The sequence below is a fragment of the Thioclava sp. DLFJ5-1 genome (genome assembly GCF_002020115.1).
Lineage (GTDB): Bacteria > Pseudomonadota > Alphaproteobacteria > Rhodobacterales > Rhodobacteraceae > Thioclava > Thioclava sediminum.
The window spans coordinates 948258-1005928 of sequence record NZ_MPZU01000001.1 but is presented as its reverse complement, the minus strand read 5'-3'; the positions used below and the strand labels follow the sequence as shown (position 1 = coordinate 1005928).

The 57671-nt window shown below is 63.9% G+C and carries 54 protein-coding genes and 1 pseudogene (2 of these 55 cut by a window edge); 40 read left to right on the top strand and 15 right to left on the bottom strand.

Annotation, left to right across the window (positions count from 1 at the left end):
• The 12 genes from BMI86_RS04805 to ugpC (BMI86_RS04750) form a co-directional block, all read left to right on the top strand.
• A protein-coding gene (locus BMI86_RS04805) for a glutamine synthetase (RefSeq protein WP_078539983.1) crosses the window boundary here: on the top strand, positions 1–1184 show its 3' portion. The gene continues 163 nt to the left of window position 1, outside the view; 1184 of the gene's 1347 nt are visible here — the last part of the coding sequence; its start codon lies beyond the left edge, outside the window; its stop codon occupies positions 1182–1184.
• 173 nt (positions 1185–1357) lie between these two features.
• Positions 1358–2368, top strand: a complete 1011-nt coding sequence (locus BMI86_RS04800; protein ID WP_246831622.1) for an extracellular solute-binding protein — start codon at positions 1358–1360, stop codon at positions 2366–2368.
• Between the two features lie 62 nt (positions 2369–2430).
• The gene (locus BMI86_RS04795) at positions 2431–3519 is read left to right on the top strand and encodes an ABC transporter ATP-binding protein (RefSeq protein ID WP_078539981.1); all 1089 of its coding nucleotides are present in this window, start codon (positions 2431–2433) and stop codon (positions 3517–3519) included.
• A 3-nt stretch (positions 3520–3522) separates the two neighbouring features.
• Positions 3523–4395, top strand: coding sequence for an ABC transporter permease (locus BMI86_RS04790; protein WP_078519942.1), 873 nt, complete (start codon positions 3523–3525; stop codon positions 4393–4395).
• Entirely contained in the window at positions 4388–5221 is an 834-nt protein-coding gene (locus BMI86_RS04785) for an ABC transporter permease (RefSeq protein WP_078539980.1), read from the top strand. The genes BMI86_RS04790 and BMI86_RS04785 overlap by 8 nt, the downstream gene beginning before the upstream one ends.
• Positions 5222–5242: 21 nt before the next feature.
• Entirely contained in the window at positions 5243–6418 is a 1176-nt protein-coding gene (locus BMI86_RS04780) for an iron-containing alcohol dehydrogenase (protein ID WP_078539979.1), read from the top strand.
• Positions 6419–6782: 364 nt separating this feature from the next.
• A complete protein-coding gene (locus BMI86_RS04775) occupies positions 6783–7853 on the top strand; it encodes a LacI family DNA-binding transcriptional regulator (RefSeq protein WP_078539978.1) in 1071 nt (356 codons plus the stop codon).
• Between the two features lies 1 nt (position 7854).
• Positions 7855–9117, top strand: a complete 1263-nt coding sequence (locus tag BMI86_RS04770) for an extracellular solute-binding protein (RefSeq protein ID WP_078539977.1) — start codon at positions 7855–7857, stop codon at positions 9115–9117.
• A gap of 68 nt (positions 9118–9185) precedes the next feature.
• Entirely contained in the window at positions 9186–10253 is a 1068-nt protein-coding gene (locus BMI86_RS04765; protein ID WP_078539976.1) for a sugar ABC transporter permease, read from the top strand.
• 1 nt (position 10254) lies between these two features.
• On the top strand, positions 10255–11133 hold the full coding sequence (locus BMI86_RS04760; RefSeq protein ID WP_078539975.1) for a carbohydrate ABC transporter permease: 879 nt from the start codon (positions 10255–10257) through the stop codon (positions 11131–11133).
• 6 nt (positions 11134–11139) lie between these two features.
• Positions 11140–12132 carry a levansucrase gene (locus BMI86_RS04755; protein ID WP_078539974.1) on the top strand — a complete coding sequence of 331 codons (993 nt, stop codon included), beginning with the start codon at positions 11140–11142 and terminating at the stop codon, positions 12130–12132.
• Position 12133: 1 nt separating this feature from the next.
• Positions 12134–13204, top strand: coding sequence for a sn-glycerol-3-phosphate ABC transporter ATP-binding protein UgpC (gene ugpC, locus BMI86_RS04750; RefSeq protein WP_078539973.1), 1071 nt, complete (start codon positions 12134–12136; stop codon positions 13202–13204).
• A gap of 157 nt (positions 13205–13361) precedes the next feature.
• Here ugpC (BMI86_RS04750) and BMI86_RS04745 read toward each other — a convergent pair whose 3' ends face one another.
• From BMI86_RS04745 to otnK, 3 genes are read right to left on the bottom strand one after another with little or no spacing between them, the layout of a single operon-like run.
• The gene (locus tag BMI86_RS04745) at positions 13362–14255 is read right to left on the bottom strand and encodes an NAD(P)-dependent oxidoreductase (protein ID WP_078539972.1); all 894 of its coding nucleotides are present in this window, start codon (positions 14253–14255) and stop codon (positions 13362–13364) included.
• A gap of 39 nt (positions 14256–14294) precedes the next feature.
• Positions 14295–14933, bottom strand: coding sequence for a 3-oxo-tetronate 4-phosphate decarboxylase (gene otnC, locus BMI86_RS04740; protein ID WP_078539971.1), 639 nt, complete (start codon positions 14931–14933; stop codon positions 14295–14297).
• Positions 14926–16203, bottom strand: a complete 1278-nt coding sequence (otnK, locus tag BMI86_RS04735) for a 3-oxo-tetronate kinase (protein ID WP_078539970.1) — start codon at positions 16201–16203, stop codon at positions 14926–14928. The genes otnC and otnK overlap by 8 nt, the downstream gene beginning before the upstream one ends.
• A gap of 198 nt (positions 16204–16401) precedes the next feature.
• On the opposite strand from otnK, the gene ltnD reads away from it, so the two are divergent.
• Positions 16402–17328, top strand: a complete 927-nt coding sequence (gene ltnD / locus BMI86_RS04730; protein ID WP_078539969.1) for an L-threonate dehydrogenase — start codon at positions 16402–16404, stop codon at positions 17326–17328.
• A 3-nt stretch (positions 17329–17331) separates the two neighbouring features.
• On the top strand, positions 17332–18102 hold the full coding sequence (gene otnI, locus BMI86_RS04725) for a 2-oxo-tetronate isomerase (protein ID WP_078539968.1): 771 nt from the start codon (positions 17332–17334) through the stop codon (positions 18100–18102).
• Positions 18103–18121: 19 nt separating this feature from the next.
• On the opposite strand, the gene BMI86_RS04720 is transcribed toward otnI, so the two are convergent.
• Positions 18122–19177, bottom strand: a complete 1056-nt coding sequence (locus BMI86_RS04720) for an aldo/keto reductase (protein WP_078539967.1) — start codon at positions 19175–19177, stop codon at positions 18122–18124.
• Positions 19178–19217: 40 nt separating this feature from the next.
• Positions 19218–19901 carry an aspartate/glutamate racemase family protein gene (locus tag BMI86_RS04715; RefSeq protein WP_078539966.1) on the bottom strand — a complete coding sequence of 228 codons (684 nt, stop codon included), beginning with the start codon at positions 19899–19901 and terminating at the stop codon, positions 19218–19220.
• Positions 19902–20368: 467 nt separating this feature from the next.
• On the opposite strand from BMI86_RS04715, the gene BMI86_RS04710 reads away from it, so the two are divergent.
• The 7 genes from BMI86_RS04710 to BMI86_RS04680 all read left to right on the top strand — a co-directional run bounded on the left by BMI86_RS04710 (position 20369) and on the right by BMI86_RS04680 (position 28033).
• On the top strand, positions 20369–21295 hold the full coding sequence (locus BMI86_RS04710; protein WP_208607944.1) for an ABC transporter permease: 927 nt from the start codon (positions 20369–20371) through the stop codon (positions 21293–21295).
• A 167-nt stretch (positions 21296–21462) separates the two neighbouring features.
• Positions 21463–22395: a sugar-binding protein gene (locus tag BMI86_RS04705; RefSeq protein ID WP_078519926.1), complete on the top strand. Its 933-nt coding sequence runs from the start codon at positions 21463–21465 to the stop codon at positions 22393–22395.
• Positions 22396–22460: 65 nt separating this feature from the next.
• On the top strand, positions 22461–23963 hold the full coding sequence (locus tag BMI86_RS04700; RefSeq protein WP_078539965.1) for a sugar ABC transporter ATP-binding protein: 1503 nt from the start codon (positions 22461–22463) through the stop codon (positions 23961–23963).
• 46 nt (positions 23964–24009) lie between these two features.
• On the top strand, positions 24010–24903 hold the full coding sequence (locus tag BMI86_RS04695; protein WP_078519924.1) for an NAD(P)-dependent oxidoreductase: 894 nt from the start codon (positions 24010–24012) through the stop codon (positions 24901–24903).
• 122 nt (positions 24904–25025) lie between these two features.
• Entirely contained in the window at positions 25026–26051 is a 1026-nt protein-coding gene (locus tag BMI86_RS04690; RefSeq protein WP_078539964.1) for a LacI family DNA-binding transcriptional regulator, read from the top strand.
• Positions 26052–26094: 43 nt separating this feature from the next.
• Entirely contained in the window at positions 26095–26937 is an 843-nt protein-coding gene (locus BMI86_RS04685; RefSeq protein WP_078519922.1) for an SDR family NAD(P)-dependent oxidoreductase, read from the top strand.
• Between the two features lie 7 nt (positions 26938–26944).
• On the top strand, positions 26945–28033 hold the full coding sequence (locus tag BMI86_RS04680; protein WP_078539963.1) for a tartrate dehydrogenase: 1089 nt from the start codon (positions 26945–26947) through the stop codon (positions 28031–28033).
• 138 nt (positions 28034–28171) lie between these two features.
• On the opposite strand, the gene BMI86_RS04675 is transcribed toward BMI86_RS04680, so the two are convergent.
• Positions 28172–28753: a nucleotidyltransferase family protein gene (locus tag BMI86_RS04675; RefSeq protein WP_168173780.1), complete on the bottom strand. Its 582-nt coding sequence runs from the start codon at positions 28751–28753 to the stop codon at positions 28172–28174.
• A gap of 17 nt (positions 28754–28770) precedes the next feature.
• A complete protein-coding gene (locus tag BMI86_RS04670; RefSeq protein WP_078539961.1) occupies positions 28771–29082 on the bottom strand; it encodes an NIPSNAP family protein in 312 nt (103 codons plus the stop codon).
• 142 nt (positions 29083–29224) lie between these two features.
• Here BMI86_RS04670 and BMI86_RS04665 point away from each other — a divergent pair, with 142 nt between their 5' ends.
• The 14 genes from BMI86_RS04665 (at position 29225) to sigJ (ending at position 43573) form a co-directional block, all read left to right on the top strand.
• A complete protein-coding gene (locus tag BMI86_RS04665; RefSeq protein WP_210402689.1) occupies positions 29225–29986 on the top strand; it encodes a TetR/AcrR family transcriptional regulator in 762 nt (253 codons plus the stop codon).
• Between the two features lie 239 nt (positions 29987–30225).
• On the top strand, positions 30226–31557 hold the full coding sequence (locus BMI86_RS04660) for an extracellular solute-binding protein (protein WP_078539960.1): 1332 nt from the start codon (positions 30226–30228) through the stop codon (positions 31555–31557).
• Positions 31558–31688: 131 nt separating this feature from the next.
• Positions 31689–32534 (top strand): sugar ABC transporter permease, encoded by an 846-nt coding sequence (locus tag BMI86_RS04655; RefSeq protein ID WP_210402688.1) that lies wholly within the window; start codon positions 31689–31691, stop codon positions 32532–32534.
• 1 nt (position 32535) lies between these two features.
• On the top strand, positions 32536–33501 hold the full coding sequence (locus BMI86_RS04650; RefSeq protein WP_210402129.1) for a carbohydrate ABC transporter permease: 966 nt from the start codon (positions 32536–32538) through the stop codon (positions 33499–33501).
• A 13-nt stretch (positions 33502–33514) separates the two neighbouring features.
• Positions 33515–34624, top strand: a complete 1110-nt coding sequence (gene ugpC, locus BMI86_RS04645; RefSeq protein WP_078539958.1) for a sn-glycerol-3-phosphate ABC transporter ATP-binding protein UgpC — start codon at positions 33515–33517, stop codon at positions 34622–34624.
• A gap of 4 nt (positions 34625–34628) precedes the next feature.
• Positions 34629–35498 carry an FAD binding domain-containing protein gene (locus tag BMI86_RS04640; RefSeq protein ID WP_078539957.1) on the top strand — a complete coding sequence of 290 codons (870 nt, stop codon included), beginning with the start codon at positions 34629–34631 and terminating at the stop codon, positions 35496–35498.
• On the top strand, positions 35495–35992 hold the full coding sequence (locus BMI86_RS04635; protein WP_078539956.1) for a (2Fe-2S)-binding protein: 498 nt from the start codon (positions 35495–35497) through the stop codon (positions 35990–35992). The genes BMI86_RS04640 and BMI86_RS04635 overlap by 4 nt, the downstream gene beginning before the upstream one ends.
• A complete protein-coding gene (locus BMI86_RS04630) occupies positions 35989–38367 on the top strand; it encodes a xanthine dehydrogenase family protein molybdopterin-binding subunit (protein ID WP_078539955.1) in 2379 nt (792 codons plus the stop codon). The genes BMI86_RS04635 and BMI86_RS04630 overlap by 4 nt, the downstream gene beginning before the upstream one ends.
• Entirely contained in the window at positions 38364–39257 is an 894-nt protein-coding gene (locus BMI86_RS04625) for an NAD(P)-dependent oxidoreductase (RefSeq protein WP_078539954.1), read from the top strand. The genes BMI86_RS04630 and BMI86_RS04625 overlap by 4 nt, the downstream gene beginning before the upstream one ends.
• Positions 39257–39847 carry a carbon monoxide dehydrogenase subunit G gene (locus tag BMI86_RS04620; RefSeq protein WP_078539953.1) on the top strand — a complete coding sequence of 197 codons (591 nt, stop codon included), beginning with the start codon at positions 39257–39259 and terminating at the stop codon, positions 39845–39847. The genes BMI86_RS04625 and BMI86_RS04620 overlap by 1 nt, the downstream gene beginning before the upstream one ends.
• An 11-nt stretch (positions 39848–39858) precedes the next feature.
• Positions 39859–41031 carry a M20 aminoacylase family protein gene (locus BMI86_RS04615; RefSeq protein WP_078539952.1) on the top strand — a complete coding sequence of 391 codons (1173 nt, stop codon included), beginning with the start codon at positions 39859–39861 and terminating at the stop codon, positions 41029–41031.
• Positions 41032–41041: 10 nt separating this feature from the next.
• Positions 41042–41962 (top strand): XdhC family protein, encoded by a 921-nt coding sequence (locus BMI86_RS04610; RefSeq protein ID WP_078539951.1) that lies wholly within the window; start codon positions 41042–41044, stop codon positions 41960–41962.
• 242 nt (positions 41963–42204) lie between these two features.
• Complete coding sequence (locus BMI86_RS04605; RefSeq protein WP_210402687.1) at positions 42205–42657, top strand: carboxymuconolactone decarboxylase family protein; 453 nt, start codon at positions 42205–42207, stop codon at positions 42655–42657.
• Positions 42644–43573 (top strand): RNA polymerase sigma factor SigJ, encoded by a 930-nt coding sequence (gene sigJ, locus BMI86_RS04600; RefSeq protein ID WP_078539949.1) that lies wholly within the window; start codon positions 42644–42646, stop codon positions 43571–43573. Before BMI86_RS04605 ends, sigJ begins: the two co-directional genes overlap by 14 nt.
• A gap of 90 nt (positions 43574–43663) precedes the next feature.
• Here sigJ and BMI86_RS04595 read toward each other — a convergent pair whose 3' ends face one another.
• Positions 43664–43903, bottom strand: a complete 240-nt coding sequence (locus tag BMI86_RS04595; protein WP_078539948.1) for a hypothetical protein — start codon at positions 43901–43903, stop codon at positions 43664–43666.
• 13 nt (positions 43904–43916) lie between these two features.
• Positions 43917–44231 (bottom strand): annotated as a pseudogene (locus BMI86_RS04590) (cytochrome c); the annotation flags it as partial.
• A 325-nt stretch (positions 44232–44556) separates the two neighbouring features.
• Between BMI86_RS04590 and BMI86_RS04585 the strand changes: the two are divergent.
• Positions 44557–45000, top strand: a complete 444-nt coding sequence (locus BMI86_RS04585; RefSeq protein ID WP_078519905.1) for a YtoQ family protein — start codon at positions 44557–44559, stop codon at positions 44998–45000.
• 338 nt (positions 45001–45338) lie between these two features.
• Here the strand turns inward: BMI86_RS04585 and katG are convergent, their stop codons facing one another.
• The 6 genes from katG to BMI86_RS04555 all read right to left on the bottom strand — a co-directional run bounded on the left by katG (position 45339) and on the right by BMI86_RS04555 (position 54033).
• Complete coding sequence (katG, locus tag BMI86_RS04580) at positions 45339–47513, bottom strand: catalase/peroxidase HPI (RefSeq protein ID WP_078539947.1); 2175 nt, start codon at positions 47511–47513, stop codon at positions 45339–45341.
• A 328-nt stretch (positions 47514–47841) separates the two neighbouring features.
• Positions 47842–50040 (bottom strand): glycoside hydrolase family 2 TIM barrel-domain containing protein, encoded by a 2199-nt coding sequence (locus BMI86_RS04575; protein ID WP_078539946.1) that lies wholly within the window; start codon positions 50038–50040, stop codon positions 47842–47844.
• 2 nt (positions 50041–50042) lie between these two features.
• Positions 50043–51191 (bottom strand): galactonate dehydratase, encoded by a 1149-nt coding sequence (gene dgoD / locus BMI86_RS04570; RefSeq protein ID WP_078539945.1) that lies wholly within the window; start codon positions 51189–51191, stop codon positions 50043–50045.
• A gap of 27 nt (positions 51192–51218) precedes the next feature.
• A complete protein-coding gene (locus tag BMI86_RS04565) occupies positions 51219–52139 on the bottom strand; it encodes a Gfo/Idh/MocA family oxidoreductase (RefSeq protein WP_078539944.1) in 921 nt (306 codons plus the stop codon).
• The gene (ugpC, locus tag BMI86_RS04560) at positions 52136–53197 is read right to left on the bottom strand and encodes a sn-glycerol-3-phosphate ABC transporter ATP-binding protein UgpC (RefSeq protein ID WP_078539943.1); all 1062 of its coding nucleotides are present in this window, start codon (positions 53195–53197) and stop codon (positions 52136–52138) included. Before ugpC (BMI86_RS04560) ends, BMI86_RS04565 begins: the two co-directional genes overlap by 4 nt.
• 32 nt (positions 53198–53229) lie before the next feature.
• A complete protein-coding gene (locus BMI86_RS04555) occupies positions 53230–54033 on the bottom strand; it encodes an IclR family transcriptional regulator (protein ID WP_078539942.1) in 804 nt (267 codons plus the stop codon).
• A gap of 127 nt (positions 54034–54160) precedes the next feature.
• Between BMI86_RS04555 and BMI86_RS04550 the strand changes: the two genes are divergently transcribed.
• The 4 genes from BMI86_RS04550 to BMI86_RS04535 form a co-directional block, all read left to right on the top strand.
• Positions 54161–55396 (top strand): extracellular solute-binding protein, encoded by a 1236-nt coding sequence (locus BMI86_RS04550; protein WP_078539941.1) that lies wholly within the window; start codon positions 54161–54163, stop codon positions 55394–55396.
• A 117-nt stretch (positions 55397–55513) separates the two neighbouring features.
• Positions 55514–56404 (top strand): sugar ABC transporter permease, encoded by an 891-nt coding sequence (locus BMI86_RS04545; RefSeq protein WP_078520040.1) that lies wholly within the window; start codon positions 55514–55516, stop codon positions 56402–56404.
• Position 56405: 1 nt separating this feature from the next.
• A complete protein-coding gene (locus BMI86_RS04540; RefSeq protein WP_078519897.1) occupies positions 56406–57251 on the top strand; it encodes a carbohydrate ABC transporter permease in 846 nt (281 codons plus the stop codon).
• Positions 57248–57671: the start of an alpha-galactosidase gene (locus BMI86_RS04535; protein WP_078539940.1), read on the top strand. Its footprint extends 1649 nt past the window's final position; 424 of the gene's 2073 nt are visible here — the first part of the coding sequence; it begins with the start codon at positions 57248–57250; its stop codon lies off the right edge, out of view. Before BMI86_RS04540 ends, BMI86_RS04535 begins: the two co-directional genes overlap by 4 nt.

The following is a 57671-nucleotide window of genomic DNA, read 5'->3' as shown; positions in this document are numbered from 1 at the left end:
GCGATGTGCTCTACAATTGGGACAGCGCCGAGGAAACCTACGGGAGCGGCGACTATACCGATGTTCCGGCGCAGCTTTTCCCCGAGACGGTGCGCGCCTGGCCCTTCGAGGGCGATCAGGCGATCTGCATCGCCGATTATGCGATGCCCTTCGGAGAGCGGTCGGGACGAAATCAATTGATCCGCCAACTCGAGAAAGCGCGAGACATGGGCTTTTCGGTCCATTCGGCTTTCGAGTTCGAGTTCAACCTGCTCGACGAGGACGCGGCGAGCCTGCGCGAAGGCGGGTTTGCCGAGCCCAAGCATTACGCGTTGGGCAATAAGACCTACTCGCTCGAGACGCTGGCGAATGAGCACGAGCTGCTCGATGGGCTCGTGGCGATGATGGAGAGCCTCGGGATCGGTCTCGACGCGCTGCATACGGAACTTGGCCCCGGCTGTCTCGAAGTGCCGCTGACCCATGCTCCCGGTGTGAAAGCCGCCGACGATGCGGCCTTGTTCAAGAACTTCGCGAAGACCTATTTCCGGCGCCACGGGCTCACCGCCTGTTTCATGTCGAAGCTGAATGAAAACCTCTCGGGGCAGTCCGGGCACCTGCATGTCTCGCTGCGCAACCTGACCGACAACAGCCCCGCCTTCGTCGATCCCGGCGATGCGGACGGGCTGAGCAAGACCGCCCGGCATTTCATCGCCGGGCTGGTCGCCTTGATGCCGGAGATGCTCGCGCTGTGCAGTCAGACGGTGAATGCCTATCGCCGGATGGTTCCGGGGATGTGGGCGCCCACGGCGGCCTCCTGGGCGATCCAGAACCGCACGGTCGCGGCGCGGGTGATGAATGACAGCCCCGATGCGACGCGTGTGGAGTTCCGTGTGCCTTCGGCAGATACGAACCCGCATCTGGCCCTGGCGATGTGCCTCGGAGCCGGGTTGTGGGGGATCGAGAACGAGCTCGATCCGGGCCCGCCTGCCTCGGGCGATCAGTATCTTCTGGACCCGTCGCCCGACACCCGTTTCCCGAGCGATCTTGGCATGGCCGCCGAGCGGTTGAACGAAAGCAAAGTCGCTCGGGCGATTTTCGGCGACGTGTTCATCGACAGTTTCGTGCGCGCGCGGCGCCACGAATACGCTTCTTTCCTTCGCCATGTGAGCACGTGGGAACGCGAAAGATACCTCGAGGTCGTCTGAAACAAGAAAAGAAAGCTGGCCTTGATCCAACCAACCGGGAGTAAAGAGAGATGACAAAGTCCAAGGGAATACCGATGTTTTCGCCCAATCGCCGGACCTTCTTGCAGGGAATGGGCGCGGCAGGGCTCGCGGGGGCAGGGTTGATGCCGCGAAAGGCTCATGCCGCCACTTCCATGAAATTCATGTGTTGGGAGGGCTATGACAGCCCCGACATCATCAAACCCTTCGAGGAGGCGAACGACGTTTCGATCTCGATCGACCTCATCACCGACAGCCCTGGCGGGTTCGCCAAGCTCGCAGCCGGCGCATGGCGCGATTTCGACGTCGTGGCCACCGATAGCCCGTGGGTGCAGCGCATGGGGCCGGCCGATATCGGGGAATTCCTCGACGATGCCGAGTTCGCCGATGTCTACGAGAGCTTCTACCCGCAATTCCGCGCCCCCTTCGCGCCGCTGGATTTCGACGGGAAGACGACGGGCCTGCCGACGCGCTGGGGCTGGGTCGGGCCGACCGTCAATACCAAGTATGACAAGCTCGAGAACTGGAGCAGCTACGCGCCTTGTTTCGATCCGGCCTACAAGGACAAGATCTGTGTGCTCGACTGGGGCGACTGGCCGATCATGCCGATGGCGCTCTATGCCGGGATCGATCCCTACAAGGAGCTCGACGACGCCGAGCTCAACGAAATCCGCCTCGTGCTGCGCGCGCTCTTCAAAAACACGCGGGCGATTGTCGGAGACTTGTCGGTCGCGCAGAAAGGCCTGATGGACGGCTCGTTCAGAACCCTGATTGGGGGCGGCACCTACTGCACCTCGGCGCTGCGCAAGGATGGCCAGAAAGAGATCATGTCGATCGTGCCGGAGCCCAAGGATGGCTTGAACCAGGGCATCATCTGGATGGAAGCGGGCGGCATCGTGAAAGACCCGGTCGACGACGCCAAGGCCAAGGCGCTGCTGCGCGACCTGACCTCGCCGGAAGTGGCCGTCAAACTCGCCTGGACGGAAGCGACTTGCAACCTCGTGCCCTCGCAGGAAGCCGAAGCTCTGTTCACCGACGAGCAGAAGGACGTGCTGCAGATGGATTACATGTGGGAGGCCTGGGACAAGTCCCACTTCCACAACGTGGCTCCGAATATCGACCAGATGCTTGAGATCTGGTCTCAGGAACTGGCCGCCGCGCGTTGATCTCCCGATTTGCAAGGGCGGTTTCGCCGCCCTTGCTCCCTTTCTGAGACAGGAAGTCCCCCTTGGTTTCTCCCATCATCAAAGCCACCGGAATCGATAAATACTACGGCACCTATCGCGCACTGACCGATATCTCATTGGAAGTCGCCAATGGGGAGTTTCTGGCGCTCGTCGGGCCTTCGGGCTGCGGCAAGACCACGTTGCTCAAGATCCTGGCCGGTTTCGAGGACCTGTCGGCAGGCAGTCTCGTGATCGACGGGGAGGATATGACGGAGATCCCTGCCTCGGCCCGCCCGACGCGGATGGTGTTCCAGAAGCTCGCGCTCTTCCCGCACAAGACCGTCGCGCAGAATATCGGCTTCCCGCTGCATCTGGCCAAACGCCCGAAGCCCGAGATCGACGCCGCCGTGCGCCGGATGTTGGAGCTGATGCATCTCAAGGAGAGCTATCTCAACCGCTATCCGCACGAGCTGTCGGGCGGGGAGCAACAGCGCGTGGCGCTCGCGCGGTCGATGGTGTCGCAGCCGCCGGTGCTGCTGCTGGACGAACCGATGAGCGCGCTCGATGCGAAGCTCAAGAAATCCCTGCAGGCCGAACTCAAGCACCTGCATCGCCATGTCGGGACGAGCTTCGTCCACGTCACGCATGACCTAGAAGAGGCAATGATGCTCGCCGACCGGATTTGCGTCATGCGCGCGGGGAAGATCGTGCAACTGGGCGAGCCGTCCGAGATTTATTACCGCCCCGCGAATGCCTTCGTGGCCGGGTTCATCGGGGATACCAACCTGCTGCCCGCCAAGGTCACGCAAGAGGGCGATGCGTTCCGGTTCGCCTGCGACGTTCTCGATTGCGCAAACCCGATCATTGCCGCCGATCAGGTCGCGCCCGGTGTCGCGGCAGGGACTGATGCCGCGCTGATGATCCGTCCGGAAATGCTGCGCCTGCTTGCGCCGGGCGAAAGCGCTGACTGCACCATCACCGGGACGGTGAACGAGTATTTCATCCGGGGCGCATCGATCCAGTATCGGATCGCGGCGGCCGGAACCGAGATCGTGATGGATATCCCCGGCACCTCCACCTTGCCGGCGAAGCAGGCCGATCCCGTGAAGCTCGGCCTCGCGCTGGGCGACCTGTTCGCGGTGGAGGCGTAAGCGATGGCCGAGATACAGAAATCCTGGCGGGACGGGGCATTGCGCCTGTCGACCTTGCCTCTCTTGCTGCTGATGGGACTGTTCTTCGTGATCCCGCTGATCATGACGGCGCTCCTGAGCTTTCAGGGCACGCAATACTATCGGCTTGTCTGGACATGGGATCTGAAGGTCTGGACCGACGTGTTCAGCCAGGTCCACTACTGGACGATCATGTGGCGCACATTGATGATGGCACTGGTTTGCACGGTCCTTTGCACCATCCTCGCGATCCCGATCGCCTATGGCATGCTGCATCGCCTGTCGCGCTGGTCCGACCATATCACGCTGCTAATGGTCTTCGCCTTTCTCACCGATGCGGTCCTGAAGACCTTCGGTTGGGTGCTGTTTCTCGACCGCTCCGGCGTGTTGAACGGCACGCTCGAGGCGATCGGGTTCCCGCCAGCTGCGGTGAACGTGCTGTTCACGCCGAACGCGACGATGATCGGCATGGTCTACAATCTGCTGCCCTACACGATCTTCACCATCGCGCTCTCCATGGCGCGGATCGACGGAGATCTGGTGCTCGCGGCACGCGACGCGGGCGCGTCCCGGCTGCGCGCCTTCATCGAGGTGACCTTGCCGCTTGCAAAGCCCGGCATCTGGGCGGGGGCGGTTCTGGTGTTCGTTCTCAGCCTCGGCGTGTTTCTCGAGCCGAAGGTGATGGGGGGCGGGACCTCTCCGCTCGCGGCGGAACTGATCCGACAGAGTTTCGAGACCCGCGTGAACTGGCCCCTGGGAGCGGCGCTGACGCTCGTGCTGATCGTGATCGGGGCGGCGGCTTTGACGGTGGCCGGAGCGGTGGCGCTCTGGCAGGCGCGGAGGGGGACGAATGACTGATCGCATGGAAAAGCGAATTGCGGATGTCCTGCTTTACGGCTCCGTGATCGCCGCGCTGATTTTCTTCTACATCCCGATTGCCACGCTGGTGCTGTTCTCCTTCACCAAGAGCCGCTTCCTGTCCTGGCCGATCCCCGAATTCTCGACCCGCTGGTATGGCGAGTTGCTGGCGGATCGCGACTTCTGGTCCGCGCTTGGCAATTCGGCGCTTCTCGCGGTGCTCGCGACGGTCTTCGCGACGCTACTTGGCATAGGCGGAGCCTTCGCCTGGAGCCGCTACAAGTTCCGCTTCCAGTGGGGCTTTCGCATCCTGACCTTCGCGCCGCTCCTGTTCCCGCAGCTTCTGCTGGGTGTCGTGATGCTCTTGTGGTTCTCGGTGCTGGCCGGCTGGCTGAACATGTCGCCCGGGCTTTGGTCCGCGGTGATCGGGCATGTCATCTACATCACGCCGTTCTGCATCGTGATCATCTCGGTGCAGATGCAGGGCTATGACAATACGCTCGACTATGCCGCCGAGGATGCGGGGGCGACCCGCTGGCAGATCCTGCGGGAGATCACGCTTCCCCTGATCTGGCCGGGGATCTTCTCGGCCGCGATCTTCGCCTTCCTGCTATCGTGGGGGAATTTCTACATCACCTACAGCCTCTCGGGCTCGACACGCACGCTGCCGACCTTCGTCTTCTCGGGGATCGCGGTGGGTTCGTCCCCGATCTACCCGGCCCTCGCCACGCTGACCTTCATCCCCGCCTTGGTATTGATCTTCGCCGTCGACAGGTTGCGCAAACGCGCCGCCCGTCGCCGCCTGAGCGCGATTGCCGAGAGCTGATAACTTCGACAGGACCTTCCCATGAGTGAATTCGATTTTGCGAGCCTCCACGCGCGCTGGAGTTTCCCGACGCAAGTCTGGTTCGGAGCCTGGCGCCTGTCCGATCTTCCCGCAGGCTTGGCGGAGATCGGTGCGACGGCACCGCTGCTGATCACCGACAGAGGTCTCGCCACCTATTCGATCGCAACGCAGGCGCTGGAGATCGTGAAAGCTGCAGGCATGGAGCCCGGGTTCTTCCACGATGTGCAGCCGAACCCCACTGTGGAAAATGTCATGGCGGGACGGGAGGTCTTGCGCAAAGGCGGCCATGATTGCGTCATTGCGCTTGGCGGGGGCTCCGCGATGGATGCTGCCAAGGCGGTCGCGATGATGGCGGGGCAGTCGCGCCCGCTGATGGATTTCGAGGATGTCGGCGACAACTTCCGGCGCGTTCAGACCGAGGGAATGGTGCCTGTCATCGCGATCCCGACAACGGCAGGGACGGGCTCCGAATTCGGCAGATCGTCGGTGATCACCGATACCCAGACCCATCGCAAGGTCATCATCTTCCACCCCGAGATGCTGCCGGAGCTGGTCATCCTCGATCCGGAGTTGACCGTTGGCCTGCCGCCCACTCTGACGGCCGCGACCGGTATGGATGCGCTTTCGCATGCGCTCGAGGCGCTCTGCGCGCCGGGCTGGCATCCGATGGCCGATGGCTTGGCCCTGACGGCGCTGAAGATGATCGACGGGGCTCTCGCGACGGCCTATTGGGAGCCTGAAAATCTGGAGGCGCGCTCGAACATGATCGTCGCCTCCGCGATGGCCTGCACGGCCCTGCAAAAGGGGCTCGGGGCGGTGCATGCCTTGGCGCATCCGCTGGGCGCGCGTTACGATGCGCATCACGGGATGCTCAATGCGGTGCTGATGCCCCATGTGCTCCGCTTCAACCTGCCTGCCGTGAGAGAGCAGATGGCGACCCTCGCGCATGAATTGCGGCTCGAGGGCAACGATCCCGGCGCGGCGGTTCTTGCCTGGCTCGAGGCGTTGCAGGCGCGCATTGATATGCCTTCGACGCTGAGCGAGATGGGCGTCAAGGTGGACGAAGGTGATATTCCCGCTCTGGTCGCCGATGCGTTGCGCGATCCCTGTGCCGGAGGCAATCCGATCCGTTTGGACGCGGAAGGGGTCGAGCAGATCTTGCGGGCCGCCCGCTGACTGCCGGGCTGCGGCGCATGCGATCCTCAAAGCATGGGGGAGCGGCCTGTCGTCGCTCGGCGTCGATCTTGTCGTGCTGCGCGGCTACAATCGGCCCGAGAACGATCGCGCGCGTGCGAGCCCTGCGCTTCACCTGCGCGGAATATGCATTCCGAAGATATTGAACCGCTTATCGATCTCCCGGACTTCGTGGTGGTGCTGAGTGTTCTGGGAGAGCACCAGTTCGGGATAGCGCACTTCTTTGGCGCACGGGGCAGGGTCTAAGGATCGCCTCCCAACTCAATTTGACATCGATGACATTTCTGATTATGACATCGATGTCTTTTGGGAGTCGCGGAGTTTTCTCTGCGTTGGAGGGGCCGTCGTGTCGACGATTTACGATGTAGCAAAGCTGGCCGGCGTTTCGCCGAAAACGGTGTCGCGCGTCGTGAACGGGGATGCGCCGGTCGGCAAAAAGACCCGCGAGAAGGTGGAAGCTGCCATTCGCGAGTTGAAATATGTCCCCTCGAGCGCGGCACGTATGATGCGCTCGAACCGGTCGGGGCTGATCGGCGTCGTGACGGGGGCGATTTCGCGCACGGCCGAGCTGTCCGACCCCAAGGGGCTGCCCGATCTGTTCATCCTTCAGGGCATTCAGCAGGTCGTCGCCGAGCGCGATCTGACCTTGATGATCGCGGATACGGCCGGACAGATCGACAAGGTTCCCGCGCTCCTGCGCACGTTTCAGGAGCATCGGGTCGAGGGGCTGATCTATGTCGCCGACTATCACAAGCGGGTGGCCTTCGAGACCGCGACACCGGCTTGCCCGCTGGTGCTCGCAAACTGCTACGACGCCCATGGCACCCCGGCGATCGTGCCCGACGACAAGGCGTGTGAGAAACGGCTCGTCGAGCGTCTGACCGCGCATGGCCACAGGCGCATCGCCTATCTGACATTCGATCCCGCGATGGATGCGGTGCCGCTTCGCATCGAGGGGTATCGCGAAGCGCTTGAGGCTGCGGGGATCGCCTACGACCCCGCGCTCGTATCGACAGGCTACCCGATCAACACCGAATTTCTGCACCGGTGGCTCGACGAGGCGCTCGACCGGATCCTCGCGCTGCCGGAACCGCCAACCGTGATCTGCTGCGGCAATGACGAGATGGCGATGCAGCTTTACGGATTGCTGCGCACCCGCGGCATCCGTGTCCCGGAGGATATCTCCATTGCCGGTTTCGATAATTACCGTGCGATCGCAGAGACCCTCTACCCGCCGCTGAGCACGGTCGAACTGCCCTATGCCGAGATGGGCAGGCAGGCGGCCGAGCTTTTGCTTTCCTTGATCTCGGAGGAGGCATCCCGTCCGCACGACCCCGTGCGGGTGGCGGGACGCGTATTCTGGCGCTCCTCCGTGACCGACCTCGAACTCGAAAGCCAGACATCCAAGGGAGGATGACATGAAACTATTGAACGTGACGGCCGGGGCGGTCATTGCCGCCACCGGGTTCTGCAGTGCTGCCTTCGCGACCACCGATCTGACGATGTGGTATCACGGCGCAGGCAACAAGGTGGAGAGCAAGATCGTCCACCAGATCATCGACGACTTCAACAAGAGCCAGTCGGACTACAAGGTCGCGCTGCAGAGCTTCCCGCAAAACAGCTACAACGACTCGGTGACGGCAGCAGCCCTCGCGGGCAACCTGCCCGACATTCTCGACATGGATGGGCCGATCATGCCGAACTGGGCTTGGTCGGGCTATCTGCAGCCGCTGCCGATCCCGGAAGATCACTTCAAGGATTTCCTGCCCGGCACCAAGGGCGTCTATGACGGCAAGCTCTACTCGATCGGGCTGTGGGACGCGGCGGTCGCGCTTTATGCGCGCAAGTCCACGATGAAAGAGCTGGGGCTGCGCACGCCCACGCTCGACAAGCCCTGGACCAAAGACGAGTTCATGAACGCGCTCGAGGCCGCGAAGAAGAGCGGCAAGTTCGACTACGCGATCGATCTGGGCATGTCGGACAAGGGCGAGTGGTATCCCTATGCGTTCCTGCCCTTCCTGCAGAGCTTCGGCGGCGGGCTGGTCAACCGCGAGACCTATGACACCGCAGAGGGCGTGCTCAACGGCGATGCCGCGATCGCCTGGGGCAACTGGTGGCAGTCGCTGTTCACCGAAAAGCTGGCGCCCGGCACCAGCCAGGACCCGGCAGCCCATGAAACCGGCTTCATCGACGGCAAATACGCCTTCTCGTGGAACGGCAACTGGAACGCGGTCAAGACGATGGACAAGGTCGACGATGTCGAGTTCCTGCCCGCGCCGGACTTCGGCAACGGCTCCAAGATCGGCGGCGCGTCCTGGCAGTTCGGCATCTCGGCCAGCTCCAAGGCTCCCGAAGGTGCGGCGGAGTTCATCAAGTTCGCGACGCAGGACAAGTATCTGGCGGAGTTCTCGGATGCGCTCGGCCTGATCCCGGCTACCAAGTCTGCCGCGCAGATGACCAAGAACTACAAGACGGGCGGTCCGCTCGCGGTGTTCTACGGCCTGTCCGAGGCGCAAGCCGAGAAACGTCCGGTGACGCCCGGCTACGTCGTCGACTCCAAGGTGTTCCAGAAGGCCGCCGCGGATATCGCGGACGGGGCTGACGTGATCGACACGCTCGATTCCGCCACCGACCAGATCAACGACGATATCAAGCGCAACGACGGCTACAAGAAGAACTGAGCCGCTGTGCCGCGGGGGCGCGCGATTGCCGCGCCCCCACCTCCAACTTCAGACCGGGAGACCGCGCCATGCGCTCGTCACTGACTTCCGCCAATCGGGCGGGATGGGCCTTTGCCCTGCCGGGCATCGTGCTGATCCTCGCCTTCATCATCACGCCTTTCTTTCTGGGCGTCGGCTTCTCGCTGACCAACCAGCGGCTGATCTCGCCCAATGCCACGCGTTTCGTCGGCCTCGAGAACTACCGGGAAATGCTCAACATCGCGGTGGTCGACCTTCAGGCCAAGACCGATAGCGCGGGCAAGACCGTCACCGATGCCGACGGGCAGGCCGAATTTCCCCGCCTGCGCTCCATCACGCGCAACCCCGACACGCCGCAATATCACGGCATGCAGGAATGGTTTCGCTGGGTCTCGGGCGACACGGCGCATGTGGTGATCGCAAGCGACGTCGTCTTCTGGAAAGCGCTGCTCAACACCTGCATATTCGTGCTGATAGTCGCACCGATACAGGCCGCGATCGCGCTGGGTCTCGCACTGCTGATCAACCAGAAACTGCGCGGGATCACGATCTTCCGCACCATCTATTTCATGCCTGTGGTCGTCTCGATCGTCGTCGTCTCGCTGCTCTGGCGTTTCATCTATTCGGGGCAGAACGGGCTCTTGAACAACATGCTGTCCTTCCTGAGCTTCGGGCATTTCCAACCCGTCGACTGGCTGGGCAATCCACATACCGCGCTTGGCGCGATCATCACGATGTCGATCTGGCAGGCGGTGGGCTTCCACATGGTGATCTGGCTTTCCGGGCTTCAGACGATCCCGCCCACGCTTTACGAGGCCGCAGCGATCGAAGGCTCGTCGAAATGGCAAACCTTCCGCTATGTCACCTGGCCGGGGCTGCGTCACACCGCGGTGCTGGTGCTGATCGTGATCACCATGCAGGCCTTCGCGATCTTCGCCCAGATCGACGTCATGACGAAGGGCGGGCCGCTCGACTCCACCCAGACGCTGGTCTTCCAGGCCGTGCAACGCGGCTACGGAATGCAGAACATCGCGGGTGGCTCGGCGATCTCGGTGATCCTGTTCCTGATCGTTCTGGTGATTTCGATGATCCAACGCTGGCTGACGAGGGAGCGCTGAAATGACTGTCATTGGTTCCGATAACCGCAATCTGCGGCTGGGTGTGCGCTATCTCGTGCTGATCCTGATCGCGCTGATCTTCGTTCTGCCGCTGCTGTTCATGGTGATGTCCAGCTTCAAGCCCAGCGACGAGCTGCTGCGCGACACCTCGAGCCTGCGCGCCTTCCTGCCGGTGGGCCAGCTCAGCCTCGACAACTACACCGGCGCCTTCGAGCGCGCCCCGGTCGGGCTTTTCGTCTTCAACTCGATCTTCGTGACCGGGACGACGGTGCTGCTGTCGCTGGTGATCTGTTCGCTCGCCGGGTTCTCCTTCGTCTTCCTGCAATGGCGCGGGCGCGATGTGATGCTCTCGATCATTCTCGCGACCTTCATCGTCCCGTTCGAGACGATCGCGATCCCGCTTCTCCTGGAAGTGTCGAAACTGCCCTGGCTGGGGCTGGACGGGCTCAGTTGGGGCTGGCTCGACAGCTACCGCGTGCAGATCATCCCGTGGATCGCGGACGGGCTGACGATCTTCCTCTTCGTGCAGTATTTCAAAGGCCTGCCCGGCGAGTTGATTGAGGCAGCCCGCGTCGAGGGCGCAAGCTGGTTCCAGATCTATCGCCGCGTGGTGATCCCGCTCTCGGGGCCCGTCATCGCGACCGCCGCGATCCTGAAATTCCTGATCATGTACAACCAGTATCTCTGGCCGCTGATCGTGGTCCAGCAAGAGCAGTATCGCCCGGTGATGGTCGGCCTGCAGTATTTCTTCCAACTCAACCCCGCCTGGGGGGAGATCATGGCTTACCTGACGCTGATCACGGTGCCGGTTCTCGCCTTCTATCTCGTGCTTCAAAAGGCGTTCATCGCCTCCATCGCCTCTACCGGCGTGAAAGGATAATCCGACATGGTTCTCGCACTCGACAAGCAATGGGTCTGGGACAGCTGGTATGCCCATGACGGCGAACGCTGGCATGCCTGGTTCCTCAAGGCCGACAAGTCGCTCGGCGATCCGGACCTGCGCCACTTCAACGTGAGCCAAGGCCACGCGGTCTCGGACGACCTGATAAGCTGGCACCATCTGGGAACGTCGCTGACCCCGGCTCCGGCCCCGGCCTGGGACGATCTGGTCACCTGGACCGGCTCGGTGCTGCGCGACGATGACGGGCTATGGCACCTGTTCTACACGGGCGGTCGGCAATCCGAAGACGGGCTCTATCAGCGCATCGGTCACGCGACCTCGCACGACATGCACAATTGGGACCGCGTGGGCGACGGGCTCTGCCTCGACCTGACCGGCCCCAATGCCGCGCAGTACGAGGCCGAACACATGGTCGGTCACTGGCACGACCGGGCGATGCGCGACCCTTGGGTGATGCGCGACCCCGCAGGCGATGGCTGGCTGATGTATTTCACCGCCCGCGCCCCCGGCATCGAAGAGGCGAACGCGGCCGGGGCCATCGGCTTCGCCACCTCGCCCGACCTGATCCACTGGGACCTCCAGCCGCCGGTCTTCGTCGGCGGGTTCGGTCAGCTCGAAGTGCCGCAGGTCTTCGAGGAGAACGGACGCTGGTATTGCCTGTTCTGCACCGCCGCCGAGCACTGGAGCCGCGCGCGCATCGCGGACACCGGCATGACCCCGGTGACCGGCAACCACTACCTGATCGCAGACGACCCGCGCGGGCCGTGGCGGATCGCCCCCGGCTTTCTCGATGGCGCGAACCCGTGCCGGCGCTATGCCGCACGCATCCTCAAGACCGCCGAGGGTCTGGTGATCATGGGGTTCGACGACAACGGCCACGACCATTTCGTCGGCCAGATCCGGGACCCGGAGCCCGTTCTCGTGGATGCGGAGGGCTATCTTCACATCGATCCGGATGCCGAGCAGGGAGGGAAGTGACATGGCAGACATCAAGCTGCGCGGCCTGCGCAAGAACTATGGTGCGCACGAGGTCATCCGCGGCGTCGATATCGACGTGGCCGATGGCGAGTTCTGCGTCTTCGTAGGCCCCTCGGGCTGCGGGAAATCCACGCTGCTGCGGATGATCGCCGGGCTCGAGGACATCTCGGGCGGCACGCTGGAGATCGGCGGCGAGCGCGTCAATGACGTGCAGCCCCGCGAACGCGGCGTGGCGATGGTGTTCCAGAGCTACGCGATCTTCCCGCATATGAGCGTGCGCGACAACATGGCCTTCGGCCTCACCATCTCGGGCGCGTCGAAAGCCGAGAAGGCGGAGAAAGTGCAGCGCGCCGCCGAAATTCTGCAGATGGAGCATCTGCTCGACCGTCGCCCCAGCCAGCTCTCGGGCGGCCAGCGCCAGCGTGTCGCGATCGGGCGCGCGATCACCCGCAACCCTTCGGTCTTCCTCTTCGACGAGCCGCTCTCGAACCTCGACGCGGCGCTTCGGATGGACATGCGCATGGAGATCGGCAAGCTCCACAAGCAGCTGGACGCGACGATGATCTACGTCACCCACGATCAAGTCGAGGCGATGACGCTCGCCGACAAGATCGTGGTGCTGCGCGACGGGCTGGTGATGCAGTCGGGCTCGCCGATGGAGCTCTATCACAACCCGGCCAACCGCTTCGTCGCAGGCTTCCTCGGCGCGCCGTCGATGAATTTCCTCGAGGTCGAAGTCCTGGAAGCCGATAGCGAAAACGCCAAGGTCGCGCGTCACTCGATGGACCCGATCGTCGTCCCCGTGCGCGGTCGCAAATTCGCCCCCGGCGACACCGCCCTGCTGGGCCTGCGCCCGCAATACGTCACCCCCAGCACGCCCGATGAGGGCGTCCTGCACGGTCAGGTATCGCTCGTCGAGCGGCTGGGCAGTGAAACGGTCGTCGATCTGGCGATGGCGGACGGCACGAGCCTGATCGCCGCCTTCAGCGAGGACAAGCAGTTCGAACGCGGTGAGCGGATCGATCTGGCGTTCGACCCCGCCCGGACGCATCTGTTCCACCCCGATGAGTGAGGGGTGGCACCCATCGGCCCCTGAGCCCATCCTCCCGGTGGACCTAAGGTCGGCCATGTTCGAACATTCAAACCGGACCGCTCGGGCGGAGCCGATAAATGCTCAGCCCGACCATTTCTGGCCGGGCTGAGACGTCGCTTCCGGGAGGTGCGTGGGCTCAGTCGAGCCCGTTCGCGCGTGCTACGAAATCCGCGAGATGCGGCACGTAATCTTCAGAGCCGTCGCCACCGGTCGCCATCGCCATCGCGAAGGCGTTCTTGGCAGTGCTGGCGAGCGGGGTCGCGACGGTGGCGGCATTCGCCATCGTCTCGACGTAGCGCAGATCCTTGTAGGCATTGGCGAGGGTGAACTTGTGCGCCTCGCGGTTGCCCTCGAGCGCGTAGCCCATGAAGGTCTGGTAGAAGCTGCAATCCATCCGGCCGCCGCGGATCACCTTGTCGAACTGCTCGATCGGAATGCCGACCTTGCGCGACAGCGCGAGGGCTTCGGAATAAAGCGCGGCATAGCCGAGAGAGATGAAGTTGTTGAGCAGCTTCATACGGTGGCCGTCGCCCAGACTGCCCACGCGCACGATCTTGCCCGCCCAGGTGTCGATGACCGGTTCGATGCGAGCGAACAGCTCTTCATCCGCGCCGACCATGCAATCGAGCGTACCTTCCCAGGCCTCTTTCGGGGTGCGGCTGAGCGGCGCATCGGCATAGGCGACGCCGATTGCCTCCATGTCCTGTGCGAGCTTCATCGTCATGGTCGGCTCGCCGGTCGAGCAATCAATGATCACGCTGCCTTCTTTCAGGCCCGGGGTCAGCTTCGCGACCGCCTCGGCGGCCTCGGGCGCGCCGGTGAGGCACAGGAAGATGATCGACGAACGGGCGGCGAGGTCTTCATAGGAGGTCGCCTCGGTCGCCCCGCGCGAGACCAGGTCCTCGATCGGCTTGCGGTTTCGGTGGGCGATCACGGTCAGCGGATAGCCTTTCTCGACGATGTTCTTGGCCATGCCGTGGCCCATCAGGCCGGTGCCGATGAAGCCGATGGTTTCCTGGGTCTTAGTCATTGGGTACTCCGCTTGGGTCGGTAGGTCGTGAAATTCGGGTCAAAGATTGAAGCGCTTGCGCAGGTCCGCGACCTGCGACTGGGTGAGCGGGCGGATCGCGTGGCCTTGCAGCGCGAGGAACAGCTTGGAGGTCTCCTCCAGCTCTTCGGCGGCGTATTGCGCGTTCGACAGGCTGGTGCCTGCGACGACGGGGCCGTGATTGGCCAGCAGCACCGAGTGATGCGCGCTGGCGAGCGAGCGCACGGCCTCGGCCAGTTCGGGATCGCCCGGCGCGTAATAGGGGACCAGCGGCAGCTTACCCACGCGCATCACGTGATAGGCGGTCAGCGGCGGCAGCACGTCCTCGGGGTCGATATCGCGCAGGATCGAGACGGCCGTCGAATGGGTCGAGTGCAGGTGGATCACCGCGCCCGCCTCCTGACGCTCGTCATACATCGCGAAATGCAGGAAGGATTCCTTGGTCGGCTTGTCGCCCGAGACGAAGTTGCCGTCCCGGTCGAAGAGCGAGATCCGGGCCGGGTCGAGTGTGCCGAGCGAGGCGTTGGTGGGCGTCATCAAACAGCCGCCATCGGGCAGCCGCGCCGAGATATTGCCCGAAGACCCGGCGGTCAGGCCGCGGTCGAAGAGCGAGCGCCCGATGGTGCAGATCTGGTCGCGCAGACGCGTTTCGTCAGACATGTTCGGCCTCCGGCTCCAGCAGGTCCCACGCCTTGAGGAAGAAATCCTCGGCACCGAAATTGCCCGATTTGAGCGCGAGCGCGAGGCGCGGGCCGGACAGGCTCATCGTCCACGGCACGCCGGGGTCGATCTCGGGACCGATGTCGAGCAGGCGCACGCCGAGCGCAGTCGTCACAGCGCCCGACGTCTCGCCACCCGCGATCAGCATCCGGGTGAACCCAGCGTCGCGCAGGCGTTCGGCGACCGCGGCCAGCGTGTCTTCGACCAGCGCGCCGGAGGCGTCACGGCCCAGACGGGACTGGATTTTGCTGAGTTGCGCAGGATCGGCGCTGGAATAGATCAGGGGTGTGCTGTCGGCGGGTTGCGCGATGGCCCAGTCGGCGATCTCATCCGCGCTCTGTCGGCCTTCGGTCAACGCCTCCACGTCGAGCGCGCGGCTCGGCAGGCCCGCCGCTTGCGCCGCCGCGATCTGGCCACGGGTCGCAACCGAGCAGGAGCCCGCGAGGATCGCGCAGCGGCCCTCCGGGGCTGGCATCCGATCCGGTGCGATATGCGCGTCGCTCTGGTCGCGAAGGGCTGCGGCCAGACCCAGACCGATGCCCGAGCCGCCGGTGATCAGCGGCATCTCCGCGCAGGCCGCGCCGAGCGTCATCAGATCCGATTCGTCGATCGTGTCGGTGACGACGATGCGGGTGCCAGCGGCGCGTGCAGCGTCGAGCGCTTTGCGCAGCGCGGCCTCTCCCTGCCGGATCGTGGTGATGTCGATGGAGCCCACTTTCAGCGCCGTCTGCCGCCCCAGAACCCGCACCAGATCGGGGTCGCGCATCGGGGTGAGCGGGTGATCTTTCAGCGGGCTTTCCGACAGCAGGCGGTCGCCCACGAAGAGGTGGCCCTTGTAGACCGTGCGCCCGGTCGCCGGGAAGGCGGGGCAGGCGATGGTCAGGGTCGCGCCGGTGACCTCCATAAGGGCTTCGGTGACGGGCCCGATATTGCCTTCGTCGGTGGAGTCGAAGGTCGAGCAATACTTGAACATCAGGCGCTGCGCCCCGGCTGCGCGCAGGGCTTTCGCGGCCTGTAGCGACATCTCGACCGCGTCGGCTGCCGGAATGGTGCGCGACTTCAGCGCGACCACCACCGCATCGGCGCCCGACAGGTCCATTTGCGGCCCCGGCAGGCCGATGACCTGCCGCGTCTTCAACCCGCTGCGTGACAGCATCAGGCACAGGTCAGTGGCGCCGGTAATATCGTCGGCGACCGCTCCGATCAGCATGGAAATTCCTCCCTCGGTCCACAGATCGCCGATCGCCCCGACGGCTCGGGACGGCGATTTCACATAGCCCTTGCCAAGCCGTTGCGGCTCGGGCTAACGATGTAATGACAACGCTATCATTCCAGCAATGCAAGCGCAAGATGGACGCTGGGAGGGGGCGGAGTGAGACTAGAAATCGGCGATTGAGAGGTATTCCGCATGAAGTCACCCCAAGAGACGAAGGTCTGTGTCATCGGTCTTGGATCGATGGGCTTCGGCATGGCCGAGAGCTTGCTGCGAGACGGGTTCGCGGTGACGGGCGTCGATGTGAATGCCGATGCGATGGAGCGCTTCGCGGCCCTTGGCGGCGCGGTTGCGGCTGACCCTGCGACGGGTGCGCAAGATGCGGATCTGGTGATCGCCGTGGTCGTCAATGCCGACCAGACAGAGCAGGTGCTTTTCGGACCGGGCGGCGCCGTTGCGACCATGTCCAAAGGCGGCGTCGTGATGTCCTGCGCCACGATGGCGCCCGATCTGGCGCGCGTCTTCGCCAAGCGCTGCGCCGAGGTGGGCGTGGAGTATCTCGACACGCCGATCAGCGGCGGCGCCGTGCGTGCGGCCAGCGGTGAATTGACGATCATGGGCTCGGGGCCGTCTGCGACCTTTGCGCGCATCCGCCCGGCGCTCGATAGCGTCGCGGCCAAGGTCTACGAGCTGGGCGAGGAGGCGGGCACGGGCGCGGCTTTCAAGGTGGTCAATCAGCTTCTGGCTGGGGTGCATATCGCGGCGGCCTGCGAGGCGATCACCTTCGCCAAGGCGATGGATCTGGACCTGGAGAAGGTCTACGAGGTGATCACCGCCTCGGCAGGCAATTCCTGGATGTTCGAAAACCGGGTGCCGCATGTGCTCGAGGGCGATTACAGCCCGCGCAGTGCGGTGGATATCTTCACCAAGGACCTCGGGATCGTGGCGGATATTGGGCGGGACATGAAATTCCCGACGCCGATTGCAAGCACGGCCATGCAGATGTTCGTCATGACGGCGGCGGCCGGAATGGGGCGCGATGACGATGCCTCGGTGGCGCGGATGCTGGCAGATATCGCAGGTCTCGAATTGCCCACCGCAAACCCCGCGAGCGAGGGCTGAGCGATGCCGAAATTTGCCGCCAACCTGACGATGATGTTCACCGAGCACGATTTTCTCGACCGCTTCGCTGCGGCGAAAAAGGCAGGCTTCGATGCGGTCGAATATCTCTTTCCCTACGACCACCCGCCCGAGGCGATTGCGGAGCGGCTGCATGAGCACGGGCTGACGCAGGCGCTCTTCAATCTGCCGCCCGGCAATTGGGCGGCGGGTGATCGCGGGCTGGCGGCTCTGCCAGAGCGGGGAGAGGAATTCCGGGCCTCGATCGACACCGCGCTGCGTTACGCAGAGGCGACCGGGGTCGGACGGGTCCATGTGATGAGCGGGCTTGCGTCGCGCCAAGATACGGCAGCGCGGCAGGCCTATCGCGACTCGCTGCGGCGGGTCTGTGAGGCGGCCGGGGCGCAGGGGCGTGACGTGGTGATCGAGCCGATCAACACGCGCGACATGCCGGGCTATTTTCTGAATGATTTCAGCTTCGCCGCCGATCTGATCGCGGCGTTGGGGCTGCCCAATCTCAAGCTGCAATTCGACATCTATCACCGCCAGATCCTGCACGGTGACGTGCTGATGGGGCTGCGGGAGATGGCGCCGATCATCGGGCATGTGCAGATCGCTGCCGTCCCCGAGCGGCATGAGCCCGGCACCGGTGAGCTCGACGATACGCGCATCCTGCATGAGCTGGACGCGCAGGGCTATGACGGGTTCGTGGGGTGCGAATATCGCCCGGCGGGCCGGACCGAGGATGGTCTGGACTGGATGCGCGCCTTCGCCTGAGACGAAGGCGCGCACCTGATCAGTTCTCGATGTAGTCGCGATGCAGCGCCCAGTCGCCCGGGCTGAACCGGTCCGAGGCGAATTGCTGCTGGTGCCAGTAGGGATAGATCACGGGCAGTTTGCTGACCTCGTGCAGCCGCTTCAACTCGTCCTCGTTCAGCTCCAGATCCACGGCGCGGAAATTGTCGCGGAACTGCTGTTCGTTGCGTCCGCCGATGACGAGCGAGCTGACCGCGGGACGCGTCAACAGCCACGCCAGCGCGACCTGCGCGGCAGAGACCCCATGCGCGTCGCCGATCTCGACCAGCGTGTCGACGATGTTCCACAGCTTCTCTTCGTCGCGGATCGGCGGCTCGGTCCAGCCCGCGAACTGACGCGAGCCTTCCGGAGTGTCCTTGCCGCGGCGATGCTTGCCCGACAGGAGGCCGGCGGCGAGCGGGCTCCAGACCAGCACACCCAGCCCCTGATCGACCGAGATCGGGAGCAATTCGTACTCCGCCTCGCGGGCCTCGAGCGTGTAGTGGATCTGTTGCGCCACGAAGCGCTCGCGCAGGCTCCGGTCGCTGACGCCGAGCGCCTTCATGATGTGCCAGCCCGAGAAGTTGGAGCAGGCGATGTAGCGGACCTTGCCCTGTTGCACGAGCGTATCGAGCGCCGAGACCATCTCCTCCATCGGGGTCACGCCGTCCCATTCATGCATGTGGTAGATGTCGATGTGGTCGGTGCGCAGCCGCTTGAGCGAGCGTTCGCATTCGCGGATCAGGTGATAGCGCGAGAAGCCCTCGTCGTTCGGGCCGTCGGCGATCCGCATCCGCGCCTTGGAGGAGATCAGCACGTCGTCGCGCCGACCGTCGAGCACTTCGCCAAGGATCTCTTCCGAGAGGCCGGTCGAGTACATGTTCGCGGTGTCGTAGAGGTTGATACCGGCGTCGATGCAGGTGTCGACCAGCTTGCGCGCTTCGCTGACGCCTTGGGCGCCGACGGCCTTGAAGGCGCCCGCACCGCCGAAGGTGAACGTGCCCATCGTGAGCACCGAGACCTTGAGCCCCGATCGTCCTAGGGTTCTGTATTTCATGGATATCTCCTCCTCTTGAGTACCGTTTCTTCAGGCGCGATCAGCGCGCCAGACGTCTTGCTGCATGGGCGATGCCCAGCGTCGGGCTGGTCAGGACCGGCGGGTCATCCGCGCTCGGTTCGAGCCGTTCGAGCGCGCGTGCCATCGAGGCCTGTGCCAGAACCACCACGTCGTTTTCGCGGGCGAGCCGGGCGATGCCTTCGGCCACCCGCGCGTCATGTCCTTCCCGGTCGCCCGATTGCAGCGTCTCGAAGGCGCCTTCGACGACCTCGCTCGTGATGGTGCTGTCCGCCCCGGCCTCGCGGCTGACGCGTTCGACCAGTTCGACGGTGGGTGTCAGGGTCGATTGCAGGGTTGCGAGCACGCCGATGCGGCGGCCTTTTGCGACGGCCTCCTGCGCCATTCCCTCGTCGATACGGATCAGCGGGACGGGGCAGAGCGGTGCGATACGTTCGACCGCGCCGCCGAGGCTGGAGCAGGTCACGAGCACGGCTTCGGCCCCCGCATCGACCGCCGACCAGATCATGCCCGTCAGGCGTCGCGCCGTCATCGGGCTGACCGACCCCTCGCGGATCGTGAGGCGCAAAAGGCTCTCGTCGAGCATGTTGAACACTTTCCAGTCGGGCAGGTGCTCCTGCGCCAGACCTTCGAGTTCCGGGATCAGCCCGGCGACGGTGTGGATCATCGCCAGAGGGCGGGGTGATTCGTGTCTTCCGTCGGTCATCGGCGGGCTCCTTTTCTGCGGTCGGAGCGCTGTCGCTCCGTTGTCTATGATAGCGCTGTCATATTTTGCGAGTATCACCACGGACCCGGCTCGATGACAAGCCGGAATGTCTCAAGACCCTTGTTTGAAACGCTTTGGCGGGGCTCGGAACTACGTTCCGCCGGGGAGGGCGCGTCGTTCCGACACCTGTCCTGAGACAAGTTTTTGTTATTTGCTGATTGACAAGTCGTCTTTGCAGTTCGCAATATGACAGCGCTGTCACCGGAGGAATGGCAGCGCTAGCATTTTCGGGCGTATCCCCGTCCGACCCGCCAGCCCCTCACCGACGCGATCGGTTCCGGGATGAGCGAGTGGAACGTCGGGGATGCGGAGAAGGGAGGGGCGTTTTGGCACTGTCGGAAAATTCGGTCACGCCATCGGAAAGGAAATCCATGCGAGTCCTGCATCAATTGCTTCAACTGCGTCACATGCGTGAATTCAACGTTCTGATCGCGTTGATCCTGATGGGGCTGCTGATCAGCCTGTTCACACCGTATTTCCTGACCGTGTCGAACCTGATGGGCGTGTCGCGGGCATTCTCGCTGACGGCGATCATGAGCATCGGCATGGTGATGGTCATCATCACCGGCGGGATCGACCTGTCGGTTGGCTCCGCGATGGGGCTTGCCGGTCTGATCACGGCGCTCTGTTTCGACGCGGGCTATTCGCAATATGCGGCGGTGGCTGCGGGGCTCGGTGTCGGGCTTGCCTTCGGGCTGACCAACGGGCTGCTGATCACTGCGATCGGCCTGCCGCCCTTCATCGCGACGCTCGGCACGCTGAGTATCGGGCGCGGCCTTATGTACATGATCACGCACGGCGTGCCGCTGACTCCGGAGACGCCCGAGAGCTTCAGCTTTCTGGGGCAGGGCTATGTCGGCCCGGTGCCGGTGCCGGTGGTGATCCTGCTCGTGCTGACGCTCATCTTTACGGTCATCATGACCCGGACCCGTTTCGGTAGGCACGTTTACGCCACGGGCGGCAACGAGAACGCGGCGCGTCTGAGCGGGGTGAAGGTTCAGCGCGTCAAGCTCGCGGTCTACGTCCTGTCTTCGACGATTTCCGCGCTGGCCGGCGTCATCGCCTTCTCGCGCTATCTTTCGGCGGAACCGGCGTCCGGCTTTGGCTCGGAACTTGAAGTGATCGCCGCGGCCGCGATCGGCGGGGCGAGCCTCGCGGGCGGTATCGGCTCGGTGCTCGGCGCGGTCATCGGGGCGGCCCTGATCGGCGAGATCGCCAACGGCGTCGTGCTGCTCAACATCAACACCTATGCCCAGCAGGCCATTACCGGCGGCGTGATCCTGATCGCGGTCAGCCTGGACGTGCTGCGCAATCGGATGGGCGGGCGCGGCTGAGCCGCGCCGTCCGGGAAGGAACAAGATCAAGAAGCCGGACCGCGTCTCGAAGAGGAGAGAGCGGCGCGAGATCCGGACGAAGAAGGCCCCGGTGCGGGGCGTGAAACCGAAACTGCATCAACAACAGGGGCCCGCCGCGGTTGGTTGGGTCCGGAGGAGGAGACAAGATGCGTATTGCAATGAAAGCCGCCGCTGCGGTTCTGGCCCTGGCAACCGGCATGGGGACGGCAGCGTCCTATGCTCAGGACATCACCGTGGCGCTCGTGCCGAAAGTGGCCGTTCCGTTCTTCGACGACTGCAACACCGGTGGCGCGGAAGCGGCCAATGAACTGGGCGTGAAGTATCAGTGGGTTGTGCCCGCGAACACGCAGGGTTCGACGCAGGTCAAGATCATTGAGGACCTGATGGCGCGCCATGTCGACGGGATCGGGATCTCGGTCAACGAGCCGAAATCGGTCGAAGGCATCATCAAGCAGGCCACCGATGCGGGCATCAAGGTCGTCACCTTCGACAGTGACAGCGCCAACAGCTCGCGCAGCATGTATATCGGCACGATCAACAAGCAGGCTGGCGTGACCATGGGCAAATCCATGGCCGAAGCGCTCGGCGGCAAGGGTGAAGTGGCGATCGTCACCGGTCAGCTCGGCGCCTCGAACCTGAACGAGCGGATCGACGGCGTGAAGGAGGCGCTGGCGGACTATCCCGACATCAAGCTGGTCGCGACCGAAGGCACCGAGGATGACCTCGCGCGCGCCGTGTCGGTGACCGAGGCGCTCCTGCGCGCCAACCCGAACCTCTCGGGCATCTTCGGCATCAGCCAGGTCGGTGGCCCGGCCGTGGCGAAGGTTCTCGCGCAGCAGGAATTCGCGGATAAGAAAGGCCAGCTGAAGGTCTTTGCCTTCGACGATCTGCCCGACACGATCAAAGGCGTGAAGGAAGGCTTCATCGACGGCATCATGGTGCAGCGCCCGATCACGATGGGCAAGCTGGCGGTCGAGCATCTCGTGGCCCAGATCAAGGGTGAAGAGACCGACCCGCAGAACATCGACACCGGTGTGACCGTTGTGACTGCCGACAACCTCGACAGCTACACCAAGTAATCTCCGACAAGACCTGGGCGGGGCCAAACGCGGCCCCGCTCGACATTCTTCAGCCAGAGGCCGCGATGAAACCGTTTCTCGAAATGATCGGCATTTCCAAGACCTTTCCCGGGGTGAAGGCGCTGGACCACGTCGATCTGCATCTCAATTCCGGAGAGGTGCATGTGCTGGCGGGTGAGAATGGCGCCGGCAAGAGCACCCTGATGAAGATCATGACCGGAGTGCTGCGCGCGGATCCGGGCGGCGAGATCCGGGTCGAGGGCGAACCCGTCGTCATCAAGAACCCGGTCCATGCCCGGTCGCTCGGCATCTCGATCATCTACCAGGAACTCGCGGTGGTGAATAACCTCACCGTCGCCGAGAACGTCTTTCTCGCGCGCGAGCCGTTGTTGCCCACGGGCCTGATCGACCGCACCAAGATGAATGCGGACACCCGCGCGGTGCTGCACGAGCTTGGCGTGGAAATCGATCCCGAAGCGATGGTCGGCACGCTTTCGATCGGCCAGAGGCAGCTGATCGAGATCGCCCGCGCCATCTCCTACAATTCCAAGCTCATTATCATGGACGAGCCGACCGCGTCGCTCAGCCACCACGAGGCATCGACGCTGTTGCGCATGTCGCGCAAGCTGGCCGCGCAGGGCGTCGGCATCGTCTTCATCTCGCACAAGCTCGAGGAAATCTTCGAGATCGCCGACCGCGTCACCGTGCTGCGCGACGGGCGCACCGTGGACACACGGCCGGTGTCCGAGATGACGAGCGACCTGCTCGTGCGCCTGATGGTGGATCGCGAACTCGACCAGTTGTTCGGTCATCACATCTCCCACGCGACCGACGAGGTTCTGATGTCGGTGCGCAATCTCACCGAGAAGCGCGTGAAGGACGAAGGCGTCTTCGTGCGCGACGTCGATTTCGACCTGCGTCGCGGCGAGGTGCTGGGCTTTTTCGGTCTGGTCGGCGCCGGGCGGACCGAAGTGATGGAGATGATCTTCGGCAGCCGCCCCCATAGCGGCGAGATTTCGATCAACGGCAAACCGGCGCGGATTTCCTCGCCCTCGGACGCGATCGAGCATGGGCTCGGATTTGTGACCGAGGATCGGCAGTCGCGCGGGCTTGTCCTCGGCATGTCGGTGCGCGAGAATTTCTCGCTGACGCATCTGAGTGACTATTGCAGCCTCGACTTCGTGAACCGTCGCAAGGAAACCGCGGCCTGTGCGGATTACATCCGCGCGCTGGGCATCAAGACGCCGTCGCCCGAGCAGAAGGTGCTCAACCTGTCGGGCGGCAACCAGCAGAAGGTCGTCTTGGCGAAATGGGCCGCGCGGCGCCCGCAGATCCTGATCGTCGACGAACCGACGCGCGGGATCGACATCGGCGCGAAGGCAGAGGTCCACACGTTGCTGGGCAAGATGGCCGAGGAGGGAATGTCGATCATCGTCGTCTCTTCGGATCTGCCGGAGATCCTCGCGATCAGCGACCGTGTGATCGTGCTGAAGGAGGGGAAGATCAGCGGCGAACTGACCCGAGAGAACGCCACGCAGGAAAGCGTGATGCTGGCGGCGACCGGCTGAGGCCGTCCCGTCGAACCAAATGTGAATGAACGAAACGGAGACTGAAATGACCAAGCGCGTAGTATTTACAGGCGGAACCGGCAAGGCTGGGCGTCATGCGGTGCCGCATCTGCTGAGCAAGGGCTACGATGTGCTCAATGTCGACCTCAAGCCGCTCGACCTGCCCGGCGTCAACACGCTGATCACCGATGTGACCGACAGCGGCGCCGTGTTCAACGCGCTGACCACCCACCACGACTTCGGCGGGTTCGAGAAGGGCGCGCCGCCTTCGCCGCCCGATGCGATCGTGCATTTCGCCGCGATCCCGCGCGTGCTGATTGAGCCCGACAACGTGACCTATCAGGCCAATGTCATGAGCACCTACAATGTGCTCGAGGCGGCGATGAAGCTCGGCGTGCGCAAGGTGATCATCGCTTCGTCCGAGACGACCTACGGCGTGTGCTTCGCCGAGGGCGACAAGGATTTCCACTCCTTCCCGCTCGAGGAAGATTACGACAGCGATCCGATGGACAGCTACGGCCTCTCCAAGGTCTGCAACGAAAAGACCGCCCGCGCTTTCGCCGCCCGCTACGGCGCGGATATCTATGCGCTGCGCATCGGTAACGTGATCGAGCCGGATGAATACGGCATGTTCAAGGGCTTCCTTAAGGACCCGATGAGCCGCAAGCGCAACGCGTGGAGCTATATCGACGCCCGCGATCTGGGTGAGATCGTGCATCTGTGCATCGAGAAGGACGGGCTGGGCTATCAGGTGTTCAACGCGGTCAACGACACGATCACCGCCGATATGCCGACCACCGAGTTCTTGAAGAAATACTGCCCGAACACGCCGATCACTCGCGAGATGGGCCCAGACGAGGCGCCGATCTCGAACCGCAAGGCGCGCGAGGTTCTGGGCTTCAAGGAAGCGCATCCGTGGCGCAAATACGTGGAGGTATGATCGCCACGGTCCCCGCGATGTTTTTAGCGCCCATGCACGTATGGCCTATGAAAACGCTGCCGCTAGGTGCATTTCTGGGTCATTGACTCGGGCTTGCCCGAAAGGAATTGGAGGAAAGCGTCATGGGGACCAAACAGCGATTGCCTGACCGCAAAAGCAAGATCACGGTGCGCGAGGTCGCGCGCCGTGCCAATGTCAGCGAGTCGACGGTTTCGCGGATCATGCGCAACAAGGGGCTCGTCGCCGAGTCCACCCGCGAGAAGGTCATGGAGACGGTCCGCGCGATGGGCTATGTCCCCAACCGCATCGCGGGCTCGCTGGCCTCGCTCGACTCCTTCCTCGTGGGCGTCGTCATCCCGTCGCTCTCTAACATCGTGTTCCCGGAGGTTCTGCAGGGCGTCCATGCCGGGCTCGACGGAAGCGACCTGCAGCCGGTGATCTCGACCACGGATTACAATGTCGACCGCGAAGAGGCCGTCGTGCGCGGCATTCTCAGCTGGAAACCCGCCGCGATCCTGCTCGCCGGGTTCGACCACACCGACGCCACCCGCAAGATGCTCGAGCAGAGCGATATCCGCGTCGTCGAGATGATGGATATCGACAGCACGCCGATCGACATCGCAGTGGGCACCTCGCATCGCCGCGCGGGCCACGCGATCGGTCGCCATCTGATCTCGCGCGGCTACCGGCATTTCGGCTATGTCGGCCATGACTGGAACGCCGACCGCCGGGCGCGGCTGCGCTATGATGGGCTGTGCGAGGCGCTCGCGGAGTCCGGCCTGTCGATCGAAGCGCATGCGATCGACGACGGACCCAGCTCGGTCGGGACGGGTCGGGAGCAGACCGCGCGCCTGCGTGCCTCGGCCCCGCAGATCGACGTCGCGGTCTATTCCAACGACGACATGGCCGTGGGCGGCGTCTTCCACTGCCTTGCCGAAGGCATCAGCCTGCCCGACCAATTCGCCATATTCGGCTTCAACGGGCTCGATATCGGCAAGGAGCTGCCCCAGCCGCTCTCGACCGTCCGCTCGAACCGCTATCTCATCGGCAAGAAGGCGATCGAGGAGGTTCTGGCCTCGCCCGAGCGCCCGTCGACACCCACCATCATCGACACTGATTTCGAGGTCTTCGCCGGCGCAACCGCCTGAGGCGCGTCGATCTCGGACACCGAACGAAAAAAGGAGAAATCCCATGCATCCCGCTCTCGCCAAAGGCAATGTCGCAGTCGTCACCGGAGGGGCCTCGGGTATCGGCCTCGCCGCCGCCCGCCACCTCGCCGGGCTGGGGATGCGTGTCTGCATCGCCGATCTGCCGGGGGCTGCGCTCGAAGCCGCCTACGACGCCCTGATCGCTGCGGGCGCGGCGGCGGCTGACGTAATGACGCAGGCCACCGATGTTTCGGACCGGGCGCAGCTCACGGCGCTCGCCGATGAGGTCTGGGCGCATTTCGGGCCGGTCAATCTGCTGATGAACAATGCGGGCATGCAGCCCGGTAGCTCGATCTTCGATGCGGAAGGCAACTGGGACCGCATCCTCGATGTGAACATGGGTGGCATCATCCGTGGCAGCCAGATCTTTGCGCCGCGCATGATCGCGTCGGGCGCGCCGGGCCTAATCGTCAATACTGGCTCCAAGCAGGGGATCACCACGCCTCCGGGCGATCCGGCCTATAACGTGTCGAAAGCCGGCGTGAAAGCCTTCACCGAGGCTCTGCAGCACGAGCTGCGCAATCGTGAAGACTGCAAGGTCGAGGCGCGGCTGTTCATCCCGGGCTTCGTCTATACGCCGCTCACCGCAGGCGGGCGCACCGAGAAACCCGCCGATGCCTGGACGCCCGAGCAGGTCGTGGAGTTTCTCTTCGACTCGATCGAGCGCGGCGATTTCTACATTCTGTGCCCCGACAACGACGTGGATCGCGCTACCGACGTGAAGCGCATCCTCTGGGCGGCGGGCGACATCACCGAGAACCGCCCGCCCTTGTCGCGCTGGCATCCCGATTACGGTGACGCCTTCAAGGCGTGGTTGAAGAAGTGATGCGGCCATGACGACCCGGGTTCATCGTATCGCGGCCATCCCCGGCGATGGGATCGGGCCGGAAGTGGTCGACGCCGCACTGACGGCGCTTGACCACCTGAGCCGCCAGACCAACGCGTTCCGGCTCGAGGTCGACCGCTTCGACTGGGGCTCGAAACGCTTTCAGCGCGAGGGCACATTCATGCCCGCAGACGGGGTCGATGCACTGCGGGCCTATAACGCGATCCTATTCGGCGCGGTCGGCGCTCCGGACGTGCCCGATCACCTGACGCTCTGGGGGCTACGCCTCGCGATCTGTCAGGGGCTCGATCAATATGCGAACCTGCGGCCCACCCGGATCCTACCGGGCCTCTCGAGTCCGCTTGCAGGTGTCGGTCCGGACGATCTGGACTGGCTGATCGTGCGCGAGAACTCCGAGGGCGAATATGCGGGGCAGGGCGGGCGCAGCCATCGCGGCCAGCCGCACGAGGTCGCCACCGAGACCGCCATCTTCACCCGTACCGGCGTCGAGCGCATCATGCGCGTGGCCTTCTCGCAGGCCCAGGCGCGCCCGCGTAAGCGTCTGACGGTGGTGACGAAATCCAACGCGCAGCGCTACGGGCTGGTGCTGTGGGACGAGATCGCCGCCGAGGTCGCGACCGAGTTTCCTGATGTGACATGGGACCGGATGCTGGTCGACGCGATGACCGTGCGCATGACGCTCGATCCGCGTTCGCTCGACACGATCGTCGCCACGAACCTTCACGCCGACATCCTCTCGGATCTCGCGGCGGCGCTCGCAGGGTCGATCGGCATCGCTCCCACAGCCAATCTCAACCCCGAGCGCGCCGCGCCGTCGATGTTCGAGCCGATCCACGGCTCGGCCTTCGATATCACCGGCAAGGGCGTCGCCAATCCCATCGGCACCTTCTGGAGTGCTGCGATGATGGTGGGGCATCTGGGAGAGACCGAGGCCGAGGCGCAGATGATGCGCGCGATCGAGGTCGTGACAGCCGATCCCGAGAGTCGCCCGCGCGACCTCGGCGGCACAGCCAGCACCGAGCAGGTGACGGAACGGCTCTGCCGCGCGCTCGATGAGATCGGGACGAAAAGCTGAAAATTACGGACGGGCGTTGGACGCTGTCGTCTTTTGTCGGTCTTGAGAGCCGGGCGCATGGGATGCGGACCTACGCAAGCCGAACTCGCGTCCCGCGCCAAGATCGGTATCCCGACAATGCGCGCCCTAGAGAAAGGGTCAGGCGCGATCCTCACGCTTGACGTTAACCCGATGATGGCGGAGGTCTTCGGGCGTGTCGATGTCACTCGCCTCTTCGGCTGAAAGGGGGATGAGCGACTTGGGCGGCAGGGCGCGCAACAGCTCCCGGGCGCCGTGATCTCCGTCCTGATCGGGTGCGTGTCTCAAGTCCTGCGCGGTCAGAAGCGCCGGCGGCATCGGGATACCGTCGAAGGTGCAGGCGCGGCTGCCGCCATCGCTATTTACCAAGGCGCGGAGCGTGTCGGTTGAAACGAAAGGCATGTCGCCCAGCACGAACAGCGCACGTTCTGCCCGGCGGCTCGTTGCGACGCCGCGCGCCGCTCGCCAGCTCTCGGAGAGCGGCAGGCCCGGCGTCACGTGATGCACCTTGAACGACGGCGGGAGAGAAACGGCGACCCTCTCGGAAGAGACGATCGCCACGAGCGCGTCACATCCCGACGCCTCGAGCGCGCGTGCCGCTGCCAGCACCAAAGGGGCGCCGTTCCAATCTGCAAGGAGCTTGTCCCGAGCGCCGAACCGACGCGAGGCGCCGGCGGCGAGGAGGATGCCAAGCGTGCGCATGGTGGCCCGCGCCCGGATCAGTCGAGCGGCGAGAAGGCCGCGGGCTGCAGGAAGATGTTTTCCTGATGCACGAGATAGGGCAGGATCTTGGGCACGAAAGCCTGCCATTCCGGATCAGCGCCCAGCTTGGCCCGTTGCGCGCTGCGGTGGCCGTAATCCTCATAGGCCCAAAGGAAGGTGACCGCGTTGAGCACGCCGCTGTCGCTGACCCAGCATCCGGCAAGCTTCGCGTATTGGGTGATGATGTGCAGGCCCTCGGCTTCATAGAGCTTGAGGAACTCGGGCGCCTTCCCGGGGGTGATGCGGTAGGTTCTTTGTTCGTAGATCATGTTGGACTCCGGCGTGAATGGCAGAAAATCGCGGGCACTGACGTCCCGTCACGCGCCGAAGCTACGACCAAACTTTGGGTTTTCGCAACACATAAGTCGTCAAGTGACGAAAAGATACTTTGCCTTCGCGCGGAATGGGCTAATGTATGAACCTGAAGTCGTTGCGTCCGGCGTCGGAATGAACAACAAGGGGTGCCAAGGGGAAAACGTGCAGGCCAAGCCAAAAATGACTGAAGGTTCGTCCAAAACGAACGGCGCCGGAAATAAGCCCGGCTCGCCGCAAGGCGCTGTACGGATGCCGTTCAATGAGCGTCGTGCTCAGATCCTGGACGTCGCCACCGAGTTCTTCGCGGAGAACGGGCTTACGGGGCAGACGCGCCAATTGGCGGAGAAATGCGGCATCTCCCAGCGTCTTCTCTATCGCTTCTTCCCGACCAAGGAAGACCTGCTCAAAGAGGTCTATAACCGAGAGATTCTTGGTGCTTTCAAGGCCGTCTGGTTCGTTGAGCTTCAGGATCGTTCGCAGCCCATGGCCGTGCGTCTCGACGCATTCTATCGCGACTATCTTCAGTCTACCTTGACCCGGAAGTGGTTGCGATTGTTCCTTTATGCCTCGCTGGCCGAGGCGAATATGGCGCCTGACTACATCGCGGCGATCGTCATGCAGTTGCTGGAGACCGTGATGCGCGAAGTGGCGCATGAGCGGGGCGTAGAGCTGCCGGAAGATCCCGCATTGCTCCGCGAAATGGCGTGGACGCTGCACGGTGCGATCTCTCACTACGCGATTCGACGCCATATCTATCAAAGCAGCCTGTCGCTCTCCGAAGACCAGGTGGTAACGATGCATGTCCGCGTGTTCCTCGCGGGATTCGAAGACATGGTCGAGGTGTGCAGCGGCCGCTGAGCGCTGCAATCCACTACATTTTCCCTGATTTCGCCTGCGGAGGCTTCCGCAGGCGCTGAAATTTTGTGCGATTTCCGTTGCGGAAGGGAAATCCTCACTTTTTCGTTTGTCGTCAGTTGACGAATAAATAAATCGCCAATAGCGTCGGTTCCCATAAACAAGATCAACAGGGACGGCTTGCTGCAGGTTGGGCTTTGAACGGGCTCGGGCTGAGGCGGCCATGCAAAAGGAATCGAAAGATGCTCAAGGATAAGACGCGCCGTCTCGGGCGCCGGGATTTCCTCCGCTACTCGGCGGCGGGCGCAGGGGCGCTGATGGCGCCGGGTCTGGTTCGTCCGGCCAAGGCCGAAACGGCCGCGCTGACGATGCACACCTGGTCGGCGGCGGTCGACACCGTGCAGAGCCACCTCAGCGCCTTCACCAAGGAAACCGGGATCCCGGTCAATTACGGGAACTCGCCCTGGGCCCAGTACCGCGAGGGCATGGTCGCGAAATTCGTGGGCGGTGCGCCGCTCGACGCGATGTGGGTGTCGGATTCCTGGCTGCCCGAGTGGGCCGAGGCCGGCTGGATCGCTCCGGTCGACGAGTTCGACAGCCTGATGAAATACAACGCCGAGGCCGAGGATTTCTGCACCGACTCCATGACCTATGGCGGTCGTCAGTACGGCCTGACCTATTACACCGACTACATGGCCTTCTTCTATGACGAGGCGAAGCTCAAGGAAGCCGGCTTCGACGCCCCGCCGGAAACCTGGGATGAGCTGGTCGAGCAGTCGCTCGTCATGAAAGAGAAGGGCATTGCCGACTATCCGATGATGCTCGCAATGGCGCAGGAAAGCTGGCTGATCGAGTTCATCTCGACGCTGGTCTATTCGCATGGTGGCCGTCTGGTCGACGACAACGGCATGGCCGTGATGCAGGACCCGAAAGAGGGGGCTGTAGAGGCGCTGAGCTGGGTCGTCGATGCGGTCAACAAGCACGAGATCGTCTCGCCCGCCTGTGTCGAGACCGGCGAACTGGCTGGCCTGAAATCCTTCGCGGCGGGCAACCACGCCTTCGCGATGGTCGCGAAATACCGTCTGCGGATGCTCAACGATCCCGAGCAGTCGCAGATCGCGGGCAATGTGAAGCAGGCGATGATGCCGAAAGGCGCCAACGGCTCTCACGCGACGGTCGGCTGGATGCGTTTCCACGGCATGTCGGCGCAGGCTGCACAAGACAAGGCGCGCGCCGAGAATGCCGCGAAGCTGATCGAATGGTTCGGCGGCAAGGCGGATGGCGCCTACACGTTCCAGAAACTCCTGTTCCTCGATATCGGCGCCGGGTTCGGCGTGAAGCCTCTGTTCGAGGATCCCGAGATCCGCGCGGCCTACGACTCCTATGGCGATGTCGACATGATCCAGGCTCAGCAGGCGCTCGCTCGCAAGAAGGACACGGTCACCCCGTGGTTCGGCGAGTGGAACGACACCAACGGGTCGGCCTGGCAATCGGCGATCCTCGGCAATGTCGATCCGGCCGGAGCGGTCAAGAAATCTGCCGATCTGTGGAACGAGCTGAAGGACAGCTACTGAGCAGGTGCGGCGGGCCTTTCTAAAAGGTCCGCCGCCTGTCGGGCAGGGCAACGGGAGAGCATGACGTGGCGAATGCAATGACACGGGCGACACGCCCGAAATGGCGGGTGGGATACGAGGAGCGCAGCGCCATGCTGTTTCTTGCTCCTGTCATGGCCGTTCTGGGCGCGGTTGCGGTCTTCCCGATCGCCTATTCGCTTTATATCAGCTTCTTCAGCATCAAGCTGACGCGTCCGAACCGGACCCCCTTCGTCGGGCTGAAGAACTATACCGATCTTCTCGACGATGAGGCTTTCTGGGGCGCGGTCTGGCGCACGGTGAGTTTCTCGCTCGTCTCGGTTACCGCGATTGCTTTCATAGCCTTGCTTGTCTCGCTGCTGCTGAACCAAGAATTCCGCGGGCGTCGTATCCTGTCGACGATCCTGCTGGTGCCGTGGGCGATCCCCTATGTCGCGAACGCGCTGATGTGGAAATGGATCTACGATTCCAGCTACGGCGCGCTGAACGGCCTGCTCTACCAGCTCGATTTCATCGACAAATACATGGTCTGGCTGGGGGATCAGGACAAAACGCTGTTCCTGATCGCCAATGCCTTCGTCTGGAAGGAAGTGCCGCTGGCGACGATCCTTCTGCTGGTCTCGCTCAAGTCGATCCCGTCCGATCTCTATGCGGCGGCACGCGTCGATGGCGCGACGGTCTGGCAGCGCTTCGTGCATGTCACCCTGCCGGCGATGAAGCCCGGTTTCATGCTGGTGATGATCTACGAGACGATGATGGCGATCCGCCATTTCGACCTGTTCTTCATCCTGACCGAGGGCGGGCCCGGTAGCGCGTCGCATGTGCTCTCGTGGCACATCTATGTCGAGACCTTCCGCAACCTGTCCTTCGGGAGCGGTGCTGCGATGTCCTACCTCCTCGCAATCGCGACTTTCGCACTCTCCTACCTCTTCATCCGAACGCTGGGGCGCAAGATCTGACATGAGCGATATGCCTATCACCCCGCCTGTCGACACGATCGACTACCGCCGCCGCCAGAAAATCGGGCGTATTGTGCAGCGTCTGGTGATCGTGGTCTCCGCGATCGTCCTTGCGGCCTACATTCTCGCCCCGGTGTCCTGGCTCGTCTCTTCGGCGTTCCAGACCGAGACCGAGATCGTTTCGATCCCGCCGCACTGGATTCCCGAAGAGCCGACCCTGCGCAATTTCGAGGCGATCTTCACCGCCGGGAACGACGAGCCCGTCACCTACGAGACGCGCTCGGGCGCCGATCCGGCTGCCGGTGACTTCATCCCCTCCACCGCAGAAAACCTCCTGCCGTCGATGGCCAACAGCCTGATCGTCTCGATCCTGGTGGTGATCCTGAACCTGCTGGTCGGGGTGCCGGCCGCCTATGCGATCGCGAAGATCCGGTTCTGGGGGCGCAACGCGTCGGTCTACTTCATCCTGATCACGCGGGTGATCCCCGATATTGCGCTGGTCGTGCCGTTTTTCCTGGTGATCCGCAAACTCGGGATGCTCGATACGCTCGGATCGCTGGTGATCACCTATCTCGCGATCACGGTGCCCTTCACGGTCTTCATCCTGATCCAGTATTTCGAGGGCCTTCCGGACGAGCTGGACAAGGCCGCGCGGGTCGATGGCTGTTCGCGGCTCCAGGCGCTGATCAAGGTGTTCCTGCCGCTCTCGCTGCCCTCGCTCGTCGCCGTGGTCCTCTTCACCTTCCTTACCAGCTGGAACGAATTCCTGCTCGCGCTGATGTTCACGCAGACTTCCGCGTCGCAGACTCTGCCGATCCTGCTGGCCTCGTTCACCTCCGATTTCACGGTGAGCTTCTCCTTCCTCAACGCCGCTGGCGTCCTGGCGGTCGTGCCGCCCGTGATCGTCGCCATCGTCTTCGAACGCTACATCGTTTCCGGTCTGACCGCCGGGGCTGTCAAAGGTTAGAAAGGACAAAGTCTTGGCCCGGATCCGCTTCACCAACGTCAACAAGAAATACGCCAACGGCTTCCATGCCGTGCGCAATCTCAACCTCGATATCGAGGATCGCGAGTTCATCGTCCTGCTCGGCCCTTCGGGCTGCGGCAAATCCACGACCCTCAACATGATTGCAGGGCTCGAGGAGGTTTCGGACGGCGATCTGATCTTCGACGAGCAGGTCGTGAACTACGTCCCCCCGCACAAGCGCGACGTCGCGATGGTGTTCCAGAGCTACGCGCTCTACCCGCATAAGACCGTCTACGACAATATCGGCTTCGGGCTGAAAATGCGCAACGCGTCGAAGGAAGAGATCGACGAGCGCGTGCAAGACGCCGCGAAGAAGCTCGAGATTTCGCACCTGCTCGACCGCCGTCCGTCGCAGCTGTCGGGCGGCCAGCGTCAGCGTGTGGCGCTGGGGCGCGCGATGGTCCGTGACCCGTCGGTCTTCCTGATGGATGAGCCGCTGTCGAACCTCGATGCGGCGCTACGGATCTCGATGCGCGCGGAGATCAAGGAACTCCACCGCGCGATGGAGACCACCTTCGTCTACGTGACCCATGATCAGGCCGAGGCGCTCACGCTCGCGGATCGTATCGTGGTGATGAATGACGGGGTCGTGCAGCAGATCGGCACGCCCGACGACATCTACGAGCGCCCCGCGAACACCTTCGTGGCGTCGTTCCTCGGCAGCCCGCCGATCAACTATTTCGACGGCGTCCTTGAGGCAGGGCCAGATGACGAGATGGCCTTCGTCCGCGATGGGTTGCGTCTCGTGCTGCCGGCAGATCATGCGGCGCGCCTGAAAGGGCAGGAGGGCCGCGCGGTGCGGCTGGGTATCCGGGCCGAGGATGTCGCGGAAGGCACTGCCGAGGCGGGATATAATGCGCTCAGCGGCACCGTGAACTCGGTGCTCCCGGTTGGTTCGGATCAGTATCTCGGCATGGATTTCGGCGGCGAGGAGCTGTTCTTCCGCGTCGGCAAGGATCTGCGCCATGCGTTCGGCGAGAGCATCACCCTCGCGGTGGATCTCAACCGCCTGCATGTCTTCGACCGCGAAACCGGTCAGTCGCTGATCTGGAACGCGGCCTGACACGATGAAACCCGCCCCTTTCACCTACCACCGGCCTGCGAGCCTTGCCGAGGCACTGGCGCTGTTGCGCACGCATGGGCCGGCGGCCAAGCCGATCGCCGGAGGGCAAAGCCTCGGGCCGATGCTGAACATGCGGCTGGCGCGTCCGGGCCATCTCGTCGATCTCAACGATCTGATCGAGTTGGACCGCGTGCGGGTGAAGGAGGACATGCTGGAGATCGGCGCGCTGACGCGCCATCACCGGCTGGCCAATGCGCCGGAAGTGCAGCGGAGCTTGCCGCTCCTCGGTGCCGCTGCCGCCTCGATCGGGCATTACGCGATCCGTCAGCGCGGCACGATCGGCGGCAGCCTCGCCCATGCGGACCCCGCTGCCCAGTTGCCGCTGATCGCGGTCACGCTGGGTGCGACGCTGGTGATTTCGGGACCGGCAGGCACGCGCGAAGTTGCCGCCGCCGATTTCCTGCAATCGATCATGACGGTAGATCTGCGCGATGGCGAACTCATCACCGCGCTGCGCTTTCCGCTCCCCGTCGGCGATCGGTGGGCCTTCGAGGCTTTCTCGCGCCGTCACGGCGATTTCGCGCTGGTCAGCGTCGCGCTCAGTTTCGCGCGCGACGCGGAGGGCAAGATCGATGCGCTGCGGCTCGGGCTCGGCGGCGTCGACACCGTCCCGCTGCGCCTGCCCGAGATCGAGGCGCGCGCGCAGGGCAGGCTGGCCGACGAAGACACCATTCGCGACCTCGCTGCCGCGACTGCTGCGGCGATCGCGCCCGAAGACAGCGAACAGGTGCCCGCGGTCTATCGCCGGGAACTTGCCGAAACGCTTGTCATTCGCGCGTTCCAGTCCGCTCTGACCCGGGAGGAGGGTGCATGACCGCTCCGACACACGACCCCCTGACGCTTTCGCTGAGCGTGAATGGCGAAACCCACGACGTTCGGGTGCCCGCGCGCAAGCTGCTCTCGGATGTGCTGCGCGACGACCTCGGCCTGACCGGTACCCATGTCGGCTGCGAACACGGCGTCTGCGGCGCCTGCACCGTGCTGATCGACGGCCGCCCGGCGCGCGCCTGCCTGACCTTCACCGCTCAGATGGAGGGCCATGAGGTCACGACGGTCGAGGCCATGGGACGGCCTGACGCGCTCTCGGCGCTTCAGCAGGCGCTGCACGAGGAACATGGGCTGCAATGCGGTTTCTGCACGCCCGGCATCGTGGTGACCTTCGAGCATTACCTGCGCGAGAACCCGGACCCCACCGCAGAAGAGGTGCGCGATGTCCTGTCGGGCAACCTGTGCCGCTGCACGGGCTATCAGAATATCGTCGCCGCCGTGCTGAAAGCGGCGGCCCGGATGCGTGGAGAGGCGGCATGAGCGGCGATTTCACCGAGATCGGTCGCGCCCTGCCGCGCAAGGAAGATCGGCGCCTCGTTTCGGGGCGCGGGCGCTATCTCGACGACCTCGCCTTTCCCGGCGCGCTGCATGTGAGCTTCGTGCGTTCGCCCCACGCCCATGCGCGCATTCTCGGGATCGACAGCGCCGAAGCCGCTGAAATGCCGGGGGTCGTGGGGATTTTCACCGGGCGCGATCTCGATCAGATGACAACGCGGCTGCGCCTCGCACCGCCGATCGAAGGGTTGCAGCCGACCGAGCTGACGACGCTTCCGATCGACAAGGTCCGCTTTCACGGCGATCCGGTGGTCTGCGTCGTCGCGACCGATCGCTACCTCGCAGAGGATGCCGCCGAATGTGTCAGTGTCGAATATGACCAGCTTCCGGCGGTGACCTCGATCACCGAGGCCTTCGCGTCCGATGCCGCTCTGGTCGACGACAGCCTGACGAGCAACATGGTCTCGCATCAGAGCCTGTGCGTCGGCGATCCTGCCGCGCGCCGGGCCGAGGCGCATCGCGTCGTCGAGGCCCGTTTCTCGCTCCATCGCCACACCCATGTGCCGCTGGAGACGCGCGGCTGCGTCGCCGATTGGGATGACGGGCGCGCGCATCTGAACATGCATATCGGCAATCAGGTCCCGCACCCGTTGCGCAGCCAGCTTGCCGCGCGGCTGGGTCTGTCGGAAAGCCAGGTCACGGTGATGAGCCCCGATGTGGGCGGCGCCTTCGGTCAGAAGATCGCGCTCTATCGCGAGGAACTCACGGTCGCGGCTCTGTCTCGCCACCTGCGCCGCCCGGTTCGGTGGCGCGAGGATCGGATGGAAAACCTGATGTCCGCCGCCCATGCGCGGGAATACGAGTGCCGCACCCGCGCCTCGGTCAGCGAAACCGGACGGATTCTCGGTCTCGAGCTCGAGATCGACGAGGATTTCGGCGGCTATTGCTTCTACCCTGCCAATTACATGGCCCGCGTCATCGCCCTCATCATGACCGGTCCCTACCGGATTCAGGACTACGCCTATGAGGTCCGCGTCGCGCTGACCAATAAATGCGGCGCAGGCCCGATGCGCGCGCCCATGGCGATCACCAGCTGGGTGATGGAGGGCACGATCGACGCCATCGCCCGCGACCTCGGCCTCGACCCGGTCGAGGTGCGCCGTATCAACGCGCTCGGCCCGGAGGATCTGCCCTACAAGATGCCCACGGGCGAACTTCTCGAAGATGTCAGCCCACGGGAGACGCTCGAGATCGCCGTGGACGCGATCGACGTCGCGGCCTTCCGCGCCCGGCAGGCGCAGGCGCGCGCTGAGGGGCGCTATCTGGGGCTCGGGCTGTGCACGGTGATCGAGAGCACGACCTATGGCTCGGAATTCTACAAATCCGCCGGTATCCCCGGATCGGGCCATGAATCAGCCTGGGTGCGGATCGAACCGAGCGGAGCGGTCAACGCCTCCGTCGGCCTGATGGGCACTGGGCAGGGCTACGAGAGCCCGCTTTCGCAGGCGGTGGCCGAAGGGCTCGGCGTGCGCTCGGAAGATGTCACGGTCCATATGGGCAACACCGATATCGCGCCCTACGGCATGGGCAGCCGCGGCGGACGCGGCGCGACTGCCGGGGGCGGGACGCTCTATCTCTGTGCGCTCAAGGCGCGCGAGCGGGTGCTCGCGATTGCGGCTTCGATGCTCGATCTCAACGACGCTGGCGGGCTACGACTGCGCGCAGGCCAGATCGAACGGATGATCGGCGACGACTGGCAGGAGACGGGCCTTGCGCTGACCGATATCGCGCGGCGTGCCTATCTCGACCCGCTGGCGCTTCCCGAAGGGATCGCGCCGGGGCTCGACTTCTCGCAGAGCTACGACCCGCCCGCGATGACCTATTCCAACTCGACCCATGCCTGCGAGGTCGAGGTCGACCCGCAGACCGGGGCTATCACCATCGACCGCTATCTGGTCGCCGAGGATTCCGGCACCGTTCTCAACCCGATCGTCGTGCGCGGCCAGCAGCAGGGCGCGATCGCGATGGGGCTGAGCGGCGCGCTGCTCGAACAGGTGATCTACGACGGCACGGGGCAGAACCTCTCCGCGACGCTCGCCGATTACCTCGTGGCCTCTCCGAACGAACTGCCGGAATTCGAAATCCTGCATCACAACACGCCGAACCGCCGCACCCCCGCGGGGATCAAGGGCATGGCCGAAGGCGGCGTGATGGGCGCAATCGGCGTGCTCGCCAACGCGGTGAGCGATGCGCTCGCGCCGCGCGGCGTGACGATCGAGCGTCTTCCGCTGACCCCCCAATCCATTCGCGCGCTTCTGCGAGAGGCCGCGCCCAGCTCAACGAAAAGGACCCAGCCGTGACAGAAGAGAAACTTAGCGTCGGCTTCATCGGACTCGGAATCATGGGCCAGCACATGGCGGGGCATATTCTCGCCGCGGGGCATCCGCTCAACATCTACAACCGCACCCGCGCCAAGGGCGATGCCCTCGTCGCAAAGGGGGCGACGTGGTGTGACAGCCCCGGCGCCGTGGCCGAGGCCAGCGACATCACGATCACCATCGTGGGCTACCCCGCCGATGTCGAACAGGTCTACCTCGGTGAGGATGGGATCATCGCCAAGGCGCGCCCGGGCTCGGTGCTGATCGACATGACCACCTCGAGCCCGGCCCTGGCCGGGAAGATCGCGCAGGCGGCTCTTGCGCGCGGCCTCTCTGCGCTCGACGCCCCGGTGTCCGGCGGCGATGTCGGCGCGAAGGCGGGCAAGCTCGCGATCATGCTCGGCGGCGATGCGCGGGCATTCGAGCGGGTTCTGCCGGTGCTGGAGCTGATGGGCGGGAATATCGCCCTGATGGGCAAGGCGGGCGCTGGCCAGCACACCAAGATGGCCAACCAGATCGCCATCGCCTCGACCATGCTCGCGGTCGCGGAAAGCATCAGCTACGCGCGCGCCGCCGGTCTGGATCCGATGCAGGTTCTCAAAGTCATCGGAACCGGGGCCGCGTCGAGCTTCCTGCTCAACGGGCTTGGGCCGAAGATGGTGGACGAGGATTTCGCACCCGGCTTCTTCGTCCACCACTTCGTCAAGGACATGTCCATCGCGCTGAGCGAAGCCGAAAGACTGGGCCTCGATCTGCCGGGCCTGTCGCTGGCGCGCAGCCTCTATGGCAAGCTGGTGGATGACGGCTTCGGCGAAGAGGGCACGCAGGCGCTCTACCGTGCCTATAACGCGATCCACGCGGAGGCCGGGTGATGCGGTTCGAAGGCGATCACCTGATCCCGGCCGATCCCGAGACAGTCTGGCGTGGGCTCAACGACCCTGAGGTGCTGCGCCGCGCGATCCCGGGCTGCGAGGCGATGGAGCAGACGGGCGAGGCCGAATTTACCGCGACGGTCGTGGCGCGGGTCGGCCCCGTCTCGGCCAGCTTTCGCGGCAAGGTGGAGCTGAGCGATCTCGTTCCGCCCGTCTCCTACCGGATCTCCGGGCGCGGGCAGGGCGGGCCTGCGGGCTTCGCCAAGGGCGGCGCGGAAATCAAGCTCGCGCCCGAGGGCGAGGGCACGCGGCTGTCCTATATCGCCGATGTCGAGGTCGGTGGTAAACTGGCCGCAGTCGGCGGGCGATTGATTCAGGGCGTGGCGCGCAAGAATGCCGAGGACTTCTTCAATGCCTTCTCGCGGGTCGTGACCGGCGAGGCGGAGGAGACAGCCCCGTCACGCGAAGGCGCCACCCCGACGGGCGCGGTGGCCACGGCGACGGCGGGACATATTCCGCTGATCGACCGCGTGGCGTGGCTTCTGGTCGGTCTTGGCCTCGGGCTTGGGGTCTGCTGGCTCTTTGGTTGAAAGGACGCGCGATGAACATCACCCCGGCGATCAAGGCGATGGAGGACCAGTTGGTCGAATGGCGGCATGCGCTGCATCGCCGCCCCGAACTGGCCTTCGAAGAACACGAGACCGCCGCCTTCATCGCGGCTGAGTTGCGCGCGTTCGGACTTGAGGTCCACGAGGGGCTGGCCGGGACCGGGGTGATCGGCGTTCTGCGAAATGGCGAGGGGCCGACGGTCGGCCTGCGCGCCGATATCGACGCGCTGCCGATCTCCGAACTGACCGGGGCGGATTATGCCTCCGAGATCCCCGGCAAGATGCATGCCTGCGGCCATGACGGTCACACCACGATGCTTCTGGGCGCCGCGCAGGCGATGGCGGCCGATCCGCCGGGACCGGGCACGGTGGTGTTCATCTTCCAGCCCGCCGAGGAAAACGAAGGCGGCGCGCGGGTGATGGTCGAGGATGGGTTGCTCGACCAGTTCCCGCTCGACAGCACCTTTGCGCTGCATAACTGGCCGGGGCTCGAGGCGGGCAAGATCGCGATGCGCGCGGGCCCCGTCATGGCCGCATTCGACACGTTCGAACTCAAGGTGAAGGGCAAGGGCTCGCATGGCGCGATGCCGCATGAGGGGATCGACCCGATCACGCTGGCGGCTCAGCTGCAGATGGCCTGGCAAACCATCGTCAGCCGCGCGGTGGATCCGACCGATGCGACGGTGATCTCGGTCACGCAGATCCATGCGGGCCACACGCTCAATGTGATCCCCGACGAAGTGACCCTGCACGGCACCGTGCGCACCCTGCGCCCCGCGACGCGCGATTTCGTTCAGGCCGAGATGACGCGCCGCGCCGAAATGATCGCCGAGGCGTTTCATGCCAAGGCCGAGCTGATCTATCAGCGCCGCTACCCGGCCACGATCAACGATGCCGGGGCCGCCGAAACCGCACGCCGCGCCGCCGAGGCCATCGTGGGCCGCGACGCGGTGCAAGTCGATTACGCACCCAGCATGGCGAGCGAGGATTTCGCCTTCCTGCTGGAGAAGGTGCCCGGCGCTTATGGCTGGATCGGCAATGGATCGGCGGAGGGCGGGCGCAACCTGCACAGCCCGCATTACGATTTCAACGACTCGATCCTGCCGCTGGGCGTGCAATTCTTCGTCGAGGTCGCGCAGCGCGCACTGGCCGGGTCGAACGATTGAGGGGCCAGCCGTGACCCATCCCGCCGCGCAAGATCCGTGGTTCGAACTGGCGCGATCCGAGGCACCCGGCGCGATCGCGGTGATCTCTGCCATCGAAGGTCCGGCCTATCGCAATGTCGGCACCGCGATGGCGATCTTGCCGGACGGTCGGCGCTTCGGAGCGCTCAGTTCAGGCTGTATCGAGGAAGATGTGGCCGAACACGCGCTCGCGGCGCTGGCCGACGGGCAGGTGCGCAAGCTGCGCTATGGAGCCGGCTCCCCCTTTTTCGATTTGAAGCTGCCCTGCGGCGGCGCGCTCGAGGTTACGGTGATCCCCGCGCCGGACCGTTCCTTGCTTCGCGAGCTTGCGGCAAGGCGGGCGCGCCGCGCGGAGGCGGCCTTGGGAGTGAGCGCCTCTGGGGGCTTGCGTTTGATGCAGGAAGAAGACACCCCCGACGAGCCGGGAGAGTTGCGTATCGCCTTTCGCCCCGAGCCGCGCTTCGTGATCTTCGGCGCCGGTGCCGAGGCGATGTTCTTCGCCGATCTGGTGCGGGCCACCGGCGCGCCGCATCTTCTGCTCACGCCCGAAGATGCCACTTTCGCCAATGCTGAAGGTGCAGGCTGCACGGTGCGCAGGTTGGATCGAAGCGCGATCCCGTCGGACGTTGCCATCGACGCGCGCACGGCGGTGATCCTTCTGTTTCACGACCACGATTGGGAGCTGGATATTCTCGAGGCGGCGCTCGCAACGCCTGCGTTCTACATCGGGGCACAAGGCAGCGTGCGCACGCAAAGCCGACGGCAGGAAGGTTTGCAAGCGCGCGGTATCGACGCGGCGACGCGCGCGCGGGTTCATGGGCCGATCGGGCTGATCCAATCCGCGCGCGATCCGCGGCTGCTGGCCGTGTCGGTGCTGGCCGAGGTGCTTGAAGACGTGCAGCGCGACGTTTGAAATTCGCGGGTGCTGGCCCGAACAAGCCGCCGCGAATTGCATCTACGTTAAAATGCCCCGCGCGACCAAAGCTTCGACCGAGTTCGTCCTTTCCGGCGCATGGCTTTGGCGAAAAGGCGTAGGTCCCCTTAGGCTCCAGACCCGGCGACCTGAACAGAGAGATTTTCTTTCCGCCTGTCACAAAGCGGGGGGCTGTCTCGTCTTCTGGTATATAACCCAAGGAGATGCCGATGACGCCCCGAATGAACTACTACGAAGCAGCCGCCGAGACGATGAAGGCCATGAGGGCAGCCGAGGACGCGACGAAGGAGCTTTCGATCCCGCTTATGCTGCGGGAGCTTATCAAGATGCGCGTGTCGCAAATCAACGGATGCGCTTATTGCCTCGATATGCATGCGCCTGCCGCGCGGGATGCGGGTGTGTCGCAGCAAAAGCTCGATGTGCTGGCGGCCTGGCGTGAAAGCCCTGCGTTTGACGAACGCGAATGCGCCGCACTCGATTGGGCCGAAGCCCTGACAAGGATCGAACAACAGGGCGCCTCGGAGGAAGTCTTCCAGCGTCTCAGAAATGTTTTCACGGAGCGCGAATGCGTGGACCTGACTTTCGCTGTTACGTTGATTAACTCTTGGAACCGTTTCGCGGTCGGGTTCCGGTCTACCCACAAGATCACAGAGCGCGATCATGCCGTTGCCTGAGACACAGCAGGTTTTCGAAAGGGAGCGCCGCCGCTTGGCGGGGCTCGCTTATCGAATGACCGGTTCAGTCTCGGAGACGGAAGACATCCTTCAGGACGCGGCGCTGAAACTGCAAAGCGTTGGCCTTGCCGGGATCGAACGTCCGGCGCAATGGCTGTCGACCGTCGTCACGCGCCTTTGTCTCGACCATCTGCGATCGGCGCAGAAGAGGCGGGAAACCTATGTGGGGGCGTGGCTGCCCGAGCCGATTGTCACCGACCATGCGGCGGATGCCGAAAGCGATTGGATCCTGACCGAAGATGTGGGGATCGCACTCCTGCTCACGCTCGATCGACTATCGCCCGAGATGCGCGCAGCGTTCATTCTTCGCAATGGGTTCGATTACAGTTTCGACGAGATTTCGGCGGTCGTCGGCCAGTCTTCCGCAAATTGTCGGCAGCTGGTCTCGCGGGCAAGACGCAGGCTTGCCGGTGCCAATCAGAGCCCGCCGGAACGGGCAGAGGAGACCCACCCGCTTGTCGCGGCATTCTGGGCCGCAAGCCGCGAGGGCGATATGGATCGACTGCTGGAAATCTTCGCTGAAGATATCGAGGTGCATACGGATGGCGGCGGCAAGGTTCCGGCGGCGATCAACGTGCTGAGAGGGAGCCGGAACGCCGTGCGCTTCTTCGAAGGCTTGGCCCGGAAGGGCAAGCTGACGAATGGGCCTGTGCCGAGACCGCAGTTGATCAACGGAGCAACAGGATATGTGGTGCGGGAAAATGGCGTCCTGCAAACCACGGCCTTCGCGGTTCATTCCGGAAAGATCAAAGCAATATGGATTGTCCGAAACCCCGAGAAGCTGCGACATGTTCATCCTGCCGAGGAAGGATTTCCATCCGAAGGGGCGCGCCCTCCATGCTGTTCGGCCGATTGATGTGGACTAAGCCACATCGTGGGTTTCGTCTGGCATGACCGCGGACATCAGAAGCCGGACACGACGCCCGGCCTCCTGCCTCGTGTGTGATCAGGCCAGATGGCCTTCGAAGACGCTCTGCGGCTTGCCGACGGGAATGATGTCCGTCTGGCCGTAGAGGTCGATGTGATCGGCGCCGTCGATGATCATCAACTCCTTCCGCCCGCCCGTCGCCGCGCCGAGGGCGTTGGCGAGTTTGAAGGCCGCCATCTTCATCGCGCCAAAGCGGTAGCGACCGGCCGCCCGCCCGCCGTTCAAAGTGCCGGCACAGATGCCGAGGCCCAACACCATCTGCGCTGGTGCGCTACTGCTGTATCGAGGCCAGATAATAGATGAGGGATAGGATGCGCCCCCGGGCCACCATGTCCGCCGTCTCTCCGCGCTCGCTGGTCGCCGAGGCCGCGTAACGGTTCCCCCAGACCGGCATCTTGCTGCCATGCGCCCGCGTCGCGTTGCGGCCATCTATCATCCGAAGCGCGTAGTCGAACGGGAATTCGCCATTGCCCTTCTCCGCCGCAAGGCTTGTGAGGTCGGGTGTCTGAATATCCAGCAGCCCTGCCAGCGGGCCATTCCCCTTTGCTGACTCCCCATGACATCCAGCGCAGGCGACCATGTATTTCTCGCGACCGGCATCCTCCTACGCCAGAGCGCTTGTCGTCAGCAGCAGGAGCGCTGCCATGCTTGAAATCACCACACCGTTCATTGCTTTCTCCTCCTCCCAGGATTTCGAACACTTCACAGCAAATCATGTGATCGAATTCGCGCACTGATCGGCGTCAATGGCATGTCGCTATGCGTGCTGCCGGATCAAGCGCATGGGGAGCGGATCGGAGGGGGGGCGGACGACCGGAGAGGTTGCCAAGCTGGTCCCGATCCTCAAGGATCGCGCCGTAAAAGCGAAGCGGTCCGAAGCGGGGCCCACGCGACAGCGAAAAGAGGATGCGATGAAACTGAATGTCTATCTGGCCGGCGAAATTCATACCGATTGGCGCGAGGCGGTGAAATCGGCCTGCGAAGGGCTCGAGATCGAATGGTCGGGGCCAGTGACGGATCACGGGGCCTCGGATGATTGCGGGGTCGAGATCTTCGGTGCGGAAGAGGACAAGTTCTGGCATGACCGCAAGGGCGCGTCGCTCAACGCGATCCGTATCCGCACCGGGATCGAGCGCTGCGACGTGCTCGTCGTGTGTTTCGGCGAGAAATACAAGCAGTGGAACGCGGCTTTTGATGCGGGCTATGCGGCGGCGCTCGGTAAGCCTATCATCGTGCTTCAGCCGCCCGAGCACGATCACGCGCTCAAGGAGGTCGATGCCGCGGCCAATGCGGTCGCGCGCACGCCCGAGCAGGTGGCCCGCGCGCTGCGCTATGTGACCACGGCGGCGCTGTAAGGCGGAACGGTGCCCATATCTTTTTCGGCTAGCCGCCTGCGATGAGGGCGGGGCCCGACCTTGGGCGGGCGCAGGCACGAGATAGGTGGTCTGCGCTTTATCGTACCACATCCGATCGACATGTGTGCTCGCGTCGAGGTGGCAAAAGCGCCCTCCCGGGGGGAATGAGGAGGGATCGTCGCGCCAGTGGCGCGGCGTAAGCCCGACGAATGGGCGCTGCCCGGGGCTGGTCGCCCCGGGCGTCGGTCTGAACTTGGAGTGGGCTCTTTCCTGTCCCAAACGAAAACGCCCCCCGCAGGTCATCCTGCGAGGGGCGCGGTTTTCTGTAAGACAGGCGATCAGGCCAGATCGAAGCGATCGGCGTTCATCACCTTGGTCCAGGCGGCCACGAAGTCCTTCACGAACTTCTCGCCCGCATCATCCTGCGCATAGACCTCGGCATAAGCGCGCAGGATAGCGTTCGAGCCGAAGACCAGATCGACGCGGCTCGCGGTCCACTTAACCGCACCGGTCTTGCGGTCGCGGATCTCGTAGGACCCGTCGCCCATCGGATGCCAGCTATAGCCCATATCGGTCAGGTTGACGAAGAAATCGGTCGTCAGCTGGCCTTCGCGGTCGGTGAAGACGCCGTGCTTGGTGCCACCGTAGTTCGTGCCGATCGCCCGCATGCCGCCGATCAGGACGGTCATTTCATGCGCGGTCAGCCCCATCAGCTGGGCGCGGTCCAGAAGCATCTCCTCGGGCGAGACGATGTAGTCCTTCTTGAGCCAGTTGCGGAAGCCGTCGGCGAGCGGTTCGAGCACGTCGAAACTGTCGGCATCGGTCATCTCGTCACTCGCGTCGCCACGACCCGGTGCGAAGGGCACCGTCGCGTCATGACCGGCGGCCTTGATCGCCTTCTCGACGCCGACATTGCCCGCCAGCACGATCACATCGGCCACCGAGGCACCGGCTTCCGCTGCGATCGGCTCGAGCACCGAGAGCACCTTTTGCAGACGGGCGGGCTCGTTGCCTTCCCAGTCCTTCTGCGGGGCGAGACGGATGCGCGCACCATTGGCGCCGCCGCGCATGTCCGAGCCGCGATAGGTGCGCGCGCTGTCCCAGGCGGTCGAGACCAGCTCGGCCACCGACAGATCCGAGGCCGCGATCTTGGCCTTCACAGCCTCCACGTCCCAATCGGTCGACCCGGCGGGGACCGGGTCTTGCCAGACCAGATCTTCCGCGGGCACCCAAGGGCCCTTGTAGCGAACCTTCGGGCCCATATCGCGGTGGGTCAGCTTGAACCAGGCGCGGGCGAAGGTCTCCTTGAAATACTCCGGATCGGCCATGAATTTCTGGCAGATCTCGTTGTAGATCGGGTCGACCTTCATCGCCATGTCGGCATCGGTCATCATCGGCATCCGGCGCTGGCTCGGGTCCGAAGTGTCGAGCGGCATGTCCTCTTCGGCGATGTCCACCGGCTTCCACTGTTTCGCGCCAGCGGGGCTCTGGGTGACTTCCCATTCATGGCCGAAGAGCATCTCGAAATAGCCCATGTCGAATTCGAGCGGGTTCGTCGTCCACGCGCCTTCCGGCCCGCCGGTGATCGAGTTGCTCGCTTGCCCCTTCAGGTTCGGGTTGAACCAGCCGAGACCCTGCTGCTCGACATCGGCCGCTTCAGGCTCCGCGCCGAGCGCCGACGCGTCGCCATTGCCGTGGCATTTGCCGACGGTGTGGCCGCCCGCCGTCAGCGCGGCGGTTTCCTCGTCATTCATCGCCATACGCGCGAAGGTCTCACGGACCTGCGCCGCGGTCTTCATCGGGTCGGGCTGGCCGTTGACGCCTTCGGGGTTCACGTAGATCAGGCCCATCTGCACGGCGGCGAGCGGGTTTTCCATCGTGTCGGGCTTGTCGACATTGGCGTAACGCTCGTCCGACGGCGCGAGCCATTCCTTCTCGGCGCCCCAATAGGTGTCTTTCTCGGGATGCCAAATGTCCTCGCGGCCAAAGGCGAAGCCGAAGGTCTTCAGACCCATGCTTTCATAGGCGACGGTGCCAGCGAGGATGATCAGATCCGCCCAGCTGAGCCGGTTGCCGTATTTCTTCTTCAGCGGCCAGAGCAGACGACGGGCCTTGTCGAGGCTCGCATTGTCGGGCCAAGAATTGAGCGGGGCGAAGCGAATATTGCCGGTGCCCGCGCCGCCGCGCCCATCCGCGAGACGGTAGGAGCCCGCCGAGTGCCAGGCGAGGCGGATCATCAGCCCGCCGTAATGGCCCCAGTCAGCCGGCCACCACTCCTGGCTTTTGGTCAGCAGCGCATGCAGATCGGCCTTCAGCGCCTCGTAGTCGAGCTTCTCGACCTCTTCGGCATAGTCGAAGCTGCGTCCCAGCGGGTCGGTCTTGGTGTCATGCTGGTGCAGGATGTCGAGATTGAGCGCCTGCGGCCACCAGTTCATCACGTTCGAGCCAAGCTCGGTATTGCCGCCATGCATCACCGGGCACTTGCCGGCGGTGTTCACGTCATTTCCATCCATCTGTGCTTCCTCCTGCTGAGCACGGGGTTGATCGGGGAGACCGGTTAAAGTCTGACATGCCGCAGCTTGTCCGAATAGGGGCTACGGCACGTGGGTCCCTACCTTGCCCGACGCTCATAGCAGGCAGTGTGATAAATAAAAATTTGAAAATTGTAATAAGACATATAATGTAAAATTATGCATTGGCATTTTGTCAGCGAAATCCAAGCGCTGGCGTCATGCGACCCCGACGGGTTCGAACCGGCCAAAGCGGGCGCCCGTTCAACGACATGTCATGTCGCAAACGGGTTGCCCCATGGCCTTGATCGAGCGTCACTGCCTTTGCCGCTTATTCCACCGCGATCTCGATTGTCTCGACTGTCTCACGAAGCCGCGCGGTCACCTTGATCGTGCCCCGTTGGCCCGTCAGGCGGATCCAGCAACCGGTCGCACCGTCGGCGAGCACCGGATAGTCGGAGCCGATCAGCTTAGCCGGGCCTTCGACGGTGAGGCGAACGGGCTCGTTGAGGAAATGCAGCTTGTTGCCCGCCTGATCGCGCGCGCGGATCATCACGCGGATTTCCTCGCTCGGATCGGCCTCGGCCTTCGTGACATCGGGCGCCACTTCGAGCCGGTCGAACATCGCATCGGCGGGGAAGTCGCGCTCGATCACCAACTCGCCGTTGCGATAGCCACGCAGCCGACCCGCATGCCAGCTCTCGCCCCATGCAGTCACTTCGTCCGGGGTGAAATGCTCGTAGTCGATGATAACCGGCGCGTGCGGCAGATGCGGGAAGCGGGTGCGGTCGGGACCGACGCGTTTGACCACATCGGCATAGGACAGCTCCACCTCGTCGCAATTCGTCAGCACGATCAGCGGGATCACCCCTCCGATATTGCGCTCGCCGCGTGACCAGACGGTGACCGGCTCCATCACGATCGCCTCGTCGGGGTCGCGCTGGCTGGCATAGGCATAGGCCGCGAATTTCGGCTCGCGGAAGATCGACATCACGCCGTGATGGCAGATCCGGTCGCCCGCGCCGAAATCCTTGTGGGTGTTGTAGTCGAACATGCACCAGCCGATGCAGCCCGCGAGCCCGGCATCGGGGTCGTGGGCGGCGTTGAGCACGTCGAGATGGCGCAGCACATGCTCGTGCTGGCGATGCTCGGGGTCGCCCGCCTTGGTGGGATACATGTGCCCGTTATACTCGGTCACCAGATAAGGCACGCGCTTGGGCAGCCCCGTCACCTCCTGCTGGTCACGCAAGCTCGTGCGCGGGCGGTTCGAGAAGGGCAGTTCGAAATCGCCGAGGATGAAATCGTTCATTGTGTAGACGTCTTCGAGCAGTTGGCTGTCGGTGATGCAGCGCACGCCGCCGGTGGGGCGCGTCGCATCCAGCTTATGCGCGAGGGCATTGGTGCGTTTGTAGAACGCCTCTGCATCGGGGCTCTCGTTGATCCGCACGCCCCAGATGATGATCGAGGGATGGTTCCAGTCGCGCCGGATCATCCGCTCGACATTGCGCACCGATTCATCCTGCCAGACATCGCCGCCGATATGCTGCCAGCCGGGGATTTCCTCGAAGACCATGAGGCCGATCTCGTCGCAGCGGTCGAGGAAATAGGGGCTTTGCGGGTAATGCGAGGTGCGCGCGATGTTGCAGGCCAGATCGTAGCGCAGGATTTCCGCGTCGCGCTCCTGACTGCGTTTGCCCTGAGCATAGCCCGAATAGGGGAAGCTCTGGTGTCGGTTGAGGCCACGTAGGACCACGCGCTTGTCATTGAGGAAGAACCCCTCGGACGTGAACTCCGCATGACGGAAACCGAACCGCTGAGTGAGGCGGTCGCCGCTCTCAGTTAGAGTCAGGGTGAGGGTGTAGAGCGCGGGCGTCTCGACCGACCAGAGCGTGATGCCGCTGAGGCCCTCGAAGGTGATCTCGCCGGTGCCCTCGCTGCGCGCGATCTCGTGGCCGTCGGCGTCCGAAAGAACCGCCTCCACCGTGCCCGGCGCCTCGAGCTTGACCTGAACGCGCTTGGTCTCGTCCAGCACGTCGGGCGTCTCGATCTTCACGCTTGCGATATGGGCTTCGGGCAGCACCTCGAGCCACGCGTCGCGATAGATCCCGGCATAGGTGAGGTAGTCGATGCGGCCACCGAAGGGCGGAATCTCGGGGTTTTCCGAGCCGTCGATATGCATAGTCACCAGCGCCTTGCCGCCTTCGAAGCTGTCCGTCAGATCGACGGTGAAGGGCGTGTAACCGTCGCGGTGGCGCAGCACTTCCGCGCCGTTCACATAGACCACGGCATCGGCCATCGCTCCGTCGAACCGCAGACGCACCAGCTTGCCCGCCCATGCATCGTCCCACGCGATCTCGCGCTGATAGGTGAAGGGGCGCTGGAACGCGGCTTCGTCAAAATAGCTCATCGGCAGGTCGGCGGCGTTATGGGGCAGGGTGACCGTCTCGCCCTGCAGCGGCTCCGCGACCTTCGCCGCGTCGAAGCCTTCCGCGAAACTCCAGCCTTCGTTCAGTTTGCTGATCTCTCTCATGCTTACCACTCCGCGAAGCTGCCATCGGCATGGCGCCAGATCGGGTTGCGCCAGCGATGACCTTCAGAGGCCGCCTGACGGACTTTCTCTTCGTTAACCTCGACGCCGAGGCCGGGGCCCTGCGGGATCGCGACATAGCCGTCGTCATATTCGAAGACCGACGGGTTGCTCAGATAGTCGAGCAGGTCCGAGCCCTTGTTGTAATGGATGCCCAGCGACTGCTCCTGAATGAAGGCGTTGTAGCAGACCGCATCGAGTTGCAGGTTCGCCGCCAGCGCGATCGGCCCCAGCGGGCAATGCAGCGCCAGCGCCACGTCATGCGCTTCGGCCATCGCCGCGATCCGGTAGGTCTCGGTGATGCCGCCGGAATGCGAGGGGTCGGGCTGGACGATATCGACGTAACCGCCCTGCAGGATCGATTTGAAATCCCAGCGGGTATAGAGCCGCTCGCCCAGTGCGATCGGGGTGGAGCAATGGTTGGCGATCTCGCGCAGCGCCTCGGCGTTTTCGCTCAGAACGGGCTCTTCGATGAACATCAGGTTGAAGGGCTCGAGTTCCTTCGCGAGCTGCTTGGCCATCGGGCGATGGACACGACCGTGGAAATCGACGCCGATGCCGAAATCGGGGCCCATCTCCTCGCGGATCGCCTGCACGCGCGCCAGAACGGCGTCTATCTTGTCGTGGGAGTCGATGAATTGCAGCTCCTCGGTGCCGTTCATCTTCACCGCAGTGAAGCCCCGGTCGCCGCACTCGCGCGCCATCCGCGCCGTGTCGCCGGGCCGGTCGCCGCCGATCCAGCTATAGACCCGGATGCGGTCGCGTTGCTGGCCGCCCAGAAGCGCATGGACCGGCACGCCTAGCGCCTTGCCCTTGATGTCCCACAGCGCCTGATCGAGCCCGGCGATCGCCGACATGTGGATGCCGCCGCCGCGATAGAAGCCGCCGCGATACATCACCGTCCAGTGGTCCTGAATATGGCCGGGATCCTTGCCGATCAGGTAGTCCGACAGTTCCTCGACGCAGGCGGCGACAGAGGCCGCACGGCCTTCCAGCACTGGCTCGCCCCAACCGGAGATGCCCTCGTCGGTGGAGATTTTCACGAAACACCAGCGCGGCGGCACGATGAAGGTTTCGATGGCGGTAATTTTCATGACGGTCCTCAGGTTTGGTTGGCGCGATCAGGCGTCGAAAGGATCGGTGATCGCGAAACGTGCATTGATGAAGGCGTCTGCGACGAGGCGCATCGGCGCGAGGTCGAGATCGCTTTGGCCGGCGCGCACCAAATCGCGCATCCGAGCGTAAAGATTGGCGTATTCGCGGTTCTCGCCTGTGGCGATCACCTCGCCATCGACGCTGAACTCAGCGCCGCCCTTGTCGAGCATGGCCGTGCCGTGTTCGGTCTGAAGGGTGATGCGCCACAGCTCGTCACCCGTTTCCCGCCAGTCGAAGGCGGCGGTGATCGGGGTCTCGCCCGCGCACATCTCCAGATCGGCGGCGATCGGGGTCTGGCGGCCTTGCGGGATGCTCAGCGCGGCTGCTGTCAGCCGCACCGGCTGGCGCAGAACGCGGGTCAGGATCGAGAGCGCGTTGATGCCGGGATCGAAGACCCCGAGCCCGCCCGGTTGCCAGATCCACTCCTGCCCGGGATGCCACTTGCGCACATCCTCGCGCCAGTCGATCCGGATCTCGGAAATCTCGCGCCCGGCGAGCCATTGACGCGCTGCGTCCACGGCTGCCGCCTCGCGCGAATGCCAGGTCGCGAAGATCGTCAGCCCCGCCTTGGCCGCGGTCTCGCGCAGCGCCTCGACCTCGCTCAGCGTCATGCCGGGCGGCTTTTCGAGCATCAGGTGACGACCCGCACGCAGCACCGCCATCGCCTGATCGAACCGCCCCTGCGGGGGCGTGCAGAGTGACACGGCGCCGATCTCGGGCTCGGCGTCCAGCATGGCGCGCAGGTCGGGATAGCTCGGCAGGTCGGGCAGGGTGGCATTGCGGCTCGCAATGGCGGCGAGATGCACGCCATCGGTTTCCGCAATCGCGGGAAGGTGCTGGGCGCGGGCGATCGCTCCCAACCCCACGAGGCCGATAGCAAGGCTCATCCGCGCACCCGTGCGCCCGTGCTGGTGTCGAACACATAGACCGAGGCCGGATCGAAGCTGAGCCCGGTCTTGCCGCCGACCGCGCCGTGGAGGCGCTGATCGGTCTCCACGACCACCCGCTCGCCCGAGGCCGCGTCGAGATGCGCATAGCTGACGCCGCCAAGGTTCTCGGCCATCTCGATGGTGAAATTGCCCTCCGCACCGCTCAGGCGAAGCGCGTTGGGGCGAATGCCGATTTCCAGCTTCGTGCCATCCGCGGGCAAGGCAACGGGGCTGTCGACGCGTTGCCCCAGAGCGGGCACGTCAAGCTGCCCCTCCACTACGGTCGCGGCGAGAAAGTTCATCGAAGGCGAGCCCATGAAGCCCGCAACGAAGCGATTGTCGGGGTCGTCGTAAAGCTCCATCGGGCTTCCGACCTGTTCGATATTGCCCGCCCGCAGCACGACGATCTTGTCGGCCATGGTCATCGCCTCGACCTGATCGTGGGTGACGTAGATCATCGTCGCCCCGATCTCACGGTGCAGACGCGCGATCTCGGCGCGCATCTCGACGCGCAATTCGGCATCGAGGTTCGAGAGCGGCTCGTCGAAGAGGAACACCTCCGGGCCCCGTGTGATCGCGCGGCCGATGGCCACACGCTGGCGCTGACCGCCCGAGAGTGCGGCAGGCTTACGGTCCAGAAGCGGCTCGAGCTTCAGGATCCGCGCGGCTTCCTGCACCTTGTCGCTGATCTGGGCCTTCGGATGGCCGTTCATCTTCAACCCGAAGCCCATATTCTCGCCCACCGTCATATGCGGGTAGAGCGCGTAGGTCTGAAACACCATCGCGATGCCGCGCTCGGCGGGTTCGGCCTTCGTGACTTCGCGGCCACCGATGCGGATTGCGCCGTCCGAGGTCTCCTCCAACCCCGCGATCATCCGCAAAAGCGTCGACTTGCCACAGCCGGATGGCCCGACGAAGACACAGAATTCCCCCGGGTCGACCGTCAGATCGACGCCGTGGATCACCTCCGCATCGCCAAACCGTTTGACGATCTTCTCCAATGCGACTCCGCTCACGGGGTCTCCTCCCTGTTTTTACGCGCCGGGGTTCAGTCGGCGCGTTTCTGTTCCGGAAAGCGCCAGTCACTGGCCGCTTTCGCGATCTTCTCCGCCGTCTCGAGGATCAGCGGGGCATAGGTTTCGAGTTGTTTTTGACCGTCGGGCTGGCCCGAGGTGATCGAGAGCGCGCCCAGAACGCGGCCCTGCGGCGACAGAATCGGGGCGGCGATGCAGCGGATGCCGGGCTCGTGCTCCTCGTCGTCCCAGGCAAAACCGCGTTTGCGGATGTTCTCCAGCTCTGCGCGCAGGCTCGTCGCGTCGCTCAGGGTGTGTTCCGTGAACCGATGAAAGCTTTGCCGCGTCAGCGCATTCTGCAAAGCGTCCTCGGGCAGATAGGCGAGCATCGCCTTGCCCACGCCCGTGCAATAGGCCGGACCGACCTTGCCCGATTGCGAGAACATCTCGACCGGGCGCGAGGCGTTGCGCTTGTCGACATAGAGCACCATGCCCTGATCGAGCTGCGCGAGGTGCAGCGTCTGACCGGTCTCCTTCGACAGTTGGTCGAGGTAGGGCGCTGCGATCGGCGCAAGCGAACTTTGCGCCCAGGCGGCATGAGCAAGGCGCACGAGGCGCAAACCCGGCCGATAGGTCTGACGATCCTCGTCGAAGGCGAGCATGCCCTGGTTCGTGAGCGTCTGCACGAAGCGATACAGGGTCGCCTTGGGCAGATCGCAGACCGGCAGCAACTCGGCGAAACGCACGGGGCGGCCGAATTCGGCAACGCGGTCGAGCACGGCCAGCGTGCGTCCAACCGTGCCGTCCGATTTCTCCGGCTTGGGCGTGGCGTCGTTCATGGGCTCCTCCTCAGGGCTGTTGACAGGATGAGAGATTCGCGGCAGCATTTCAATATGTAAAACACGGTTTCAATATTTGGAACTAAAATCATTGATCCGTGGGCTACTGAAACGGGAGGAGAACCGAATGAATATCCTGAAAACCACCGCGCTCGTGGCGCTGATGGGCTCTATCGCCATTCCGGCGATGGCCGAGCAGCGCGTGCTCAAGCTGTTCACCGATGCGTCCGATCCGGCCCCGAAAGCCGCGTTCGAACAGCTCGTGAAAGGCTTCGAGGCCGAAAATCCGGATGTGAAGGTCGAGGTGAACACCTTCGATCACGAGGGCTACAAGACCGCGATCCGCAACTTCCTGACCGCCGACAGCCCCGATCTGGCAAACTGGTATGCGGGCAACCGCATGGCGCCCTTCGTCAATGCCGGGCAGTTCACCGATGTGTCCGATGTCTGGGAGGAGAACGGGCTCAAGGACAGCCTCGGCTCGGCGCTCAAGTCGATGACCATCGACGGCAAGCAGTGGGGCGTGCCCTATACCTACTACCAGTGGGGCATCTACTATAACAAAGACGTCTACAAGAAGGCCGGGGTGGAGGTGCCCAAGACCTGGGACGAGTTCATCTCGAACTGCAAGAAGTTCAAGGAGATGGGCGTCGACTGCCTGACCACCGGCACCAAGGCGCTGTGGCCGGCGGCGGGGATCTTCGACTATCTCGATCTGCGCACCAACGGCTACGATTTCCACATGAAGCTCACCAGCGGCGAGGTTCCGTGGACCGATGACCGGGTGAAGGCCGTGTTCGCCGAGTGGAAGAAGGTTCTGCCCTACACCACGAAAAACGTCGCCGCGATCGACTGGCAGGATGCGGTGTCGAACATCGTGCAGGGCAAGGCCGCGAATTACGTCATGGGCAACTTCGCCGTCGCCACCTTCAAGGATGGCGGGATGACCAACGACACGCTGGGCTTCATGGACTTCCCGACGATCAACCCGGATATCCCGCGCGCCGAAGAAGCGCCGACCGATACGATCCACATCCCGGCAGGCGCCAAGAACAAGGCGGACGCCAAGAAGTTCCTCGCCTATGTCGCGAAGGCCGATGTGCAGACCAAGATGAACGAAGAACTCGGTCAGCTGCCGATCAACAAGAACTCTTCGGTGGGCGACGATCCCTATCTGCAGGCGGGCTTCAAAATCCTGTCCACGGCCGATGGCGGCATCGCGCAGTTCTTCGATCGTGACGCACCTGCGCAGATGGCGAAGGCGGGCATGGAAGGCTTCCAGGAATTCATGGCCTATCCTGACCATCTCGACGCAATCCTCGAGCGCCTCGAGAAGGTGCGTCAGCGCGTCTACAAGAACTGATCCTCCCCGAGGGGCGGTGCCTGTTGCAGGGTGCCGCCCCTTCCTGTTTTTCCAGATCCGAGGAGTGCGACGATGACCGTCTCACCCGCTATGTCCGAGCCGCGCGCGGAGACCGGCATGCCCGCACCGCGCCGCCGCCGGTTGAACCGAAAACTTGCGCCCTGGCTGTTTCTCGCCCCCGGCGTGCTGATGTTCCTGATCTACGTGCTGATCCCGATCGGCGAGTCGATGTGGATCTCGTTCTTCCAATGGGACGGGCTGAGCGCGAAAACGTGGGTCGGGCTGTCGAATTATCTCGAGCTGCTCGATGACGACGCTTTTTACACCAGCCTCAAGAACAACCTGATCTGGCTGGTGCTCTATATGCTGGCGATCCCGTTCGGGCTGTTCATCGCTCTGTTCCTGAACCAGACCGTGCGCGGTATCCGGATCTACAAGTCGCTGTTCTTCTTCCCCTTCGTGATCTCTCAGGTCGTGGTCGGCCTGATCTTCTCGTGGTTCTACGCGCCCGGCTTCGGGCTGTTCTTCGAGCTGACGAAATGGCTCGACGGGACCGGGATCGCGATCCTCGCCAACCCCAACACGGTAACCTACGGGATCATCGCCGCGGGGCTTTGGCCGCAGATTGCCTATTGCATGATCCTCTACCTGACCGGTCTGAACGCGGTCGCGCCCGACCAGATCGAGGCGGCGCGTCTCGACGGGGCGAAGGGCATCAAGATGCTCTGGTATGTCGTGTTGCCGCAGTTGCGCCCGGCTACTTTCATCGCGGTCGTCGTCACCGTGATCGGTGCGCTGCGCAGCTTCGATCTCGTCTCGATCATGACCGATGGCGGGCCCTTCGGCTCTTCGCGGGTGCTGTCTTACTACATGTATGAGCAGGCGCTGTCGGAATACGGCTATCGCATGGGCTATGGCGCGGCGATCGCGGTGGTGCTGTTCGCGATCATGATGATCTTCATTTCGGGCTTCATCTGGAAGATGTGGCGCGACGAAAGGGGCCTGTGAGATGTTTCCCAAACCCATTCAATCCATGAGCCCCGCCGCCCGGCTGACCTATCAGATAGCCCTTCCGGTGATGCTGGTGGTCTGGCTGCTGCCGCTTCTGGGCGTCGCCGTCACTTCGATCCGGCCCTCCAGTGATCTCGCGCAGGGCAATTATTTCGGCATACCGTCCTATCTGGCGTTTTCGAACTATCTCGACGTGTTCAAGAACTCGCCTTTCGCCAGCTACATGCTGAACTCGTTCAAGGTGACGATCCCGACGGTGATCGGGGCGGTCGCACTGTCCTGCCTGACGGGCTTTGCGCTCGCCGTCTACAAGTTCAAGGGCAACCTGCTGATCTTCTTCATTTTCGTGGCGGGGAACTTCGTGCCCTTCCAGATCCTGATGGTGCCGGTGCGCGACCTGACGGTGAAGATGGGTCTCTATGACACGATCACCGGGCTCGCACTGTTCCATGTCGCTTTCCAGACCGGGTTCTGCACGCTCTTCATGCGCAACTTCATCAAGGCGCTCCCGAAAGAGCTGATCGAGGCCGCCCGGGTCGAGGGCGTGGGCGAATGGCAGATCTTCTGGCACATCGTGCTGCCGCTGGTGCGGCCCGCGATCGCGGCGCTGTCGGTGCTGATCTTCACCTTCATCTGGAACGACTATTTCTGGGCGACGGTGCTGACCACGGGGGCCGATACCCAGCCGATCACCGCCGGGTTGCAATCGCTCAACGGCCAATGGGTCGCGGCGTGGCAACTGGTGTCGGCAGGCTCGATCCTCGCGGCGCTGCCGCCGGTGGCGATGTTCTTCCTGATGCAGAAACACTTCATCGCAGGGCTGACGCTCGGGGCGGTGAAATGATCCGCACGTGGCATTTGCAAGACGCCCGCCAGAGCCTCGTTCTGGCGGGTCACGACGACCGGCTTCCCGAGATCGTCTATTGGGGCGCGACGCTGCCCGAGGGGGAAGACCTCGCGGGCTTGGCCGCGGCGAGCGTGCCGGATGTCACCGGCGGGATGCTCGATCGCGCGCCGGAGGTTTCGATCTGCCCCGAGGCCAGCCAGAGCTTCCCGGGCGAGCCGGGTCTGATCGCGCGCGACGGGGCAAGGCGGCCGCTGCGGCCCGCCTTCCGCTTCGCGTCGGAAGAGCTTCGCGAGGATCGGCTCACGCTGGTCTATCGCGATGCGGCGTCGGGTGTGAGCTACAGGGCCAGCTTCGCGCTCGACGCCGACACCGGACTGATCGCGGCGAGCGCAGAGCTGGAGAGCGATGCGCCGATCA

Coding starts and splice junctions, on each gene's coding strand:
- BMI86_RS04650 (WP_210402129.1), top strand. CDS start 32,536: ATGAGCGATATGCCTATCACCCCGCCTGTCGACACGATCGACTACCGC.
- BMI86_RS04595 (WP_078539948.1), bottom strand. CDS start 43,903: ATGGTGTTGGGCCTCGGCATCTGTGCCGGCACTTTGAACGGCGGGCGG.
- BMI86_RS04655 (WP_210402688.1), top strand. CDS start 31,689: ATGCTGTTTCTTGCTCCTGTCATGGCCGTTCTGGGCGCGGTTGCGGTC.
- BMI86_RS04690 (WP_078539964.1), top strand. CDS start 25,026: ATGGGGACCAAACAGCGATTGCCTGACCGCAAAAGCAAGATCACGGTG.
- BMI86_RS04605 (WP_210402687.1), top strand. CDS start 42,205: ATGAACTACTACGAAGCAGCCGCCGAGACGATGAAGGCCATGAGGGCA.
- BMI86_RS04540 (WP_078519897.1), top strand. CDS start 56,406: ATGTTTCCCAAACCCATTCAATCCATGAGCCCCGCCGCCCGGCTGACC.
- BMI86_RS04700 (WP_078539965.1), top strand. CDS start 22,461: ATGAAACCGTTTCTCGAAATGATCGGCATTTCCAAGACCTTTCCCGGG.
- BMI86_RS04675 (WP_168173780.1), bottom strand. CDS start 28,753: ATGCGCACGCTTGGCATCCTCCTCGCCGCCGGCGCCTCGCGTCGGTTC.
- BMI86_RS04550 (WP_078539941.1), top strand. CDS start 54,161: ATGAATATCCTGAAAACCACCGCGCTCGTGGCGCTGATGGGCTCTATC.
- BMI86_RS04785 (WP_078539980.1), top strand. CDS start 4,388: ATGACTGATCGCATGGAAAAGCGAATTGCGGATGTCCTGCTTTACGGC.
- BMI86_RS04790 (WP_078519942.1), top strand. CDS start 3,523: ATGGCCGAGATACAGAAATCCTGGCGGGACGGGGCATTGCGCCTGTCG.
- BMI86_RS04685 (WP_078519922.1), top strand. CDS start 26,095: ATGCATCCCGCTCTCGCCAAAGGCAATGTCGCAGTCGTCACCGGAGGG.
- BMI86_RS04615 (WP_078539952.1), top strand. CDS start 39,859: ATGAACATCACCCCGGCGATCAAGGCGATGGAGGACCAGTTGGTCGAA.
- BMI86_RS04760 (WP_078539975.1), top strand. CDS start 10,255: ATGACTGTCATTGGTTCCGATAACCGCAATCTGCGGCTGGGTGTGCGC.
- otnC (WP_078539971.1), bottom strand. CDS start 14,933: ATGTCTGACGAAACGCGTCTGCGCGACCAGATCTGCACCATCGGGCGC.
- BMI86_RS04630 (WP_078539955.1), top strand. CDS start 35,989: ATGAGCGGCGATTTCACCGAGATCGGTCGCGCCCTGCCGCGCAAGGAA.
- BMI86_RS04715 (WP_078539966.1), bottom strand. CDS start 19,901: ATGACCGACGGAAGACACGAATCACCCCGCCCTCTGGCGATGATCCAC.
- BMI86_RS04640 (WP_078539957.1), top strand. CDS start 34,629: ATGAAACCCGCCCCTTTCACCTACCACCGGCCTGCGAGCCTTGCCGAG.
- BMI86_RS04720 (WP_078539967.1), bottom strand. CDS start 19,177: ATGAAATACAGAACCCTAGGACGATCGGGGCTCAAGGTCTCGGTGCTC.
- BMI86_RS04695 (WP_078519924.1), top strand. CDS start 24,010: ATGACCAAGCGCGTAGTATTTACAGGCGGAACCGGCAAGGCTGGGCGT.
- BMI86_RS04745 (WP_078539972.1), bottom strand. CDS start 14,255: ATGACTAAGACCCAGGAAACCATCGGCTTCATCGGCACCGGCCTGATG.
- BMI86_RS04755 (WP_078539974.1), top strand. CDS start 11,140: ATGGTTCTCGCACTCGACAAGCAATGGGTCTGGGACAGCTGGTATGCC.
- BMI86_RS04710 (WP_208607944.1), top strand. CDS start 20,369: ATGCGTGAATTCAACGTTCTGATCGCGTTGATCCTGATGGGGCTGCTG.
- BMI86_RS04770 (WP_078539977.1), top strand. CDS start 7,855: ATGAAACTATTGAACGTGACGGCCGGGGCGGTCATTGCCGCCACCGGG.
- otnI (WP_078539968.1), top strand. CDS start 17,332: ATGCCGAAATTTGCCGCCAACCTGACGATGATGTTCACCGAGCACGAT.
- BMI86_RS04780 (WP_078539979.1), top strand. CDS start 5,243: ATGAGTGAATTCGATTTTGCGAGCCTCCACGCGCGCTGGAGTTTCCCG.
- BMI86_RS04555 (WP_078539942.1), bottom strand. CDS start 54,033: ATGAACGACGCCACGCCCAAGCCGGAGAAATCGGACGGCACGGTTGGA.
- sigJ (WP_078539949.1), top strand. CDS start 42,644: ATGCCGTTGCCTGAGACACAGCAGGTTTTCGAAAGGGAGCGCCGCCGC.
- katG (WP_078539947.1), bottom strand. CDS start 47,513: ATGGATGGAAATGACGTGAACACCGCCGGCAAGTGCCCGGTGATGCAT.
- BMI86_RS04565 (WP_078539944.1), bottom strand. CDS start 52,139: ATGAGCCTTGCTATCGGCCTCGTGGGGTTGGGAGCGATCGCCCGCGCC.
- BMI86_RS04765 (WP_078539976.1), top strand. CDS start 9,186: ATGCGCTCGTCACTGACTTCCGCCAATCGGGCGGGATGGGCCTTTGCC.
- otnK (WP_078539970.1), bottom strand. CDS start 16,203: ATGCTGATCGGAGCGGTCGCCGACGATATTACCGGCGCCACTGACCTG.
- BMI86_RS04545 (WP_078520040.1), top strand. CDS start 55,514: ATGCCCGCACCGCGCCGCCGCCGGTTGAACCGAAAACTTGCGCCCTGG.
- ugpC (WP_078539973.1), top strand. CDS start 12,134: ATGGCAGACATCAAGCTGCGCGGCCTGCGCAAGAACTATGGTGCGCAC.
- BMI86_RS04800 (WP_246831622.1), top strand. CDS start 1,358: ATGAAATTCATGTGTTGGGAGGGCTATGACAGCCCCGACATCATCAAA.
- dgoD (WP_078539945.1), bottom strand. CDS start 51,191: ATGAAAATTACCGCCATCGAAACCTTCATCGTGCCGCCGCGCTGGTGT.
- BMI86_RS04660 (WP_078539960.1), top strand. CDS start 30,226: ATGCTCAAGGATAAGACGCGCCGTCTCGGGCGCCGGGATTTCCTCCGC.
- BMI86_RS04705 (WP_078519926.1), top strand. CDS start 21,463: ATGCGTATTGCAATGAAAGCCGCCGCTGCGGTTCTGGCCCTGGCAACC.
- BMI86_RS04670 (WP_078539961.1), bottom strand. CDS start 29,082: ATGATCTACGAACAAAGAACCTACCGCATCACCCCCGGGAAGGCGCCC.
- BMI86_RS04665 (WP_210402689.1), top strand. CDS start 29,225: ATGTATGAACCTGAAGTCGTTGCGTCCGGCGTCGGAATGAACAACAAG.
- BMI86_RS04575 (WP_078539946.1), bottom strand. CDS start 50,040: ATGAGAGAGATCAGCAAACTGAACGAAGGCTGGAGTTTCGCGGAAGGC.
- ltnD (WP_078539969.1), top strand. CDS start 16,402: ATGAAGTCACCCCAAGAGACGAAGGTCTGTGTCATCGGTCTTGGATCG.
- BMI86_RS04680 (WP_078539963.1), top strand. CDS start 26,945: ATGACGACCCGGGTTCATCGTATCGCGGCCATCCCCGGCGATGGGATC.
- BMI86_RS04585 (WP_078519905.1), top strand. CDS start 44,557: ATGAAACTGAATGTCTATCTGGCCGGCGAAATTCATACCGATTGGCGC.
- BMI86_RS04635 (WP_078539956.1), top strand. CDS start 35,495: ATGACCGCTCCGACACACGACCCCCTGACGCTTTCGCTGAGCGTGAAT.
- BMI86_RS04620 (WP_078539953.1), top strand. CDS start 39,257: ATGCGGTTCGAAGGCGATCACCTGATCCCGGCCGATCCCGAGACAGTC.